Annotated in this window: 38 protein-coding genes, 2 tRNA genes, 3 rRNA genes and 1 pseudogene; 24 read left to right on the top strand and 20 right to left on the bottom strand. The window is 63.7% G+C overall.

Features of this window, described 5'->3' with window-relative positions:
• The 9 genes and pseudogenes from AC5IJH_RS13385 to AC5IJH_RS13345 all read left to right on the top strand — a co-directional run.
• The coding region (locus AC5IJH_RS13385; RefSeq protein WP_491903327.1) for a hypothetical protein at window positions 1-656 on the top strand (656 nt) is incomplete at its 5' end.
• A 57-nt stretch (window positions 657-713) separates the two neighbouring features.
• On the top strand, window positions 714-2348 hold the full coding sequence (locus tag AC5IJH_RS13380) for an alpha/beta hydrolase (RefSeq protein WP_491903326.1): 1635 nt from the start codon (window positions 714-716) through the stop codon (window positions 2346-2348).
• A 70-nt stretch (window positions 2349-2418) separates the two neighbouring features.
• Entirely contained in the window at window positions 2419-3045 is a 627-nt protein-coding gene (locus AC5IJH_RS13375; protein WP_491903325.1) for a hypothetical protein, read from the top strand.
• A 237-nt stretch (window positions 3046-3282) separates the two neighbouring features.
• Window positions 3283-3909: a ribosome maturation factor RimP gene (gene rimP, locus AC5IJH_RS13370; RefSeq protein WP_491903324.1), complete on the top strand. Its 627-nt coding sequence runs from the start codon at window positions 3283-3285 to the stop codon at window positions 3907-3909.
• 66 nt (window positions 3910-3975) lie between these two features.
• Window positions 3976-5826 carry a transcription termination factor NusA gene (gene nusA / locus AC5IJH_RS13365; protein ID WP_491903323.1) on the top strand — a complete coding sequence of 617 codons (1851 nt, stop codon included), beginning with the start codon at window positions 3976-3978 and terminating at the stop codon, window positions 5824-5826.
• A gap of 201 nt (window positions 5827-6027) precedes the next feature.
• Window positions 6028-9227, top strand: a pseudogene (infB, locus tag AC5IJH_RS13360) (translation initiation factor IF-2).
• Between the two features lie 214 nt (window positions 9228-9441).
• Window positions 9442-9819 (top strand): BlaI/MecI/CopY family transcriptional regulator, encoded by a 378-nt coding sequence (locus AC5IJH_RS13355; protein ID WP_491903322.1) that lies wholly within the window; start codon window positions 9442-9444, stop codon window positions 9817-9819.
• Window positions 9816-11177: a M56 family metallopeptidase gene (locus AC5IJH_RS13350; protein WP_491903321.1), complete on the top strand. Its 1362-nt coding sequence runs from the start codon at window positions 9816-9818 to the stop codon at window positions 11175-11177. Before AC5IJH_RS13355 ends, AC5IJH_RS13350 begins: the two co-directional genes overlap by 4 nt.
• A gap of 35 nt (window positions 11178-11212) precedes the next feature.
• Window positions 11213-12904, top strand: coding sequence for a trypsin-like peptidase domain-containing protein (locus AC5IJH_RS13345; protein ID WP_491903320.1), 1692 nt, complete (start codon window positions 11213-11215; stop codon window positions 12902-12904).
• Window positions 12905-12986: 82 nt separating this feature from the next.
• Here the strand turns inward: AC5IJH_RS13345 and AC5IJH_RS13340 are convergent, their stop codons facing one another.
• The 12 genes from AC5IJH_RS13340 to trxB all read right to left on the bottom strand — a co-directional run bounded on the left by AC5IJH_RS13340 (window position 12987) and on the right by trxB (window position 24404).
• Window positions 12987-14903, bottom strand: coding sequence for a M61 family metallopeptidase (locus tag AC5IJH_RS13340; protein WP_491903319.1), 1917 nt, complete (start codon window positions 14901-14903; stop codon window positions 12987-12989).
• 32 nt (window positions 14904-14935) lie between these two features.
• A complete protein-coding gene (locus AC5IJH_RS13335) occupies window positions 14936-15829 on the bottom strand; it encodes a DUF5996 family protein (RefSeq protein WP_491903318.1) in 894 nt (297 codons plus the stop codon).
• A gap of 103 nt (window positions 15830-15932) precedes the next feature.
• Window positions 15933-16997 carry a DHH family phosphoesterase gene (locus AC5IJH_RS13330; RefSeq protein WP_491903317.1) on the bottom strand — a complete coding sequence of 355 codons (1065 nt, stop codon included), beginning with the start codon at window positions 16995-16997 and terminating at the stop codon, window positions 15933-15935.
• Window positions 16994-17401 carry a 30S ribosome-binding factor RbfA gene (gene rbfA, locus AC5IJH_RS13325; protein WP_491903316.1) on the bottom strand — a complete coding sequence of 136 codons (408 nt, stop codon included), beginning with the start codon at window positions 17399-17401 and terminating at the stop codon, window positions 16994-16996. The genes AC5IJH_RS13330 and rbfA overlap by 4 nt, the downstream gene beginning before the upstream one ends.
• 111 nt (window positions 17402-17512) lie before the next feature.
• The gene (locus tag AC5IJH_RS13320; RefSeq protein WP_491903315.1) at window positions 17513-17809 is read right to left on the bottom strand and encodes a DUF503 domain-containing protein; all 297 of its coding nucleotides are present in this window, start codon (window positions 17807-17809) and stop codon (window positions 17513-17515) included.
• Entirely contained in the window at window positions 17809-19278 is a 1470-nt protein-coding gene (locus AC5IJH_RS13315; protein WP_491903314.1) for a sodium:solute symporter family protein, read from the bottom strand. The genes AC5IJH_RS13320 and AC5IJH_RS13315 overlap by 1 nt, the downstream gene beginning before the upstream one ends.
• 65 nt (window positions 19279-19343) lie before the next feature.
• Window positions 19344-20093 (bottom strand): YggS family pyridoxal phosphate-dependent enzyme, encoded by a 750-nt coding sequence (locus AC5IJH_RS13310; RefSeq protein WP_491903313.1) that lies wholly within the window; start codon window positions 20091-20093, stop codon window positions 19344-19346.
• The gene (locus AC5IJH_RS13305) at window positions 20090-21631 is read right to left on the bottom strand and encodes a pyridoxal phosphate-dependent decarboxylase family protein (RefSeq protein ID WP_491903312.1); all 1542 of its coding nucleotides are present in this window, start codon (window positions 21629-21631) and stop codon (window positions 20090-20092) included. Before AC5IJH_RS13305 ends, AC5IJH_RS13310 begins: the two co-directional genes overlap by 4 nt.
• Before the next feature lie 167 nt (window positions 21632-21798).
• Window positions 21799-22329 carry a hypothetical protein gene (locus AC5IJH_RS13300; protein ID WP_491903311.1) on the bottom strand — a complete coding sequence of 177 codons (531 nt, stop codon included), beginning with the start codon at window positions 22327-22329 and terminating at the stop codon, window positions 21799-21801.
• A 2-nt stretch (window positions 22330-22331) separates the two neighbouring features.
• Window positions 22332-23114: a hypothetical protein gene (locus AC5IJH_RS13295; protein ID WP_491903310.1), complete on the bottom strand. Its 783-nt coding sequence runs from the start codon at window positions 23112-23114 to the stop codon at window positions 22332-22334.
• A gap of 30 nt (window positions 23115-23144) precedes the next feature.
• Window positions 23145-23324: a hypothetical protein gene (locus AC5IJH_RS13290; protein WP_491903309.1), complete on the bottom strand. Its 180-nt coding sequence runs from the start codon at window positions 23322-23324 to the stop codon at window positions 23145-23147.
• Window positions 23325-23468: 144 nt separating this feature from the next.
• Window positions 23469-24404 carry a thioredoxin-disulfide reductase gene (trxB, locus tag AC5IJH_RS13285; protein ID WP_491903308.1) on the bottom strand — a complete coding sequence of 312 codons (936 nt, stop codon included), beginning with the start codon at window positions 24402-24404 and terminating at the stop codon, window positions 23469-23471.
• 151 nt (window positions 24405-24555) lie between these two features.
• Between trxB and AC5IJH_RS13280 the strand changes: the two genes are divergently transcribed.
• The 3 genes from AC5IJH_RS13280 to AC5IJH_RS13270 all read left to right on the top strand — a co-directional run bounded on the left by AC5IJH_RS13280 (window position 24556) and on the right by AC5IJH_RS13270 (window position 27095).
• Complete coding sequence (locus AC5IJH_RS13280) at window positions 24556-24756, top strand: allantoinase (RefSeq protein WP_491903307.1); 201 nt, start codon at window positions 24556-24558, stop codon at window positions 24754-24756.
• Window positions 24725-25555: a hypothetical protein gene (locus tag AC5IJH_RS13275; protein WP_491903306.1), complete on the top strand. Its 831-nt coding sequence runs from the start codon at window positions 24725-24727 to the stop codon at window positions 25553-25555. The genes AC5IJH_RS13280 and AC5IJH_RS13275 overlap by 32 nt, the downstream gene beginning before the upstream one ends.
• Before the next feature lie 73 nt (window positions 25556-25628).
• On the top strand, window positions 25629-27095 hold the full coding sequence (locus AC5IJH_RS13270) for an NAD(P)/FAD-dependent oxidoreductase (RefSeq protein ID WP_491903305.1): 1467 nt from the start codon (window positions 25629-25631) through the stop codon (window positions 27093-27095).
• A gap of 12 nt (window positions 27096-27107) precedes the next feature.
• Here the strand turns inward: AC5IJH_RS13270 and AC5IJH_RS13265 are convergent, their stop codons facing one another.
• A complete protein-coding gene (locus AC5IJH_RS13265) occupies window positions 27108-27632 on the bottom strand; it encodes a DinB family protein (protein WP_491903304.1) in 525 nt (174 codons plus the stop codon).
• A 153-nt stretch (window positions 27633-27785) separates the two neighbouring features.
• On the opposite strand from AC5IJH_RS13265, the gene AC5IJH_RS13260 reads away from it, so the two are divergent.
• Window positions 27786-30614, top strand: coding sequence for a M16 family metallopeptidase (locus AC5IJH_RS13260; RefSeq protein WP_491903303.1), 2829 nt, complete (start codon window positions 27786-27788; stop codon window positions 30612-30614).
• A gap of 75 nt (window positions 30615-30689) precedes the next feature.
• Here AC5IJH_RS13260 and AC5IJH_RS13255 read toward each other — a convergent pair whose 3' ends face one another.
• Window positions 30690-31631, bottom strand: a complete 942-nt coding sequence (locus AC5IJH_RS13255) for a branched-chain amino acid transaminase (RefSeq protein ID WP_491903302.1) — start codon at window positions 31629-31631, stop codon at window positions 30690-30692.
• Between the two features lie 246 nt (window positions 31632-31877).
• Between AC5IJH_RS13255 and AC5IJH_RS13250 the strand changes: the two genes are divergently transcribed.
• Window positions 31878-32618 carry an SDR family NAD(P)-dependent oxidoreductase gene (locus AC5IJH_RS13250; RefSeq protein WP_491903301.1) on the top strand — a complete coding sequence of 247 codons (741 nt, stop codon included), beginning with the start codon at window positions 31878-31880 and terminating at the stop codon, window positions 32616-32618.
• 101 nt (window positions 32619-32719) lie between these two features.
• Here AC5IJH_RS13250 and AC5IJH_RS13245 read toward each other — a convergent pair whose 3' ends face one another.
• Window positions 32720-34693: a hypothetical protein gene (locus tag AC5IJH_RS13245; protein ID WP_491903300.1), complete on the bottom strand. Its 1974-nt coding sequence runs from the start codon at window positions 34691-34693 to the stop codon at window positions 32720-32722.
• Between the two features lie 339 nt (window positions 34694-35032).
• Here AC5IJH_RS13245 and AC5IJH_RS13240 point away from each other — a divergent pair, with 339 nt between their 5' ends.
• The 9 genes from AC5IJH_RS13240 to AC5IJH_RS13200 all read left to right on the top strand — a co-directional run bounded on the left by AC5IJH_RS13240 (window position 35033) and on the right by AC5IJH_RS13200 (window position 46458).
• Window positions 35033-35719 (top strand): MarC family protein, encoded by a 687-nt coding sequence (locus AC5IJH_RS13240; protein ID WP_491903299.1) that lies wholly within the window; start codon window positions 35033-35035, stop codon window positions 35717-35719.
• A gap of 53 nt (window positions 35720-35772) precedes the next feature.
• Window positions 35773-37272 (top strand): M48 family metallopeptidase, encoded by a 1500-nt coding sequence (locus AC5IJH_RS13235; RefSeq protein WP_491903298.1) that lies wholly within the window; start codon window positions 35773-35775, stop codon window positions 37270-37272.
• An 832-nt stretch (window positions 37273-38104) separates the two neighbouring features.
• A 16S ribosomal RNA gene (locus AC5IJH_RS13230) occupies window positions 38105-39604 on the top strand.
• Between the two features lie 257 nt (window positions 39605-39861).
• Window positions 39862-39938, top strand: a tRNA-Ile gene (locus AC5IJH_RS13225).
• A gap of 8 nt (window positions 39939-39946) precedes the next feature.
• Window positions 39947-40022, top strand: a tRNA-Ala gene (locus tag AC5IJH_RS13220).
• A 333-nt stretch (window positions 40023-40355) separates the two neighbouring features.
• A 23S ribosomal RNA gene (locus AC5IJH_RS13215) occupies window positions 40356-43306 on the top strand.
• 190 nt (window positions 43307-43496) lie between these two features.
• Window positions 43497-43613: ribosomal RNA gene (rrf, locus tag AC5IJH_RS13210) — 5S ribosomal RNA — on the top strand.
• The 16S, 23S and 5S rRNA genes sit together here with 2 tRNA genes alongside, the layout of an rRNA operon.
• Before the next feature lie 149 nt (window positions 43614-43762).
• On the top strand, window positions 43763-45727 hold the full coding sequence (locus AC5IJH_RS13205; RefSeq protein WP_491903297.1) for a DUF2075 domain-containing protein: 1965 nt from the start codon (window positions 43763-43765) through the stop codon (window positions 45725-45727).
• Window positions 45728-45900: 173 nt separating this feature from the next.
• Window positions 45901-46458 carry a DUF4890 domain-containing protein gene (locus AC5IJH_RS13200; RefSeq protein WP_491903296.1) on the top strand — a complete coding sequence of 186 codons (558 nt, stop codon included), beginning with the start codon at window positions 45901-45903 and terminating at the stop codon, window positions 46456-46458.
• Between the two features lie 121 nt (window positions 46459-46579).
• Here the strand turns inward: AC5IJH_RS13200 and AC5IJH_RS13195 are convergent, their stop codons facing one another.
• The gene (locus AC5IJH_RS13195) at window positions 46580-47404 is read right to left on the bottom strand and encodes a hypothetical protein (protein WP_491903295.1); all 825 of its coding nucleotides are present in this window, start codon (window positions 47402-47404) and stop codon (window positions 46580-46582) included.
• 71 nt (window positions 47405-47475) lie between these two features.
• Between AC5IJH_RS13195 and AC5IJH_RS13190 the strand changes: the two genes are divergently transcribed.
• Window positions 47476-47934, top strand: coding sequence for a phage holin family protein (locus tag AC5IJH_RS13190; protein ID WP_491903294.1), 459 nt, complete (start codon window positions 47476-47478; stop codon window positions 47932-47934).
• A 16-nt stretch (window positions 47935-47950) separates the two neighbouring features.
• Here AC5IJH_RS13190 and AC5IJH_RS13185 read toward each other — a convergent pair whose 3' ends face one another.
• The 4 genes from AC5IJH_RS13185 to AC5IJH_RS13170 all read right to left on the bottom strand — a co-directional run bounded on the left by AC5IJH_RS13185 (window position 47951) and on the right by AC5IJH_RS13170 (window position 50486).
• Window positions 47951-48469 (bottom strand): hypothetical protein, encoded by a 519-nt coding sequence (locus AC5IJH_RS13185; RefSeq protein WP_491903293.1) that lies wholly within the window; start codon window positions 48467-48469, stop codon window positions 47951-47953.
• Window positions 48466-49041: an RNA polymerase sigma factor gene (locus AC5IJH_RS13180; protein ID WP_491903292.1), complete on the bottom strand. Its 576-nt coding sequence runs from the start codon at window positions 49039-49041 to the stop codon at window positions 48466-48468. The genes AC5IJH_RS13185 and AC5IJH_RS13180 overlap by 4 nt, the downstream gene beginning before the upstream one ends.
• Window positions 49042-49170: 129 nt before the next feature.
• Window positions 49171-49887, bottom strand: a complete 717-nt coding sequence (locus tag AC5IJH_RS13175; RefSeq protein WP_491903291.1) for a tetratricopeptide repeat protein — start codon at window positions 49885-49887, stop codon at window positions 49171-49173.
• Window positions 49888-50111: 224 nt separating this feature from the next.
• Window positions 50112-50486: a TraR/DksA family transcriptional regulator gene (locus AC5IJH_RS13170; RefSeq protein ID WP_491903290.1), complete on the bottom strand. Its 375-nt coding sequence runs from the start codon at window positions 50484-50486 to the stop codon at window positions 50112-50114.
• Between the last annotated feature and the right edge of the window lie 102 nt (window positions 50487-50588).

Genomic DNA, 50588 nt, shown 5'->3' with positions numbered 1-50588 from the left:
CCGGCCCGGGAGCAAAGCCTGTGAGCAAACTACGTGGTCTTCCCAATTTCCTGGCCCTGCTGTTCCTCGTCTGCCTTCCCCAGTCGCGTGCCGCCGACTTCACCCCCGTGGTGCGAGAGAGCCACTTCGCTCCGGGTGGGCGCGTCATTCTCGAGGCGAACGTCGGTGATATCCGTGTGCAGCCGTCGGACCAGGACGATCTCGTTCGCCTGGTGATCACACCGCACCGCCAGGCCGATGCCGATGCGGCTCCGGGATGGGTGCGTGAGTTCGCCGTCAATGCTTCGCAGGCAAAGATTCATCTCGAACTGCCAAAACACGGCCAGCACCAGTTCGATGTCACGCTGTATGTGCCGTCGCACAGCGATCTTCAACTCAGGCTGGAGGTGGGCGATCTCACCATTCGCGGCGTTCATGGCAACACGGACGCAGAGGTCGGGGTCGGCGACCTGAAGGTGATCCTCCCCGCGGCTCACGAGTATCACGCAGTCGATCTATCGGTTCGCATCGGCGATGTGGATGCGCATGCGTTGGGCCTCGAGCCGTCTGGCTTGCTGGGCAAGAGCGTGCACCACGACTTCAGCACCGGCGCGTACCGGTTGAAGCTGCACACCGGCATCGGGGATGTGGCCTGCACCCTGAATGCAGGGGCGTGAGCCCGGACTGCTTGCTGTAGCATGGGCCGCACTGACTCCTGTTTCCTTTGAGGATGCATGACCTTCCAGACGAGTCTCTGTCTCGCATTTGCGCTGCTCTGCGCGCCAGCACTTCCAGCCCAGCCGCAAACGTCGGCCCAAACGCAGACCGCAACCGCCGAGGCGCCGCACGCCTTCGCACGCGTGGTGGTTGGCAGCACGTTGCCAGGCCCGGTGAGCGGACGTCTGCTGGTCTTCGCGCGCTCTGCACAGACGGCTGCCGAGCCCGGTGAGGAGAAGGATGCGGTCGACATCAGCGAGTTTCACCCCACCTCGACCTTCGTCGCTGCCACGGATATCGATAACGCCGCCCCGGGCAGCACTGTCGAGGTCGATCTCGACCAGGCGGCCTACCCGGCACACTTCGCCACGCTGACGCGCGGCGACTACCGGCTCCAGGCTGTGCTCGATCTCGATCACACCTACAACTACGGCGGCCGCGATGCGGCGGACTGGGAGAGCCCCGTCGTCTCCGTAGCTGGGTGGCAGCCCGGTACGGGCGCAGAGCCGGTCCTCACGCTGAGCGAACACCCGAGCGCCGGCCGCCGTGCCAAGGCGGTTGCCGAGGCAGAGCAGCAGGCAAAGCCCGGGGTGGCAGAGAAGGTCGAGTTCGAGAGTCCGTCGCTGACCCGCTTCTGGGGTCGGCCCACCTTCGTTCGCGCGTGGGTGATCCTGCCGCCCAGTTACGACACCGCGGCTCGCACCCATTACGCAGCCATGTACTGGACGCACGGCTTCGGCGGCAACCTCGATTACGCGCTCGTCCAGGGGCTGGCCATTCGCAAAGCGATGACCGAGCACAAGGCGCCGCCGATGATCGCGGTCATGCTCGATGAGTCCTGCCCCGAGGGCACGCACGAGTTCGCCGACTCGGTGAACAACGGCCCGTGGGGCACCGCGCTGACGACCGAGTTCATCCCCATGCTCGAAAAGCGATTCCGCCTGGACGCGCGGCGCGACGCGCGCTTCCTCAATGGCCACTCGAGCGGCGGCTGGGCCACGCTGCAGCTCGAGGTGAACTATCCGCAGGTGTTCGGCGGCACCTGGTCGACCTCGCCCGATCCGTCCGACTTTCATAACTTCACCGGCCCCGATCTCTACGCAGTGCATGCGAACGCCTATCGCAAAGTCGACGGCGACTCGTGGCCGATCATGCGCAGCGACGGCAAGGTGGTCGCCACGCTTGAGCAGTTCGCAAAGCTGGAGCAGGTTCTCGGACCATACGGCGGTCAGCTCAGCTCCTTCGAGTGGGTCTTCTCTCCGAAGGGTCCAGGCGGCGCACCGGAGCTGATGTTTGATCGGGAGAGCGGGGACGTGAATCCGGCCGTCGTCGCCTACTGGCAGGACCACTACGACCTGGCGCACGTCACCGAACAGCACTGGGCCGAGCGCGGCCGGCTGCTGAAGGGGCGCATTCACCTGTTCGTCGGCACGGCAGATACGTTCTATCTCGATCAGTCGGCGCACCTGTTCGAGGCGCGTCTCCAGAAGCTCGGCGCCGATCCTCACTTCACCTACATTCCGGACCGCACCCACTTCGACCTCTACAAGATCGGCGACGATCGCCAGGGCCTCATGTGGCAGATCATGGGCGAGATGTATGCGGTCGCGCACCCGGGCGTGAACTGGAAGGCAGCGAAGGCCACAAAGTAGGCGGCAGGCAGTCTTTAACGTTCTGCTTGGCAAGCCGTCCCAGCAGTAGGCTGACTACCGAGGTGTTGCCATGCTGGCACGAGTTTTCATCGCCCTGGCCGCGGCTGTGCTCGTGTTCACCGCTCCCCTGACCGCCAAGACCAAGCAGAAGCCGACGCTGCCCGTGTACGTTCTTGAGGCGCGCACCGTGGCTGTCGTCATCGATCCCGAAGCGGGTGAACTGCCATCGGATCCGCAAGCGAACCGCGTCGCTCAGCGGGATGTCGAGACCGCATTCGAGAACTGGGGACGCTATCACCCCGTGATCGCGACCCAGGGCGCAGATCTGATCGTCGTCGTCCAGCGCGGCAGCGGCAAGTCCATAAGCCCGGTCATCCGTGACCCACGGCAGGCAAACCGACCAGGAAGTGTGCGTCCCACGGACGGAGGGGTCGACATCGGTGTCCAGCAGGGCAGGGAGCCGCCACTGAGCGGTTCTCCGAGCGACGATGAACAGCGGCCAGGCTGGGGCAGCCAGATCGGCGATGGCCAGGACGTCTTCCGCGTGTATCGCGGTAATGTCGAGCAGCCACTCGATCTCCCTCCGGTATGGCAGTACCGCGCGAAGGACGCTCTCCGGCCACACGGCGTACCTGCAGTCGATGCGTTCCGCAAAGCAGTCGCAGAAGCAGAGAAGGCCAACGCGAAGGCACCGTAAGCGGGCGATTGAGTGCCTTGCCAGACCGTGTACTGGCGAATCGGGAGCTGGTGCTCTGCTGCCCACGGGTTGCGCCTCCCTCGAAGGGCTCCGCTTTGCATTCCCGGCGGCGCGGCGTATCATCGCAATAGACACGTTTGCTCCGCGCGTGCGCATACCGCCGGAGGAGATGGTGGGCGAAAGCCCACCTTTTTCTTGCAGCAAAACCTTGCCATCTGAGTGGCAGCAGGTCAGTCCATGGCAGCGAACCTCGACCAAATTCGGGCAACTGCCGACCGCGTAGCCGCGAGCTACGGGCTCGACGTGGTCGATGTCGAGCTGGTCGGCGGCGGCAAGCATCGCGTGCTCCGCGTGGCGCTCGAGAAAGATGCAGCGGGTCGCGCGCGCCTCGCCGAAGAGGCCCGGGCAGCCGCGACGCGTGGTGAGGTTCCGGAGGACGGCTCGCTTCCCGCAGCGGTAGTGCGTGGCGAGCTCAGCATCGAGCACCTGTCCGGGGTCACGCATGAGGATTGCGAGCGCTTCAGCCATGACTTCGGCACGGTGATCGAGGTCGAAGACCAGGTGCCCGGTGGCGAGTATCTGCTTGAAGTCTCCTCGCCCGGGCTCGACCGGCGGCTCTTCCGGCACGCCGACTACCAGCGCTTTCAGGGCAGCCTGGTGAAGCTGCAGACGTTCACGCCAGTCGCCGGCAATCGCCACTGGCAGGGGCGGCTCACGGGGACAACCGAGAGCGCGATCACGCTCGATCCCTCCGCCATTCAGGCCAAGGGCAAGGCGAAAAAGGCCGCCGCGGCTGCCGCGCCCGCAACTGTTGAGATTGAGTTCGCCAACATCGAAAAGGCACAGCTCATCCCCGAGATTTAGAGACAGACCTACGGAGTGGCCGCGCATACGCTGCGGCAGAGAACGAAGAAAAGAAGGACATAAGAGATGGCGAGTCAGCTGTACCAGGTAATTGAAGGGTTGAGCCGCGACAAGGGAATCGATCCGCAGATCGTCGTCACTGCAGTCGAAGACGCGATTGCGCTGGCCACCCGCAAGTACTACAAGACGCAGGAAAACATGCGCGCGGAGCTGGACAAGGAGACGGGCGAGATTCGCGCCTACGTCTACAAGACGGTGACGGCGACCGATGACGAGATTGAAGACGATCTGAACCAGATCGCCCTCGATGAAGCGAAGCTGCTCGCGCCCGACGTCGAAGTCGGCGGCGAGATCCGCTACTACAAGCCGACCGACGTGCTCGGCCGCATCGCTGCGCAGATGGCCAAGCAGGTCATCTTCCAGAAGGTCCGCGAAGCCGAGCGCGACACGATCTACAACGAGTACGCGCATCGCCAGAACGAAGTCATCACGGCGACGGTCAAGCGGGTCGAGCTGCAGGACGTGATCTTCGACCTGGGCAAGGCCGAGGCACGCATGCCGCGCCGCGAGCAGAGCCGACTGGAGCAGTTCTCGGTCGGTGAGCGCGTGCGTGTCATTCTGCTGCGCGTCGATCGCGCGGCCAAGGGGCCGCAGGTGATCGTGTCGCGGGCCGCGCCGGAGCTGGTGCAGAGCCTGTTCCAGAGCGAAGTGCCGGAGATCTACGACAACACGGTAACGGTGCGCGCCATCGCGCGCGAAGCCGGCGAGCGCACAAAGATCGCGGTGCAGTCGCGCGACAAGGATGTCGACCCGGTCGGCGCCTGCGTCGGTATGAAGGGCATGCGCGTGCAGTCGATCATCCGCGAGCTGCGTGGCGAGAAGATCGACATCATCGAGTTCTCGGACGAGGTGACCACCTTTGCCGAGAAGGCGCTGCAGCCGGCAAAGGTGAGCCGCGTCAGTATCGCGGATCTTGGCGAAAAGCAGCTCGAAGTCATCGTCGATGACACACAGCTCTCGCTCGCCATCGGCAAGAAGGGTCAGAACGTCCGCCTTGCGGCCAAGCTGCTCGGTTGGAAGATCGACATCAAGAGCGAAGAAGAGAAGCGCCAGGAAGTCGAGCAGCAGATGCAGGCGCTCAGCGGCGGTCCGTCGACACCGATCGAGCAGGTCACAGAACTCGGTGACCAGATCATTCAGAAACTCGTCGCTGCCGGCATCACAACAGTGGAGTCGCTGGCCGACATGACCCCCGAGCAGCTCGAAGAGGTGCCCGGGATCGGCGAGCGCACACTCGAGAAGATCTCGGTCGCCGTTCGCCACTACTTCGGTCAGTACGAAGAAGGCGAAGAGCGTCCTGCCGGAGCCGAAGCAACCGAAACGGCCGAGGGCGAGACGGCAGCCGATGTCTCCTCGGATCCAGTGGAGCAGCGCGAAGAGGCGCTCGTGGCGCAGCGTCCAGCCGGCGATGATGCAGTGATCGCCTCGGTGCTGGGGCGGGAGGATGTAGTGACAGGACAGGGTGAAGACAACGAGCGGTCGCCCAATCGGGCGGAGCTCGACGAACTTGAGGCAGACACGGCCCTCGACGAAGAGCGCGCCAAGGCCGATGCAGAGCTGGGCGAAGAGCTCGATGCGCTGCGCGTCAACGAGGACAGCGGCGACACCATCTTCAGCAGCGAGGACAGCTCCGGTCTGGTCGTCGACGAGATCGCTCACGAGCGGCTGGAAGAGCTGACCGAGTCGGGCCGGGAGATCGGGGAGGTCGGCGTGCTGCCCCAGGATCCGGGCCGCGATGACACCAGCAGCATCCTCGAGGAGCACAATCCGCGCCCCAGCCCGCTGCCGGGCGGCGAGGCCGAGACCGAATCGGTGCTGCCGGATGACACGCCGCAGAGTGAGGATGGCGGGCTCTAAACGGGCTCAGGGCCGGGGAAGCATGTGCGCCGGGCCGCCGGGGCTGACCAGCTCTGCGGCTCCTTCGCGATCTTCATCTCCGGGGAGCACGAATTTTGCAGTTTCAGGCGATAATCATAGGGATGGCATGTGAACCCGCAGACCAAGAGGTTGCTATGAGTAGCTGAGGGGCGGCAGGCGGAGTGCCAACAAAAGGGACGGATGAGTAAAGTTCGCATCAACGATTTAGCACGAGAGCTCGAAGTCAAGAGCAAAGCGATCCTGGATGTGCTGCGCGAAGTAGGTGTCACCGACACCAAGACGCACTCCAGCTCGCTCGAAGGTGACGAGGCGCAACGTGTGCGCGCCCACTTTCAGCGTGGCCGCAACGGCGGCTCCGCCAACGCGAAGCATGACAACGGTCCAGCCAGGATCGACTGGTCGCGCGTGTCCAAGCCAGGCGACGTTCTGAAGGCGATTCAGCAGCGTAAGGAAGAGGCCGATCGTCCAGCGCCTCCGCCCCCGCGGCCGGCGCCTCCTGCGGTTGCGCCGCCAGTGATGGCTGCGCCGCGTCCGGCTGCTCCGGCGACCCCCGTCGCGGCTGCGCCTCCGGTTGCTCCCGCGCCCGTCACTGCCACCCCTGCGCCTGCGCCGCGGCAGCCCGTGGTTGCCGCCGCACCGCCTCCGCCGGCTGCACCGGTTGCGGCACCGCCGGCGCCTGCTCCGGTGGTTGCCGCCGCACCGCCGCGGCCGACCGTGGCTGCTCCTCCTGCACGCCCGGAGGCCCCGGCCCCGCGCCGCATCGTGCCCCAGCCGCGCCAGGCACCCAACATCATCGCTCCGGCTCCGGCCATCGCTGCGAAGCCACCGGCCGGGCCCGTCGTTGCTCGGCCGCCGGCGCCATCCGCCCCGCGCCCTGCCATCGCGGCCGCACCACCGGCACATCCGGTGGTCGCGCGTCCGCCGGTCCAGGCAGCGCCCCCGGTGCCAGTCGCCGCCGCGCCGGCTCCGCCCGCGCCCGTTGCGGCAGCGCCGCCGGTTGCGCCGGAGGCACCAGCGCCGGAAGCAGCCGTGCCCGCGATGGTCGCACCTCCGGCCCGCCGCGTCATCATGCCGCAGACCGGGCCACGCCCCGTCTATAGCGCGCCCCCGCCACGCCCGACCCCGCCACCGCCGCCTCCTTCGGCCGGCCCAGCGGGTGGTCCCGGTTCCATTCAGCGTGGACGTCCCATCTTCCAGCGCCCTGGCGCTCCGGGCGGCTTCCAGCCGCGGCCGGGCGGTGGTGCTCCTGGCTTTGCCGGTGCTCCGGGGCAGTTCCCCGCCGCCGGCCCATGCACCCCACCCGCTCCGCTCCTGGCGGCGCGCCCACCGGACGCCCTGGCTTCGGCCCCCGTCCCGGCGGCCCTGGCGGTCGTCCGGGCTTCGGCCCCCGTCCTGGCGGAGCCCCCGGCGGCGGTCTGATGCCGCCTCCCGGTGAGGCGCCGCGTCCGCAGCGTCCGAGCGGTCCGCCGCGCGGCCGTGGACGCCAGCAGTATCCGAAGACCAAGGAAGGCCCGATGAAGGGCTTTGCTCCGCCGTCGCGTTTTGGCGGAGCGCAGGTCCCGCAGGAGCCCATGCCGATCACCCGCAACATCACGGTGACCGAGGGCATCAGCGTCAAGGACCTGGCCGAAAAGCTGGGCGTGCGCGGCAAGGACCTGATTGCCAGCCTGCTCATGCGCGGTGTATTCGTCACCGTCAACCAGTCACTCGATGGCGAACTGGTCAAGGATGTGGCGCGTCAGTTCGGTGCTGAGACTGCGGTCATCAGCTTCGAAGACGAGATGGCCAACGAGCAGCTTGAAACCCTGCTCGGCAGTGAGACTACCGGCGAGATCGAGGTTACGCGTCCCCCGGTCGTCACCGTCATGGGTCACGTCGATCACGGTAAGACGTCGCTGCTCGACGCGATCCGCGAGACCGATGTCGCCGCCGGCGAGGCGGGCGGCATCACGCAGCACATCGGCGCCTACAAGGTGCGCATCGCGAAGGCAGATTCGCCGGCCTTTGGCCGCGAGATCGTCTTCCTTGATACGCCGGGTCACGAAGCCTTCACCCGCATGCGTGCTCGCGGCGCGAAGGTCACTGACATCGTCGTGGTCGTGGTCGCGGCGGACGACGGCGTAATGCCGCAGACGCTCGAGGCGATTGACCACGCGCGCGCGGCAAACGTGCCCATCATTGTGGCAGTCAACAAGGTGGACAAGCCCGACGCACAGCCGGACCGGGTCAAGCAGCAACTGGGCGATCGCGGCCTCGTGCCCGAAGCCTGGGGCGGCTCGACCGTGTTCGTCGACGTCTCGGCCAAGAAGCGCCTGAACCTCGACCTGCTGCTCGAGATGATCTGCCTGACCGCAGACATCGCCGACCTGAAGGCGACGCCCGATCGCTCGGGCGTGGGCGCGGTGCTCGAAGCCAAGCTCGATCGCGGCCGCGGTGCGGTGGCGACGGTGCTGGTGCAGAACGGCACGCTCAAGAACGGCGACAGCTTCATCGTGGGCAACACCTTCGGCAAGGTTCGCGCCATGTTCGACGATCGCGGCCGGGCCATCGACGAGGCCGGGCCTTCGACACCAGTCGAGATCCTTGGCCTGGAAAGCATGCCCGATGCGGGCGATACCTTCCTGGTCGTGGCTGATCGCGACAAGGCCAAGGGCATCGCGCAGTACCGCAAGATGAAGGAGCGCGAGTCGCAACTCTCGAAGAGCTCCCGCGTCTCGCTCGAGAACCTGGCCGAACAGATCAAGATGGCCGGCGTCAAGGACCTGCCGCTCATCCTCAAGGGCGATGTGCAGGGCTCGGTGCAGGTGCTGTCCGACTCGCTGCTCAAGATGTCGACCGAGAAGGTGCGGATCAAGATCCTCCACACCGGCGTCGGCGCCATCACCGAGAGCGATGTGCTGCTGGCCTCGGCTTCGAACGCAATCGTCATCGGCTTCAACGTCCGGCCGGAGCGCAAGGCCGCCGAAGTAGCCGAGCAGGAAGGCGTGGAGATCCGGCTGCACTCGATCATCTACGAGCTGCAGGACGAGATCACCAAGGCCATGCTGGGCCTGCTGGATCCTGTGTTCAAGGAGAACTACCAGGGCCGCGCACTGGTCCAGGAGGTCTTCCGCATCCCGAAGATCGGCACGATCGCCGGCTGCCGCGTCACCGACGGCTCCATCCGTCGCGATGCGGAGGTTCGCGTCGTCCGTGGCGGGGAGCAGGTCTTCAAGGGCAAGCTCGGGTCGCTCAAGCGCTTCAAGGACGATGCGCGAGAGGTCACCAACGGCATGGAGTGCGGTATGGGCATCAACGGGTTCACCGACTTCCGCCAGGGCGACCAGATCGAAGCCTTTGTGGTCGAGAAGGTCGCACCCGAGCTGACGGCCGCACGCTAACGCTTCACTACGCACGACGAGAGCCCGGCTTCGGCCGGGCTCTTCGTTCTGTGCCTGTGGTCACCGGCTTCGGCCGGGCTCTTTCGCTGCTGGTCTTCAGTCATTCGTCTCGCCAGGAGTTTCTTGCTCACCAATCGCTCGGCGCCCGCGTCCTACTAATCGTCTAGTTGACACGGTGCGAACCGTCCAAGTAGCTTTCGATTGCGAAGCCGACATGCCTCCTAAACCCTCAAAGACGCTGACCGAAGCCGAGCACAGGCTGATGAAGCTGCTCTGGAAGCTGGGCGAATCGACCGTCAGTGACCTGGTCGCGGCGCTGCCCGAGGGCTCGGAGCTCGCCTACACATCGGTGCTGACGACGGTGAAGACGCTCGAGGCGAAGGGCTACGTGCGGCATCGCAAGCTCGGGCGCGCCTTCCTGTACATCCCGCTGGTCGAGTCGCAGGAAGCGGCCGCCTCTGCCGTGAGGCACATCATGCAACGCTTCTTCGATAACTCGCGGGAGAAGCTGCTGGTCTCTGTCCTTGGCGATCGCGAACTCACCCCGGACGAACTGGAGCGGCTGAAGCGCCGCATCGCGGAGGCAGAGTGAGCGCAGTCACCCCCGCATTCGACCTTGCCGGCCTGAGCACCGGGCTCACCTCGCTGCTGTCGTCTCTCTGGATCCGCATGTTCTGGCAGAGCACAGTGCTCGCCGCCACCGGCTGGCTCGGCCTGAAAGCCGCGCCGCGCCTGAGTGCGCGACTGCAGTATCGCTGGCTCTTTGGCTGTTACGTGTTCTGCGTCGCGCTTCCCATCGCTGCATCGCTGCTGTCGCTGCGTGCCGCCGCCGCGTCTACAGCAGGCACTTCGCCGCTCCTTACTCTCGATCCACACTGGGCAGTGCTCTGGACCGCAATCTGCGCTCTTGCCTCTGCTTACGCCCTGGCGCGCTTAGTAGCGGGCCTGTGGTCCATGCACCGCATGGTGAGCGATGCACGCGAAGCCGATCCCGAACACAGCGACCACCATGCTGCCGTGCTTATGTGCGCAGCCCGCGGTCCGGTGCGGCTGCTGGTGTCGGACAGAGTCAGCGCACCGGTCGCTGTCGGTCTCGGCCGTCCCGCCGTGGTTCTGCCCGAAGGACTTATCGAGCAGCTCAGCCCCGCGGAGCTCGAGCAGGTGCTGCGCCATGAAGTCGAGCACCTTGCGCGCCGCGACGATTGGTCCGCGCTCCTCTTCGCCCTCGTCCGCTGCGCCGCGCCGTTGATCCCGGCACTGCTCTGGCTGGAGCAGCAGCTCGCCGCCGCACGCGAGATGGCGTGCGACGATGCCGTGCTGCGCACCACGCGGCCGCGCGCCTACGCTGAAAACCTTGCGCGCCTTGCCGCCACACGCTTTCTCCAGCGCGCGCCGCGCTTTGCGCCCCAGTTCCTGGGGCATCGCTCGCAATTGGCCGAGCGCATCGACCACATCCTCGATGCCGGCCGGATGAGCGTCACCCGCATCTCGCTCCGCCGCCTGATACCGACTGGCGCCGCCGCACTGCTCGTCTGCTGCGGGCTGGTGGAAAGTCCCGCACTGGTCGGCTTCGCTCCAGCACCACCCGCGGTAGCCCAGACCGTCGCGCCGGCAGTCTCCGCGAGCGATGTGCATGCCATTCCGGCGTCACTCATCATTCCGAAAGCTGCCACGCCTCACGTTCGGTTAGCGGACAGAGGCGTTCACACACGCCGCACGCACCGCCGTGCCACTCCTGCGAAACCTCTTCTGCTGGCCAGCATTGTGCAGCCTGAAGCGCCTTCTGCCGCCGCCCTGACCGCCGCACCCCCAGAGCCGTCCGCGCTGCAGTTCGTGCTCGTCTTCTGGACCAACACCCGCCAGAGCGTCTGGTTCACCACCACGACCTTCATCCTCCACTCCGGCCCCGCAGCGCGCTCCGGCGACGCCGCAGGCCTCCACGAGATCTAAAAGCACTCGAAACCCCGTCACGAGGAACCCGACCTATGTCTCGAATTACTAAATCCATAGTTGATCGCCTGAACAACTTCAGCGCTGACACGTCACAGCTACGGGCACAGACTGCCCGCCGTCTCGCCGCAGCCGGCGTTCTCGCGGCAGCGCTCGGCGGCGGCTACATGCTGGGCGGTCACGGCACCCTGGGCGTGCACGCGGACAGTCCCGCGCCGCTGCACGTTCCCGACCCTGTCGATCTGTCGACCAGCTTTACTCGCATCGCGAAGGAAGTTGAGCCCGCCGTGGTCAACATCAACACCGAGACGCTGCCGCAGCGTGGCTCCGCGAATGGCCCGAGCGGAGCGCCTGGCGAGGGCAACGGTGGTGATGGAGACGACGACAACGGTGGCGGCAGCGGTGGCAACGAAGCGCCGCCCGACATGCAGCAGTTCTTCCATCACTTCTTTGGCGGTCCCGAAGGTGGCCCCCAGGGCGGTCCCCAAGGCGGTCCTCAGATGGGTGGCCCCGGCATGCAGCAGCAGGCCGTGCGCGCGTTGGGCTCGGGCATGATCGTCGACCCGCGCGGCTACATCCTCACCAACGAACACGTGATCCACAAGGCGGATCGCATCTTCGTAAAGCTCACGACCGATCCGGAGAGCGACCAGGGGCACCGTGCGCGCGTGATCGGCAGCGACCCGGAGACCGATCTCGCGGTGATCAAGATCGACATGGATCATCCGCTGCCCACCGTCAAGCTCGACAACTCCGACGGCGTGCAGGTTGGGGATTGGGTGGAGGCGATCGGCTCGCCGTTCGATCTCGAACAGACGGTGACCGCCGGCATCATCTCCGCGAAGAATCGCAACATCGCGGGCACCGGCGTGGGTGGGCAGTTCAAGCACTACATCCAGACCGATGCCGCCATCAACCCCGGCAACTCCGGCGGACCGCTGCTGAACATGCGTGGTGAGGTCATCGGGGTCAACACCGCCATTGCGACGGAGGGTGCTGGCTACGTGGGCATCGGCTTCGCAATGCCATCCGACACCGCCGCCACTGTCTACAACCAGCTCATTGGGCCGGAGCATAAGGTGGTGCGCGGGTCCATCGGCATCTCCTTCCAGCCCAGCCTCAGCAGTGCTGTGGCCAAGATGTACAACGCAGAGAGTGGCGTACTCATCAGCTCCGTCACGCCGGGCAAGGGCGCGGACAAGGCTGGTCTCAAGCCGGGTGACGTGATCACCTCAGTCGACGGCAAGCCGGTCAAGAATGGCGATGCGCTGGTCGAGGACATCTCTCGCCGCAAGCCTGGCGCGACAGTCGAGCTCGGCTACCTGCGCAACGGCACGAAGCACACCACCAACTGCCAGATTGAGGATCGCGCCAATCTGACCAACGTCGCCCAGATGGGCGGTGGAAAGGGCCCCGGTGATGCGTCGGCTCCCAACGCGGCGCGCGCGAAGCTCGGCCTGTCTGTCAGCGACCTGCCGGAGAATGCGCCCAAGAGCCTGCACGGCGTCATGATCCAGGCAGTGCAGCCCGGATCGTTTGCCGATGAACTCAGCCCCGCCATCGGGCCCGGCCTGATCATCGAGAGCATCAACCGCAAGCCGATCCACAATGCGCAGGAGTTCGCAGCGATGGCGCGCGAACTGAAGTCAGGCGATGACGTGGTGCTTGAAGTCGCAAGCCCGCGCAACGCAGCCCAGTCCACACTCACCGGCGGCACGTTGCCGTAATCGTCGCTGTCGCAGAGACGAGAAAGGGCGCACCGGGCTTCCGGTGCGCCTTTGACTTACGCGGCAGTTTCGCTGGCAGGCTCTACTTCGCCGCGGCGAGCGGCTTCAGGATGTCTCCAAGCAGATCAGGCACGCTGGCATCCCGCTCCAACTGCGGGTAGCGCGGGCCGTCGTGATAGTCCACCCGCACCGTGCGGAAGTGATTATCGTTCGAGACGATCATCTCGATTGGCTCGCTGGTCCCCTTGGCTTTCTTGAGCGCTTCGGTCACTGCCTCGGGAGAGAACCCCATCCCGCCCACTGCGACGATCTTCCACTGCGGCGCCAGCTCCGCCTTGTATGCGGGCGAGAACATCTTCACATCGCGAATCGTGCCGTCCTGCGCGATGCGCAGCCCGAGCGAGTAGTACGCATCCGCGCCATGACGGATGCTGTCTTCAGCCTTCTCGAACGCGTTCGGCTCATCGCGATAGACCAGCTTGTACCCGCCGTGCTCGATACCGCCGAGCGGCGCATGATCTGCATGCGAGGTCAGCCGCTCTGTCAGGAAGCCGCGCCAGTCATACGCGACGACGTTGTTCAGACCGCTGACGATCTCGTCGAACGTGTACGGCACCACCTTTGGAGGTGTATTCCCGCCGACCGAGAGGAAGGCCGTTGCGAAATCATTCAGCGACTTCTGCCCGTGCGTGAGCTGGCGGATTGTGGTGTCTGCATCGAGCCACAGCAGCTCGCCCTCGGGGTAGTAGTCTTGCCCGCGCCGCCAGTTGCTGTAGTTCTGACTATTCCCACGCAGGATCTGTGCTGCGATCGCAGTGTCTTCAAGATCGCGCCACGTGCGGCCCGGCTTCTGGTCCAGGTAAGCTGCCGTGAGCGCAAGCGAGTCGCGATACTGCTCAGGCGTCAGCAGGCCGCTGCGTACGGCCAGCACGCCACCCCAGTACTGCGTCATGCCCTCATACACCCACAGCAGGGTTCCCCGCTGCGGAGTGGCGTAGTCCGGTGTCGCCAAGCCCACCGGGCGGCGGTACTTGCCGTTCCATGAGTGCGTGAACTCATGCGGCAGCAGGTCGGCCTCGAGCATCTCGTGCTGCGGATCGGACAGACCCTTCTCGCCCATGCCGTTGTCGCTCGACTGGTGGTGCTCCAGTCCCTCGCCGCGCACCGTATCGCTGAGCGACAGGATGAAATGGTATGTCTCGTAGTGGTGCGAGTTGTAGAGCGTCGAGGCTTCACGTACCAGTCGCGATAACGAATCGAGGATTGCCGGCTTGATCTCGACATCCTCCGCAGTCTCACCCGCAACGTCCAGGTAATGCTTCGGGCTGATCTCGGACGCGAGCGGAATCTCGCGGAAGTAGCGGCCCGTGATCAGCGGCGAATCGATCAGCGTGCCCACCGGCACAGTCTGGAAGCTCGTCTTGCTTCCCGTGTTGCCGGTCGGCGTCAGCGCTGTGCCCAGCTTCCAGCCTTCAGGCACCGTGATGCTGGCCGTGATCGGAATCTCCGCGACCGGGATGTGCGCGGGATAAAGCGTGACCGAGTTCCACTCGAGCACTGCGATGTTTGCGCTGGTCGCCTCGTCCTCATCGCCGCCCGTGCTGCCCGGCACGGCGAGAAAGTCAAACGTCACATCGAGCGACGTCACGCCCTCGGGCACGGTCAGGTGGATGCCGTACATGTCCACCTCATCGCGCCGCCAGGCAAGCTCTTTGCCATTCGCGCGAATGAACAGACCGGCAAGGTTGTCGATCTCGCCCGTGGGGCGGTGATTGCCCGGGATCCACTGCGCGTACTCCAGCGTGAGCGCGCCGCCCGTCACCGGGATCTGCTCATGCGCATGCAGCAGGTGACGCGGCGCGTCCGACAGATCAACATCGAGCGTGATCGGCGCACTGGGCGGCGTCCCGTGTTCGGCTGATTTCTGTTTGCGGGCAGGTGCGGCGAACACAAGCGAGGCGGAGAGCAGCAGCGTCATTGACGCAAGAGACTTCGTCATGACGCACATCATACGGCAGGTTTGCAGTTGACTTAGCGGTGCGGCCGCTCCAGCGCAGCGCGGTCCCAATCGGCTTCGTCCGCCGCCGCAGCATAAGTGGACTCGAGAAACGCGCGCACCGCTCGATCGGGGTCGGCGTGCTTGCGGACGTCGTTGTAACGCAGCAGGAACTCACCCATCTTGGTGTCATAGTAGGCCGCCGCAGGCTCCACCTTCACGCTGGCCAGTCCTGCCGGTACAGGCGCGGCATAGCAGTAGAACGCAGCCTCCCCGTAGCCGCCATTGCCCGGCCAGAAGCCGGCGCTGATCACTTCGTGCGAGTAGGCCTCACGCGTCATGAAGTCGGCGTTCGCACGCTCCGGCGCGCGCCGGCCAGAGAAGCGCGTCACGGCCAGGTCGAAGCTTCCCCAGAAGAAATGCACCGGGCTCATCTTGCCCAGGAAGTTCGCCGAGAACTGCTGGAACAAATCATCCGCGCTCATCAGCACGCGCCAGAAGCGCTGTGCCGCATCCGGGTCATAGGACGCGTGCTGCGTGTCCTGGTCGAACGGAATCGCCCCGGAAATCTCCGCAGGCATTGGGTCGACCGTCGCAGCGATGCCGAGCAGCGTGAGCGTCTGCTGAAACTCGAAGTAGAAATCCGCGACGCTCTGCGCACGCAGTGGTGTGGAGTGCGACGCGCCCGAACTGAGCCGGAAGTGAAGCTGGTGGGTGAGGAAGTCGAACTCGATCTCCACCATCTCGCCCTGGATGGGAATGGTCCGCGTGGTCAGCCCGCGCGCACTGACGTAGAGCGTCACGTGCCACCAGTGCGGCAGGTGCGGGTGCAGGCTCATGCGCACCTTGCCTACAATCTGCGTCCACAAGTGCAGCGTGTCGGCAGTGGGTTGCCAGGCTGTCCAGTCCAACTCGGGCCATCGTTCCATGTGCGACTACCTCATCTTGACGTCATGACATTTCGGCGTGCCACGCCATCATGGAAGAAAGAGGCCACTCACCGCAAGCGCGCGGTGACAGACATGCGGTTCGTCAGCCCTGCGCGCGCAGCCGGGTCAGGATCGTTTCCGTCGCCGCAGCCATGGGACCGGACAGCGTGCAACCGCTGGCATTCTCATGTCCGCCGCCACCGAAGCTCTCGGCAATCGCGGCTACGTTCACCGAGCCTTTGCTGCGCAGGCTGAGCCGCACGCGATGATCGGGAAGCTCACGGAGGAAGACGGCAATCTCCACGCCCGCGATACTGATGGCGTAGTTCACGATGCCTTCGCAGTCCTCTTCGGCCGCGTTCGCCCGCTCCATGTCTGCCTGCGTCACCCACAGCCATGCCACGCGGCCATCACGCCGCAGGCTCATCAGCGCCGATCCGAGCAGCCGCATCTTCGACATCGGATTCGAGAAGTACACATCCTGCGCAATCGGCGCGGGGCTCGCGCCAAGCCGCACCAGCTCCTGCGCCAGCGCAAAGGTGTGCGCATCCGTGCCCTCGTAGCAGAACGAGCCCGTATCGGTCAGCACGGCCATGTAGAGGCAGGTCGCCATCTCCGGCGTGATCGTCGCCTCTGCAGCGCAGGCGAGCGAAAAAACCAGCTCCGCCACGGCGCATGCGTCGGTGTCGATCCAGTTCAGGTTCGCGAAGTGACGGCCGCTGGTGTGGTGGTCGAGATTGATCAGCCGCCGGCCTTCCAGGCCGCGCAGCCGGGCCCGTTCGATGCTGTCGCATTCGAGCAGGATCACGAGGTCGTAGTCGCCCTCCACGCGTTGCCAGTGCTGAATGCGCTGCGCGCAGGGCAGCCAGCGATAGATGAGCGGCACGCGATCGCTGAACACCATCGTGATCTGCTTGCCCATCTGTTCGAGAAGCATGCCGCAGGCCAGCACCGACCCGACCGCGTCGCCATCCGGACGCGCGTGCGCCGTAATGAGAACGGTCTGCGCCTCGTGGATCGCCTGAAGAATCCCATCCACCGCCGGTGGACGATGCGCCGCATGCAAGGCGCGCGGCGAGCGCTCCTGGCCGTCTGCGAACGCACGGCTGTCGAGTGAGCCGACGAGCACGTGGTCGCAGGGATGCGACGCAGGGGGGGCCGTCTTCATGCGCCTTCTTTGCCCTCCGTCGCCACGGGGGCGGCGACCTTACTGGCCTTGCCGCGGCGTCGTCCGAGCAGCTCCTCAATCCGCGCTGTCATGCGTTCGGTGCGGTCCAGGTGAAAGGTCAGCTCCGGGACGTGGCGCACGCCCATGCGATCCAGCAGCCCGCGCCGGATGTAGCCGCGAGCGTTGCTGAGCGCCTCCATCAGGCCCTCATCGTCCTCGCGCGGACCATCGCTGGCGACGTAGACGCGTGCGGACTTACCGCCCGTGTTCATCACCACCTCGGTCACGTGCGCCGAGACGATGCGTGGGTCCGACAGCTCGCCTTGAATCATGGTGCCGATCTCATCTTTCAGAGTGTCGGCCACGCGATCCCGGTGATATTTGCGCGCGCGCTGTTCTGGCATCGGACACCTCCAAAAGGAACTTACCCGGACAGTGCTTTGCTCACACTTTCTGCCCGAAGAAACCTGTCAGGATACCAGACCCCTGCGCCAGATCAGCCCGGAACGCGCGGGTCAGGCGTCGACGTAATCCCAGAATGCATCTGTGACCTCTGCGCCGTGCTCGGCCACCAGGCGAACCACCGCCCGCTCCACCTCGTCCATCAGCCCGCGCAAGTAGTCGCGCGAGGCAGAGATGGCGGCGATGCCGATCGTCGCGCTCTGCCAGGTGACAGCTTCGTCGAGCTCCGCGACCGAGATGTTGAAGCCCTGCCGCAGCCGGTCCTTCAAGCTGCGTACCACCTGCCGTCGGTCCTTGAGCGAGCGCGACATCGGAATCGAGAGCTGGATTGTCAGCGCGGCAATCGCCATCAGTCACCATCGGCTACGGCGGGCTGCGGCATCTCGTCAGGGAAGAATGGCGCCACTTGCGCTGCCGATGGCGGTGCCGTCAGCAGACTGACCAGCAGCAGACATCCCACGGCGGCGACGAGTGCCGGGAAGATCGCGTCGCGCTCCGCCAGCACGGCCGGCAGATGCTGGTGGATGAAGCTGGTATCCCAGGACACAGTGACCACCGTGCCGACGGCGATGGCGGACACCGCGCCCGCCGCGTTCGCGCGTCGCCAATAGAACGCCGCCAGGATCACCGGCGTCAGTGCGGCCGAGTAGATGGTGTAAGCGTAGAGCGACTTCTGCAACACGGACTGTGTGTGCAGTGCCTGGTAAAGCGCCCACAGCCCAAGCAGCACCACCATGCTGCGCGAGACCAGCAGGATGGCGCGGTTCGACGCATTCGGCGCAAGGTAGCGCGTGAAGATGTCGTTCACCAGATTCGTGGCGGGCGAGAACAGATAGTTGTTGGCAGTCGAAATGATCTTCGCGAACACAGCGCCGATCAGCAGCGGACCCAGCCAGTTCGGCACCCCGTACAGCGCGGTCCACGCGATGACCTCGCGCGGATGCTGGTGCACCTCGCCCGTCGGGAAGACCGCGGACGCCACCACGGCGAGGCCGACGATCACCGATTCCAGCACCACAGTGCCCACCACCCATCCAACGACCGCCTTGCGCGCCGCGGCCTCCGACTTGGCGGAAAAGAACTTCTGGTACATCGCCTGGTTTCCCAGCATGAGGAGCATGGTGGGGAAGAAGAGTTCGAGCGCACGCAGCGGCGTGACATCCCCGAAGACAGCAAAATGCGTGGCCGGTAACGCCGAATGCACGCCGCCCCACCCACCGGCGCGGTGGATCAGGAAGGGAAGCGAGAGTGTGATCGTGATAGTGGCAAGCAGGCCGATTGCGACATCCATGTACGCGACCGACGACATGCCGGCAATGGCCGTGAATAGCACGACGAACGCGCCGATCAGATACTTGCCCGCGTCCGGCGACACGGCGGGGAAGACCAGGTGCAGAATGTCACCGCCGCCGATCAGTTGGTAGCTGGTGATGGCGGTGTAGGTGAACAGCACGGCAATGACGCCGAGCACGCGCGCCGTCTGGTTGTAGCGCACCTCGAGCAGGTCGGGAATCGTGAACTGGGCCAGCTTGCGCGCGCGCGGCGCGATGAAGTAGATCAGCAGCAGCCCGGCCCATCCGCCCGCCGGCTGCCATAGGGCGGCGAAACCATTGTTGTACGCATTCTCCGCAGCAGCCAGCAACGAGCCTGAGCCGATCCACGAGCAGAGCAGCGTGAACACCAGCACAAATGCGGAGAGCGAGCGGCCGGCCAACAGGTAGTCCGCCTTCGTCTGCGTGCGCCGCAGCCGCGACAGCGAAACTGCGAGCAGCCCGAGGACGATGACGGCGAGAACGCCGGCGTAGAGCGGTTTGGTCAACGGCGGAAGCACCTTTCCCGATCGGAGCCGCACGCGCCCGGATCACGAGCGATGCTACATCAGCCTCAGGCGCGGCTGTAGTCGCGTGCGCCGAACAGCGCAGTCCCCAGCCGGATCTCGGTCGCACCCTCTTCGATTGCCACGGCGTAGTCGTGCGTCATGCCCATCGACAGCGCGTCGAAGCGCAGCCGCGCGTGGCTCTGCGCATATTCGTCACGAAGCGCGCGCAGCCGTTGGAAGTACGGGCGCACTGCCTCGGCATCGCGCAGGTACGGCGGCACCGTCATCAGCCCGCGCATCTCGAGGTTGGCGAGATCCGGCAACCGCTCCAGCAGTTCCGCCAGCTCCGCGCTCTCCGGTGCGAGGCCAGTTTTCGCGTCCTCCTCGCTGAGCTTGATCTCGAGCAGCACCGGCAGCCTGCGACCGAGTGCCGCGGCAGCCTTGTCCAGCCGCTCTGCCAGCCGCAGCGAATCGACAGAATCGACCGAGTCGAACAGTGCCGCCGCCTTGGCTGCCTTGTTCGATTGCAGGTGTCCGATCAGGTGTGCGCGCAGGCGTCGGCTGCTCGAGCCCGTGTCATGTGCCTCGCGCAGCGCGGTCCACTCCTGCTGCTTCGACTCGAACTCCTGCACCTTGTTTTCACCGATATGCGTAAGCCCCGCCTCGGCAGAGATGGCCATCGCCGCCGGTGGGTGCATCTTCGTCACCGCGATCAATGTGATCTCTTCCGGCTGTCGACCAGCGCGGCGGCAAGCGAGTGCAATCGTCTCGCGCACCTCGGCCAGGTTGGCGGAAAAGTCCGCGGCTGTGTTCATCGCGCCTCTGTCAGTTCGTCGCCGACACGCACGCAGTCCTCGGCCAGCGCCTGAAAATCGCTCGCCTGGCTGCGATGATTGGTGTTCGCGATGCGCACGGCGTAGCGGCCGCCCAGCGTGGTCCCCGAAACAACGTACGCGCCAGACTCCTGCAACTCCACGACGAGCCGCCGGTTCAATACATTCAGTTGTTCCTCGCTCATCCCCGGACGCGTGTAGCGGAAGCACACGACATTGCTCGGCCGCGGCGCGAGCATTTCGAGCCGCGGCGAGCGCTCGATCCACTGCTCGAGCAGCGCCGCCTGCTCCATGTTGCGCGCGATCAGCCCCGCATACGTTTCCACGCCGTGGACCTCGAGCGACATCCACAGCTTCAATGCGCGAAAGCCGCGGGTCAGCTCGATGCCGCGATCCGCAAACGGCAGACCACCCGCCATGATGCCGCCCTGCGCCTCTTCGAGATAGCTCGCCTGCGTAGCGAAGGCCGCTGTGTGCAGCTTCGGATCGCGCACCAGGACGCAGCCGATCTCAAACGGCAGGTACATCCACTTATGTAGGTCGAACGCGAGCGAGTCCGCCTGCTCGATGCCGGCCACCAGCGGGGCGTACTCGGGAGTCAGGCGCAGCAACGCGCCGAATGCGCCATCCACATGGAACCACACATTCTGCCGTCGGCAAATCTCCGCCAGCGCCACCAGATCATCCATGGCCCCGGTGTTCACCGTACCGCAGTTCGCAATGAGCACCGTTGGCTGGTGTCCGGCAGCGCGATCGCGCTCGATCTGCGCCTCCAACTCTGCGGGAACAATGCGGTACTCATCATCGACGGCGATGCGGCGGTAGCTGTCGCGCCCCAGCCCCATCAACTCCATCGCCTTTTCGGCCCAGGAGTGTGTCTCGGTCGAGCCGTAGACCAGCAACTGCGGATGGCCGGACTGGAGTCCCTCCCGTCGCACGTCAAAGCCTGCCTTGGCATGCCGTCCCACTGCGAGCCCGATCAGGTTCGCCATCGTGGCTCCCGTCGTCAGCAGGCCGGAGCTCTCCGCGGGCATCCCCATCAGCTCCGCCAGCCAGCGCAGGCAAGTCGCCTCAACCACGGCTGGCGCCTGGTGGCCGCCCGCCAGGTGGGCGTTCAGTCCGGACGCCACCATGTCCGCCAGCATCGCAAGCGGCGTTCCGGTCCCGCGCACCCAGCCCCACGCACGCGGATGGCGATTCCCGATGGTGTAGGGCAGCAGATGCTCGCGGACGGTCGCGTAGACCGCATCGGCTGATCGCCCGGCGTGCGGCAGCGGTGCAGACAGTGCGTGGCTCGACGCTGCCGGCAGAGTGCGCCAGGCGGGCTGCTCGCGCAGACTGGCTAGGTCGTCGAACATGTCATCGAGCATGCGGTGGCCAAGAGCGCGCAACTGCTGCCACGCCTCCGGGCTGTCGGGGTCCAGGGTCGGGGTGGGGGCAGGCTGCACAGGCGAAGCGGACGCATGCCGGTCAGCGCCGTTGCGCGCAGCAATGTCATGACGAAGCAGTGGCAAGGGCATCAGCGGACCTCGCGGTTCGATTTGCGGGCGAGGGCACGCCGGAGGGGTGTCTAACGCTCGGGTCCACGTCCCCCATCCGGAGGATCGCAGCGCCGTCCATCAGGATACCGCGTCAGGAGCGTGGTGCGTCAGGGAGGCAAGCCCGGGGGAAGAGAGTCTGGGGCGGCTTACAGCGCCTGCACCAGCCGGGGCAGCAGCCCCGCGTGGCTCGTCTCGTAGAGCGCCAGCAGGCGCTGCCGCATCAGGTAGTACGCGGCTGAGGCCTCATGGATGTAGAACGGGATGCGGAAGCTCTGCCGCCGGAGCAGCAGCGCCACCTCGATCTGGGTGATGGCCTTCTGCATGCGTGCCGCATCCCGGCGCATCATCTCCGCCACGATCGTCGCATCCTCAAAATTCCACCGCTGAACGAAGATCGCCAGGTCCAGCATGACCTCGGCGTTGCGTCGCAGACGGGGCAGCCCGTCGCAGCCGCCTAACAGGCGCCACATCGCCTGCGGGGTCATCTCAAGCTGGTTGGCGCGCGGTTCCAGGTAAGCCTTGGCGATCTTTTCGAGGTCCGCAAACTGCAGCGGCTCCAGCCGGCTCACCAGCGTGCTCCACGTCATGGTCTGCTGCCGCTTGCGGCGCAGAAAGAAGCGCAACTGCAGGCCGGCAAGCCCCAGGAGGAACACCGCGATCGTGACCAGAGCGAACATCGCTAGCGGGACTCCCTCTCCCGGGTACCCAACGCTTCGGCGAGATCGTAACTCAGTCTGTTCGCGTGTTGCAAGATGACATTTTGCAGCCCCGGCGGAAGCTGTTCTTTTTCGGGCTCATCTCTCCAGAAGTTCACGATCCAGTACCCAAGTGCCACCAGCCACGCCATCTTGCGCACTGTCTGGAGCAAGACATGGTGCCGTCCGTCCAGCCACTGCGTTTGCAGCGCATCCGCGGCAAACGACACCAGCGCCCAGACCGTCAATCCCGCGCCGACCCCGACCACGCGCGACCGCCAGTACGCCCCCGCCCGCTGCGAGGTGAGCAGAATGGCGGTGAACAGCTCACAGATCACAATGCTGGTGAACAGGTTGCCGCGGTACTGCCACGCCTGCGGCGATTGCGCATGCAGCGGGCTCACCCAGAAGGTAAGCGCCAGCGCGACCAATATGCCCAGCCCGGTCCACAGCGCGAGCTGGCCACGCGCCTCCATCACCCATCGCCCTGCGGGGCGCAGCACGTGCAGCGCGACCTCGCTGAGCACGCCCACCAGCAGGCAGAAGTCGACCAGGGCCGCTACCCAGTAAAGCGGTGCATAGCCCAATGCGTGCAGGTACCAGTAGTCGGCAAAGAGCACAGCGGTGGTGACAATCTGGAAGCCGATGTAAGCAGAGAAGGCGGGAAACTGCCGCATCCGGTGACGCAGCAAAAGGGTCAGGAACAGGGCGGCATGGCCCAGAAAGCCCACCGCCCACAGAACCTGATCGAGAGTCGAAGTGTGCATCCCGTCGCTGCCCTGCGACGAGACTACGCGTCACAGCCCCAGAAGCGATACCAGCAACTGCAGCAGCGATGTCGAGTCCGTCGTTGTCGTCGAGCTGCTCTTCGGCGGCGGCACCGGATTGGTGCCGCCCGGCGATTCAGCGAAGGCCGGCGCAGCGCACGAAGCAAGCAGGGCGAGGGAAAGAGCAAGGGTGCGGGAGGAGCGACGCATAGGGACTCCAGAGCGCAGAGGCGCACCATCACTGTAACCAAAGTGCCGGCCAACGGGGAAGGAGAACGTTACCTTTGGTGGGTGACCTGCTAGCGACCGAGGGAGTTCGGTTCCTATAACTGAGCCCGTTTCGGAACGACAGCCTCAGCGCCCCAGCTCCTCCAGGTACTTCTCTGCCTCGAGCGCCGCAGAGCACCCCGATCCGGCCGCCGTGATCGCCTGCCGGTAGCGCCGGTCCTGCACATCTCCGCAGGCAAACACACCCGGGATGCGTGTGTGCACCTGCTCATGCGTGACGATGTAGCCGTCGTTGTCGAGTTCAATCTGGCCGACAAAGGCCTTCGTGTTCGGCTCGTGGCCGATGCCCAGAAACATGCCGCTGACCGGCAGGACGGATGTCTCGTTAGTGCCGACATGGCGCAGACGCAGGCCGCTTACTTCCTTCTGCTCGGTCCCGAGTACTTCTTCGACCACGACGCTCGACTTGAACTCGATCTTCTCGTGCGCCCGCGCCCGTTCAAGCATGATCTGCGAAGCGCGGTACGTCTCCGAGCGGTGCAGCACGTAGACCTTGCTGGCGAACCGGGTCAGGAACAGCGCCTCTTCCATCGCCGTGTCCCCGCCGCCGATCACGGCAAGTTCCCGGCCGGAGAAGAAGAAGCCATCGCAGGTGGCGCAGGATGAAACGCCGTGCCCGATCAGCTCCTGCTCGGAGGGCAGCCCCAGCCAGCGTGCCGACGCGCCGCTCGCGATGATCAGCGTGCGGGTGCGTACCGTCTCCGCGCCCAGGTTGAGCACGAACGGCTGCTGTGACAGATCGGCCGAGACCAGGTGCGCCATGCGAAACTCAGCGCCGAACCGGGTGGCCTGCTTTTTCATGTTGTCGATCAGCTCGGGCCCCTGGATGCCGTCCGGCCAGCCGGGGAAGTTCTCGACCATCGTCGTGATCGAGAGCTGCCCTCCGGGCTCATGCCCTTCAAGGACGAGCGGCTTCAGGTTGGCGCGCCCGGTGTAAATGGCGGCGGTGAGCCCGGCGCAGCCGGAGCCAAGGATGACGGTATCGCGAACGTTGTCTGCCATGAGCGTACGAATTTGATTCTAACCAGCAGGGAAGGGTTCATCGCGCGCCGCTCGCGAATCCATGGCAAGCGACTAGACTGAATCGGCAGCTTCGCGCATCGAATCGCACCGAAACGCACGCAGAAATCACGCAGGAATCGAGGAGACAAGCATGGCGGACCTGGTCCTGGTCTACGGAATGCGGCTGCTGCCGGCCGACGAGGTAAAGCAGGTGGGCGCGGCCCCGGTCACGCTCCACAACGGCAACGAGGCGCAGGTCACGATGCATGTGCTCGAGGGCTCGCGCGAGCAGATCGAAAGCCAACTCAAGCAGAGCATCGATGCCTTCTTCGACTTTTACCCCGAAATTTGATCGCAGCCATTCCGGCGAGAGCGCAGGGTCAGCCCGCCTCGTCGCTGTCTTGCTGCTGAGCGGGTTCGGCGGCTGCTCTGCGCTGGCGGCGAATCCGCAGGCTCCCCCACCGGCTGCTGCCATCGCGTCGGCGTCCAGCGCCGAAGACGTGCTCGCGGAGATGGTCCACGCCTCGGGAGCGATCTTCGCGGGGCAGGTCTACGCGATTCGTCTGCCCGCCGGCGCCCAGCCCGCAGGAGGTCCGAGCGCCACGCCAGTCCCGAGCACCCGGCCGGACGCTGTCGACGTTGAGTTCCGCGTGGATGTCGGGGTGCGCGGCACCTCTGTGGGCACCAACTACATCCTTCACATGCCGCCAGCCGAGTGGCAGCAGGATCCAGCCTTCGCGCTCCATCAGCGCGCCATGTTGTTTCTTCGACCGCCGGACGCCAATGGGCTCTCCGGCCCGGTGCAGGGTGCGGGCGACCCCGCCGGGCAGCCCGCAGGCGTGCTGCCCCTGCGGCCTGACAACACGGTCGACCTGAGCCGGCTCACCCGGCTGGTTCAGCCGTCTGGCTCGCCTGCTGCGGCCGGGAGCGCCAGGGCGGGCGGTCCTGCGAACACGACCACGCCAGTTGGACCGCCGCCGGTGCCAGACGTCTCGACCGCGGCAGGCCGGGATACTCTAGAGTCGGGATCAAGGGAGGGACGTATGCCAGAGCTGAACGCTCCCAGCGTGCCTTTCTTAGCGCTAATGCGGGATGTCACGGTACTCAACGCGGCCGAAGCACCGCCCGCGCACCCGGCCGAAACGCGATAGCCCATGTCGCGAAGCCTGGCCGGGGTGTGCCGCATCTGTCTGATGAGAGAACGATCACACCCAAGGAGCGACCATGACCAGCAGCGTTGCCGGGACCACTGCCTCCACGCCGAAGCGCCCCCACGTCCTCATCGTCGGTGGCGGCTTCGCCGGTCTTCAGGCTGCTGAGGTCCTGGGAGGCATGGCGGTCGACGTCACCCTGGTGGATCGTCGCAACCACCACACCTTCCAGCCGCTGCTCTACCAGGTCGCCATGGGCGTGCTCTCCCCGGCAGACATCGCGCAGCCGATCCGCACCGTTCTGCGGCACCGCAAGAACGTTGAGGTGCTGATGGACGAGGTGGTCGGCATCGACGCCGCGCACAGCACGGTTCAGCTCCGCAGCAATGCCAGCCTTCCGTACGACTACCTGATCCTGGCCACTGGCTCGACGCACAGCTACTTCGGCCACAACGACTGGGCAGCGCTCGCGCCGGGGCTCAAGACGGTCGAAGACGCAACGGAGATGCGCCGCCGCATCATGCTCGCCTACGAGCTCGCGGAGCGCGAGGCGGCCGAGACCGGGCACCATCCGCCGCTGAACTTTGTCATCGTCGGCGGCGGCCCCACAGGCGTCGAGCTTGCCGGGGCCATCCGCGACATCGCCAGCTACTTCATGGGCGGCGACTTCCGCCACATCCAGACGCAGAACACGCGTGTCCTGCTGGTCGAGGGCGGCCCGCACATCCTACCCTCGTACCCCGAGGACCTGCAGGCCAAGGCAGTCGAACAGCTCAAGCAGCTCGGCGTCGAGATCATCACCGGCCAGACCGTGACGAATATAGAGCCCGGCTACGTCACCATCGGTAACGAGCCAAACCAGCAGAAGGTCGAATCGCTGGTCACGCTATGGGCTGCGGGCGTGCAGGCCTCGCCGCTCGGCCGCATGCTGGGGACCCCCGTCAACAAGCGCGGTTCGGTCATCGTGGACGCCACCCTGAACCCGCCGGGGCTGCCGAATGTCTTCGTCTGCGGCGACCTGGCCGAGGCCACCGAGAACGGCAAGCACGTGCCCGGCGTGGCCCAGCCCGCCATGCAGATGGGCGCCCAGGCCGCGCACATGATCCAGGCCGACATGGACCGGCGGCCGCGCAAGCCCTTCCACTACTTTGACAAGGGCGACATGGCAACGATCGGTCGCGCCCGCGCTGTTGCGGACGTAAAGTGGCCGTTCAAGGCACACTGGGGCGGCTTCATGGCCTGGCTCAGCTGGCTGGTGGTTCACATCTACTTCCTGATCGGCTTCCGCAATCGCCTTTCCGTCCTGATGCAGTGGGGTTGGACCTACCTGACCCAGGGCCACGGTGCGCGCCTGATCACTGGAAACCAGAAGCTGCCCGGGTGGGAGGTGCTGGTGCCGGAGCGGCAGAGCGCGCAGGAGAAGCCGCTCGATCTTGCCTCGCCGATCATGGTGGACCCAACCGCGCCCGTGCCGCCCGAGGCGCCGCATGCGCAGGCAGCGACGCCCCCGCAACCGGAGCCAGCCAACGCCGGCGTCTAAGCTCCAGGACCGTCAGCGGCTCGATGATCTACCACCCGGATCGGTCGCGCGGGAGAGCCTCGGCCAATCCCACATCTCCGACGTCAGCTTCGCCGGCAGGGGCGAGCCAAGTTGGTGAGCGAGCATGCAAACCTGCCCACGATGATGCGCTTCGTGGCACAGCATGTAGCAGAGCATCTCGGGTCCGACTGGCCACGCATCGGCCCAACCATCGCGACGGAATGTCTCGACACGTCCCTTTCCCGAGAGTGCCTCATTCAGCAAAGCCTCGCAGGCATGGGCGCTCGCTGCCAATCCAGCGCTGGCCTGCTGCTGTGTGCAGCGCGCGCGATTGAGCAACTCCGGCACCCCAAGATCAGGCGCTGTCAACCGCACCCACTTTGCGCGGACGTTGTGGACGTGCGTGAAGATGGCGCACACGGTGCGCACCTTGCCAACTGGGATCGCCGTCCAAATCGACGGGTCCAGATGCGCAATCAGCAACTGGTTGAGCCGCTCATTCAGGGCGAAGATGGCGCCAGCCGTTCCCTCACTCACGCTAACTCTCGAAGCTTTCCTCGCAGGCATGCCGCGCCCTCCTCCCTGATGTTTTAGTCCCGCAACGGAGACCTCGGAAACTCTGCAATGCGCGGCCGTCGCGGGTATGATCGTGGCGCTGCGCGTTCCCTGTGTTGCTGGAGGACCTAACCCTTGCGCCTATTCCTGTTTCGTTCTGTCGCGGTTCTCGCTCTCGCGCTCCCCGTCTTTGCACAGCCGGCTCCGAAGCTTCAGGCAAACCGGCCGCTCAAAGTCCCGCAGCTTCCGTATGAGCGCTACACGCTCCCTAACGGTCTGACCGTTCTGCTGCATGAGGATCATCGGCTGCCGCTGGTCGCCGTTGACCTCTGGTACCACGTCGGGCCGGTGAATGAGGCGCAAGGCCGCACTGGCTTTGCCCACCTGTTCGAGCACATGATGTTCGAAGGCTCAGAGCACGTTGGCGAGAAGGCTCACTTCCGCTACCTCGAAGGCGCGGGCGCGACAGGCATTAACGGCACTACTGACTTCGATCGCACCAACTACTTCGAGACGGTGCCCAGCAATCAGCTGGAGCTTGCTCTGTGGCTCGAGAGCGATCGCATGGGCTTCCTGCTTGAGACGCTCGACCGCGAGAAGCTCACCAATCAGCGCGATGTCGTGCGCAACGAGCGCCGCCAGGGCGAGAACCAGCCCTACTCGCTGGGCGATGAAGAGCTCTACCACCAGCTCTTTCCCAAGACACATCCTTACTACGCGTCGGTCATCGGGTCGCACGCCGACATCGAAGCCGCGCGGCTCAACGATGTCCGCCAGTTCTTCCGCAACTACTACACGCCGAACAATGCGAACCTCGCGATTGCGGGCGACTTCGACAAAGCCAAGCTGAAGCAGTTGGTCGAGCGCTACTTCGGTCCGGTGCCCAAAGGCCCGGAGCCGCCGCCCGTCACGGTGACCACCCCGCCGATCACGTCCGAGAAGACAGCCACGGTGACAGATACCGTTCAGCTGCCGCGCGTCACCTACGGCTGGCTGATGCCGCCGGCCTTTCAGCCGGGCGATGCGGATGCCGACCTGCTGATGAGCATCCTGGGCGGCGGTAAGGCGAGCCGCCTCTACCGCAAGCTGGTGTATGAGAAGCAGCTGGCGCAGTCGGTGCACTGCGAGCTGAACTCGCTGCGCCTCGGCTCGGTAGCGCAGTGCGATGTCACGGCGCGTCCGGGCGCCTCGCCGGCGGACATCAAGACGGCAGTCGACATCGAGCTGAAGGCCATGCGCGAGCAGGGCCCGAGCGCGGCTGACGTGGACGGCGCGCGCAACACGCGCCTGACTGGGCTGATCGGCGGGCTGCAGCGGCTGGGCGGCTTCGGCGGCGTTGCGGACCGCATGGATTACTACAACTACTACACCGGCGACCCCGGTTATCTGCCGAAGGATGTCGCCCGCTTCCAGCATGTGACTGTCGCCTCTGTCCGCAAGATCGCGCAGGAGCAGCTCACCGACAGCAAGCGTGTCGTCGTGACGGTGGTCAACGGCAAGAAAGTTACTGAAGATGTGCCGAGGAGCCCGGCCGATACCGACGCCAACGTAAAGGTCGAAAATCCCTACCCGGCCACCTTTGAGACAGCACAGGACTGGCGCAAGACCGCGCCAGCCGCCGGCCCGCTGCCCACCGCGCATCTGCCGGTGCCGAAGGTCTTCGCGCTCAAGAACGGGATGCAGGTCTACCTCGTCGAGGATCACTCGCTGCCTGTGCTGAGTGCGAACCTTGTGTCGCTGGCTGGCGGCGATGCCAATCCGGAAGGAAAGCCCGGTCTCGCCAGCTTCACGGCGCGCATGTTGACCGAGGGCACGCGCGATCGCTCCTCGACCGAGATCGCCGACGCCGTCGATCATCTCGGCGCGCAACTGCGCTCGACCGCCACCGTCGATCTCGCAGGCCCGTCGATGGATAGCCTGAGCAACGTCTCGGACGCGGAACTTCAACTGCTCTCCGAACTGGTCGAGTATCCGACCTTTGCGCCGGAGGAGATCGAGCGCGTGCGTAAGCAGCAGCTCACCGCCATTCTCGAGGAAGCAGACCAGCCGCGTCAGGCCGTGTTGCGTGTGGGCGAGAGGGCGCTCTATGGTGACGCGCCGTACGGCTATCCCGCGATCGGCACCACTGCCGCAGTCAAGAGCTTTACGCGCGGCGACCTGACCGGATTTTGGCAGCAGCACTACGGCCCGGCAAATGCTGCGCTGGTGCTGACCGGCGACCTGACTGAGCAGGAGGCGCGTGCCGCCGCAGACAAGTACTTCGGTCCGTGGAAGCCGGCGGACAACTATGCCGGCGCGGCAAAGAGCGTGCCAGAGCCGACAGCCGCCACCCGCCGCATCATCATCGTCGACAAGCCCGGTGCGCCGCAGACTGTTCTGCTGGCGTTCGGCCTGGGCGTGCCGCGCTCCACGCCCGATTACCCCAGCCTGTTGATCATGAACGATGTGCTCGGCGGCCTCTTCTCCTCGCGCATCAACATGAACCTGCGCGAGCAGCACGGCTACACCTACGGTGCCTTCTCAGCCTTCGCATTCCATCGCTTCGGTGGGCTGCTCTACTCGGGCAGCGCGGTACGCACAGATGTCACTGCCCCGGCGACGAAAGAACTCGTCGCTGAACTCGAGCGCATCACTACCGATCCGCCGACCGCGAAGGAGCTGAAGCTGGCGCAGGAGTCGGAGACGCGCTCCGTGCCCGGCCAGTTCGAGACAGCGCGCGGTACCTCCGCGCTGATGTCTGAGCTGTTCGTCTATCACCTGCCGGACAGCTACTATGCCATGCTGCCGGAGCAGTTCGCAGCCGTCACGCCGGAGCAGGTGAAGCAGGCCGCCGACACCCACGTGCACCCGCAGCAGATGCTGATCGTCGCAGTCGGCGATCGCACCAAGATCGAGCCCGGCATGAAGGCCCTCAACCTCGGCTCGATCGAATACCGCAACGAAATGGGCGATCCGGTGCAGTAAAGAAAGAAGCGCGACACCAAAGCAGAAGGGCAGCCTCGCGGCTGCCCTTCTGCCATCTGTAGCCGATGCGATGGCTTATGCGCCGACCGGCTCCGCCGCGCGTACGTTCACTGGTGTCAGCCAGTTGTAGCGGTCCGGGCGGGTGCCGTTCACGATGCCGAAGAACTCGTCTGCGAGCTGGTGGGTGATCGGTCCCGTCTTGCCGTCCTTCACCAGGATGCGATCGACAGAGCGAATCGGCGTGACCTCAGCGGCTGTGCCGGTGAAGAATACCTCGTCGGCAATGTAGAGCAGCTCGCGTGGCAGCGCTTGCTCGACGACGGGGATGCCGAGGTGCCGCGCCAGCGTCAGCACCGAGTCACGCGTGATCCCGTTCAGCACCGAGTTTGCGAGCGGCGATGTATAGAGCGTCGAGTTGCGGATGATGAAGAGGTTCTCGCCCGAGCCTTCCGAAAGATAGCCGTTCACGTCGAGCGCAATGCCTTCGCTGAAGCCATTCAGGTCGGCTTCCATGCGGATGAGCTGCGAGTTCATGTAGTTCGCGCCCGCCTTCGCCAGCGATGGCATGGTGTTCGGTGCGAGGCGGTTCCACGACGAGATGCACACGTCCGCGCCCTCGTCGCCGGGGACGTACTTGCCCCAGGGATAGTTCGCGATGTAGGTCTCGACCGGCGTGCCCTTGGGGTTGACGCCGATCTCGCCGTAGCCGCGGAAGCTGACTGGGCGGATGTAGCAGGGCGCGATGCCATTGGCTTCGACCAGCTCGACAACGGCCGCATTCAACTGCTGGAGCGTGTAGGGAATCTCCATGCGATAGATGCGCGCGGAGTCGAGCAGGCGCTGCATGTGCTCCGGCAGCCGGAAGATGGCCGCGCCGCTTGGCTGCTTGTAGCAGCGGATGCCTTCGAACACCGAAGAGCCGTAGTGCACGACATGGCTCATGACGTGAAGCGTCGCCTTCTCCCAGGGGATGAGGGTTCCGTTGTGCCAGATATTCGCCGTGGGGTGGATGGGCATCGATACTCCTTCGCGTCGTCGCGGGTGGGGATGGACTGGGGGTGCGTCCACTCCGATTATAGGGCGCGTCCGCAGGGTAGGTGAGGACGGCCAGCGAAGCGCTCGGGCGACCGCGTCCGGAAAAAAAGAGCGCGCGCGCAAGCAGACGATCGATCGCTCCAGCGAAGATTCGCAGCCTTTCCGGGCGCGCCCCGTATCTAAGGGGAGCCAGGAAAGTAGCACGACGGCAACGCACAGGAGAAACCTATGTCGAAGCTTACGAACAAAGTCGCACTCATCACTGGGGGTTCACGCGGTATCGGCGCAGCCATAGCGAAGCGTCTTGCCGCGGAGGGAGCAAGCATCGCGATCACCTACGCGAAGGACGCGAGCGCTGCTTCCGCGGTTGTGAAGCAGATTGAGAGCGCGGGCGGCAAGGCTATCGCCATCCAGGCCGATGCTGCTGATGGAGCCGCTGTGCAGAGTGCCGTCGAAAAAGCGGTTGCGACCCTCGGCAAGCTGGATGTCCTGGTGAACAATGCCGGCACGGCCTTTCCTAAGCGCTTTGAAGAGTCGACGGTTGAAGAGCTCGATCGCTTGATCGACATCAACGTCCGGGGCGTCTTCCTGGCTACCCACGCTGCGCTGCGGCATATGAACGCGGCCGGCCGCATCATCAACATCGGCTCCTGCGTTGGCGAGCGACTGATGACACCCGGCCTGGTGTCGTACGCGGCCAGCAAGGGCGCAGTGAAGATGTTCACGCAGGGGCTGTCGCGCGAGGTGGGGGATCGCGGCATCACGGTTAACAACGTGCAGCCCGGCCCCATCGACACGGACCTCAACCCCGCCGGGGGTGACTGGGCGACGACACAGAAGGCCGCCACTGCCCTCAATCGCTATGGCACGGTCGATGAGGTCGCCGCGCTGGTGGCGTTTCTCGCAAGCCCGGAGGCGGCTTACATCACGGGTGCGAACCTGACGGTCGACGGGGGCACCAACGCATAGCTCGGTCACGATCACGCCACCTGGAAGGTGACGAATCAGCGAGGCACAAAAAGAAGGCCTCCCCGCAGGGAGGCCTTCCGTCTTGCAAGTGACGCTTTGGGTTAGAAGGTCGCCTGGGTGATGCGCGTGTCCCAGTTGGCCAGCGCGCCGCGTGTGTTGCTGCAGCGGCCGAACGGCGACGACTCGTACTGCGCGAGCGTGCAGTTCTGGCCGATGTACTCCTGGGCGAACCAGATCGTGTTGCCGTCCACCGAGGCAGCGCCGTAGTCACCCCAGCGCGGGCGCGGCGGGTTGCCGTAGGCCTTGTACCCGCTGAAGCCATCCTGCGGGCCGACGCCTGGAGTGGACACATGCACCGGACCCGCGCCGATCTTGGCATCCAGTGAGGTGTAGCCCACGCTTGGATAGTTGCTCGGACCTGTCGCCGTGAAGGACAGAATGCCGCGCCCACTTTCCGTGGCTGCTGCCGTGCCGTAGGTCAGGTCGATCGACGGGTCGCCGACATAGCCCTGCTGCACAACAGTGGCCGTCGGTGTTCCGCCACCCGCCTGCGGATGCAGGACGAAGAAGGCGAGACCGTCGCTGTAGCTGACCGGGGTGGTGTCGAACGCCAGGCCCGTGCCGAGCGAGCTCCACAGCTTGCCGTTCGAGTAGTAGACCTGCTGCATGCGCGAGTCGTTGGCATCGAGCGAGCTGATGACCTCGGTGAACGGATCTGCTTGTCCGATCAGCGCCGGCGCGCAGGTGGGATCGTTCAGGCACTGCCCCAGAGGCCAATTGATGTTGCCGCCACCGGGCGCGCGTCCGACGCCGTTGGTGCCGGTGCCGGGCTGGCGTGCCCGGCCGGGGATGCCGTAAGGCTCAGTGTTCACGACCGAGCTGGTCAGAGTGGGTGCGCCGCCCGTGGTCAGGGCACTGGTGTGCGTCAACGACCAGAGCTGCAGCCGGTGATCGACGCCGGTGTCGTCCTGGAAGACGGCCAGCGAGCTGAGCATGTACTCGGTGCCGCCCAGTTCGGCTGCCGGTGTCTGCGCATACTGCGACGGCCAGACAGTGAAACCGGGCAGACCAGTGGCAGTGTTCGTCGAGGGGTCGTTGGTGTTGTACTGCACCAGCGTCACGTTCGAGGAGCCCGCAACCAGTGCCTGCTTCGAGAGCGCATAGATCTGCGCGCCGTAGAAGCCGCCGCCGGGGCCGAAGAAGTTGAACTCGTTCGTCGTCAGGTAAACGCCATACGCATCGGAGCCGATGTGCGGGTAGTCGCCGAGGCAGGGCCCATGCAGGCAGCCGTGATTCGGGGTGCCCTGCGTGCCGTCGTTCTGCACCGGGATGCTGTAGATCGTCCACTTACCCGTCGGGTCCGAGGTCTGGCTGACGGCCAGGTCCAGGTGGTTGGTGCCCGACAGACGCGAGGTGGTCCCGACGTTATCGAGCGTGAGCACCACGTGGAAGAAGCGCTGCGAGCCGCGGTCGAAGATGCAGGTCGGGTCCGTGATCGACGGACCGTACTGGCCAGTGGTGCGGTTGTAGGCAGGCGCATAGCCGTAGAACTGGTTCAGCGACACTGGCTTGCCGCCCGGCAGCAGGGATGCTCCGGTCGCGCTGTAGACGTTCAGGCTGTCATTGACTGATTCGAGCACGTAGCCGTTGCCCACACAGAGACCCTGATCCGGCGGCTCCACCGTGAACTGGTTGCCGCTGTCCGCGACATACCGCTGCTGGAAGAGGTTCAGTCCGTCGAAGCTCGCGCCGATCTCCGGGTTCGACTTCGCACGAGCGCTGCCGTTGCCATGCACCGAGCTGGGCCGCAGCCCTGCCTTGATCGGACGGTTGATCGACACGGATGCCGTGGCGTCATTGCCGCCATCGGTGTCTCCGCCGGACGTGGCCGGATTGAGCTCGAGCGTCGCATCCCCCGCCGGGCTGGCCGTCCGCTGGGCGGATGCGGTGCCGGACGGCGATACATGCCGGGTGTAGGTGGATTGTGCGTCGAGCGATACAGTCAGCAGCAGAGCGCAGCTGAGGCCGCTCCCGGCCGCAAGAATGCGGCGCAGGGTTGTAGGTCGTAGGGACATGGTGCCTCCGGACAAGCTTTCAGGACGTATGTTGCTGCAGCGCGCAGCAGGGGGATTTTGGCGACAGAGTGCCAAGGGCACCGAGATCGCAGCGTGGCGGCATACTAGTGTGCGTACCCCGGCTGGTCAACGTCCGATGACAAAGAACATGCGATGCCTTCGCAAGTGTCCCGAATGCAGTGCAATAGCCGCTTGTATGCTGCATGACCATGTATCGCCCGGGAGGGGGCTCGCCCAAGGCCGGCGCTTTCGGCAGAAGGACTCTGGCACACTGGAAAAACCGGCCATAGGTGTGGGCTGCCACACTGGAACAGGCGGTACAGGGAGAGAAGAGCGCCGATGATCGCAGGTCCAGCCACAACGGCATTGCAGGACATTGGTGAGCGCGCTCACGTCTACGCGCGCTTCTCGCTGCTGGCGCTCTCGTCCATCTTCTTCCTGGTCGACCCGTTCGCCGCGATTGGCACCTTTATGGCAATCACCGCCGGGGAAGACAGCGTGCGCCGCCGGCGCACGGCCCGGCGTGGCGCCATCACCTGCCTGATCGTGCTCAGCACCTTTGCCGTGCTCGGCCAGCTCATCTTCAGCATGTTCGGCATCAAGCTGCCGGCCTTTGAGATCGCCGGCGGCATCATTCTGCTGCTGGTCGGTATCGACATGCTCGAGGCCAAGCGCTCGCCTACCCAGGAGTCAAGTGGCGAGACGGAAGAGGCCGCTGCCAAGGATGAGGCCGGCATCGTTCCGCTCGGCATCCCCATGCTGGCGGGCCCCGGCGCCATTTCGAGCGTGATGGTGCTGGTCGGCCAGGCCAAGCTCTGGTGGGAGTGGGCGGCCATCTTCGCCGCCATCGCGATCACGGCCTGGGCCAGCTATGGCGTCCTGGTAGGCGCAGACCGCATCCGACGTGTGATGGGTGACACCGGGATCCGCATCCTGGTGCGCATCATGGGCCTGCTCCTCGTCGCGCTCGCCGTGCAGTTCTTCGTCAACGGCCTGACCGACCTGGGTGTGATCGCGCGGCCCTGAACGCGGATAGCACGCGAACGCTGACAAGATCGAGGCAAAGCAAGATGAGTGGAGTGATCGGACAGTCCAGACAGACGCAGACATGGCGCGTGACGCCGGCGTTGCTCCTGATTCTGACCGCCGCCACTGTGGCGGCGACCCCGGCCTGGGCCCGGTTTGACCCCCGCCCCTGCAAGAACAACTACACAGAGCAGCAGGAGGTCACCGAGGGCCGCAAAGCGGCGCTCGAGGTCTACAAACAGATGCCCGTCCTGCCGGATTCCAACCCGGTCAGCCAGTACGTGCAGCAGCTCGGCCAGCGGCTGGTCGAGCACGCGCCCGGTTACAAGTGGCCGTACAACTTCCACGTCGCGAACGTGGAGGACATCAACGCCTTCGCCCTGCCCGGCGGCTCGGTCTTTGTGAACCTTGGCACGATCCAGGCGGCGGAGACCGAGGCTCAGCTCGCCGGCGTCATGGCGCACGAGATCTCGCATGTGGTGCAGCGCCACTCGACCTGCAATATGACGAAGGAGCGCACGCCCAGCATCGTCGCCGGCCTTGGCCAGATCGCCGCCGGCATCCTGCTGCCCGGCGCCGCTGGGTCCATCGCCGCGCAGGGCATCGGCATGACGGCAGGGCTCGGCTTCCTGCGCAACTCGCGGGAGAGCGAGAAGCAGGCCGACCTGATGGGGACAGACATCCTCTACGACACCGGCTACGATCCGCGCGCGCTGCCGCAGTTCTTCGAGGTGATCCAGGGAAAATACGGTTCGGGCGGGGCACAGTTCCTGAGTGACCATCCCAACCCCGGCAACCGCGTCGGCTATGTGCAGGACGAGATCGATAGCCTGCCGCCGCGCGCCAGCTCCATCAAGACCAGCGCCGAGTTCACCCGGATCAAGAAGCTGGCCGCCACCATGCACCCCTACACGGCAAAGCAGGTGCAGAGCGGTGCCTGGAAGCGGGACGGCGGCTTTGCCACAGGGCCTGGCTCGGGTGCTGCTGCGCCAGGGTCGGCCGGAGCACCGGCATCGGGTGGACAGTCTTCGGCTGCGCAGTCCGGCGGCAGCTCTGCCAGCCTGCCCCGGCTGAGCTCGCAGCAGTGGAGCCCGCAGGGTGCGTGGCAGACCCTCGAAGGGGATGGCTTCAGCCTCAGCTATCCGGGGAACTGGCGCGGCGCGAGCTCCGGCAGCTCAGCCCTTGTCGCTCCTTCGGGTGGCACTGGGGAAGGGGGCGCGATCGGCTACGGCATGCTGGCGGACCGCTTCCAGCCACCGCAGCAGGGGGAGATTGGCAGCGAAGCCCAACAGCTCCTCAACCAGTTGCGACAGCAGAACCCCGGCATCCAGGCCGGGGGAAGCTCGGAAATCAGCGTCAATGGAGTGCGTGGACGCTCGATCGAGGCGACCAACACCGGGGGCGCGGGCGGCGGTGCAGAGCATGACTGGATTGTGGCGCTCCCCGAGTCGACCGGCACCGTGCGGTACCTGATCTTTGTGGCGCCACAATCGGATTTCGATGCATTGCGCCCGACCTACGAAAAGATGCTCCGCACGCTGAAAGTGCAGTAAAGACGCGGGTCTCGGCCATCCTTGGCGGGCGGCCGAAGGGACATTTCAACAGAGTTCAGAGCTTTTCAACAGCCCAGGAGTTGCGCAGGCCCGGAGGCCCGGGTAGGATTGGTCTTGTTGCAGCAGGGTGAATGAGCAGCAAGCGACACGCGGTTGCGTTGACGCAAGAAGCTTGATACATTCAGTTGTAGCAAGACAGATGAGTGAACGCCGCAAGCGGCACGAGGATGTGCTGGCAAGCTTAAGTCTGATACACTCAAGTGAGTAACAAGGAAGGCTTGGACGGAGTGAAGCTCCTCCCGGCGGTTACCCAGTAAGAAGGGGTCGACTGCAAGGTTCCAGGCAAGCATGTTCGCCGGGCGAGAGCCCACACCCGAACATCTCCTTTAGTAGGCAGCCAGGTGAAAGCCTCGCTGGTGGCCCATATGGCCTCTCCCGCTTAAGAGCGATACGGAGCTACGATCTTTCAAGTTTTGTGCTGCGCGCGAATGGCGTCTGAGTGGCTCTGAGGTAAGGAGTTGACAGGCGGTCGGCACTCGGATAGTGTTGGCAAGTGCGCGTAAAACAGCTGAGAGCTGCAGTGAAGTAGCAGCCGGCTGTGAGCACGCAAGTTCGAGGACCCGCGACGACACAGTCGTGGATCTCGATCCAGAAGGCCCGCTCAGGCGGTGCCGGTATGGATCTTTGACAATCAGGTTGAACGTGCCAGTCGTGAGAGATCAACAGGAATCGGTTTGATCATTCTCACAAGGTAAATCTCTCCAGCCTTTCGAGCGCTGGAGAGTGCGCGACACTCTCGGACCTCCGTCCTGAGATGTGTCGCGAGCAGGTTTCAAACGAGAGTTTGATCCTGGCTCAGAATCAACGCTGGCGGCGTGCCTAACACATGCAAGTCGAACGAGAAAGGGGCTTCGGCCCTGAGTAAAGTGGCGCACGGGTGAGTAACACGTGACTAACCTACCCTGAAGTGGGGAATAACCTCGGGAAACCGGGGCTAATACCGCATAACACCTACGGGTCAAAGGAGCAATTCGCTTCAGGAGGGGGTCGCGGCAGATTAGTTAGTTGGCGGGGTAATGGCCCACCAAGACAGTGATCTGTATCCGGCCTGAGAGGGCGCACGGACACACTGGAACTGAAACACGGTCCAGACTCCTACGGGAGGCAGCAGTGGGGAATTTTGCGCAATGGGGGAAACCCTGACGCAGCAACGCCGCGTGGAGGATGAAGTCCCTTGGGACGTAAACTCCTTTCGATCGGGACGATTATGACGGTACCGGAAGAAGAAGCCCCGGCTAACTTCGTGCCAGCAGCCGCGGTAATACGAGGGGGGCAAGCGTTGTTCGGAATTATTGGGCGTAAAGGGTGCGTAGGCGGTTGGATAAGTCTTGTGTGAAATCTTCGGGCTCAACTCGAAGTCTGCACGAGAAACTGTCCGGCTTGAGTGTGGGAGAGGTGAGTGGAATTCCTGGTGTAGCGGTGAAATGCGTAGATATCAGGAGGAACACCTGTGGCGAAAGCGGCTCACTGGACCACAACTGACGCTGATGCACGAAAGCTAGGGGAGCAAACAGGATTAGATACCCTGGTAGTCCTAGCCCTAAACGATGATCGCTTGGTGTGACGGGTACCCAATCCCGCCGTGCCGAAGCTAACGCGTTAAGCGATCCGCCTGGGGAGTACGGTCGCAAGGCTGAAACTCAAAGGAATTGACGGGGGCCCGCACAAGCGGTGGAGCATGTGGTTTAATTCGACGCAACGCGAAGAACCTTACCTGGGCTCGAAATGAAGTGGAATCCGGTGGAAACATCGGCGTCCCGCAAGGGACCGCTTTATAGGTGCTGCATGGCTGTCGTCAGCTCGTGTCGTGAGATGTTGGGTTAAGTCCCGCAACGAGCGCAACCCTTATTACCAGTTGCTACCATTTAGTTGAGCACTCTGGTGAGACCGCCTCGGATAACGGGGAGGAAGGCGGGGATGACGTCAAGTCCTCATGGCCTTTATGTCCAGGGCTACACACGTGCTACAATGGCCGGTACAAACCGTCGCAAACCCGTGAGGGGGAGCTAATCGGAAAAAGCCGGCCTCAGTTCGGATTGGAGTCTGCAACTCGACTCCATGAAGCTGGAATCGCTAGTAATCGCGGATCAGAACGCCGCGGTGAATACGTTCCCGGGCCTTGTACACACCGCCCGTCACATCACGAAAGTGGGTTGCACTAGAAGCCGGTGAGCTGACCGCAAGGAGGCAGCCGTCCAAGGTGTAATTCATGATTGGGGTGAAGTCGTAACAAGGTAGCCGTAGGAGAACCTGCGGCTGGATCACCTCCTTTCTAAGAGAGAATCGTTCGTCTGGGTGCATGTATCTGCGAGAGCAGACTGCTCCCGATCGCAAGATCGGGCGTGGCGCATGGCTCAGCGATCACCCTCAAGCCTTCCTACCGGAGGCATTTGAGGAGCTTCGATCAGGCCTTCTCTGCCTGTTGCTTATTCGCACGATGGTCACGAGCGGCGTAGCTGCTCAGCACGTTCAACCTGGTCCTCGAAATCTCTGGATGAAAGCGCGTTTCGACGCGCCTGACCAAGGCTGGGGCCTGTAGCTCAGTTGGCTAGAGCGCACCCCTGATAAGGGTGAGGTCGGTAGTTCGAATCTACCCAGGCCCACCATTTAGACTGGGGCTGTAGCTCAGTTGGGAGAGCACCTGCTTTGCAAGCAGGGGGTCATCGGTTCGATCCCGATCAGCTCCACCACATCATCCAGGCCGTTCAAAGGTGAGCTTCTTCACTCGTGAAGAGGTTGACCTTTGAGCGGGCTTCTTCGGAAGCTCACTCGAGTGCGCCGTAAGGCGCCCGCTGCGCAACAGCAGCGGACGGATCTTTGACAACGAATTGCATTGGGTAAATTGCATACAAGGCTGAGCAACTTCAGCTTCGCGGGCGACTGCGAAGTGGGAGATGTTTAGTTGAGTGTCTTTAGGATAAAACGTGCACAAAGGGGATCGTACCCCTGAGGTGCACAGGCGGAAATATGCATGGAGTGACTCAGGCAAGGGGCGCAAGCCTCCTGCGTGGAGTTAATTCTATGGTCAAGCTACTAAGGGCGCACGGTGGATGCCTTGGCAGAAACAGGCGATGAAGGACGTGGCAAGCTGCGATAAGCTTCGGTGAGCCGCACACAGGCGTTATGAACCGGAGATCTCCGAATGGGGAAACCCACTTGAGCAAACCTCAAGAACACCCTGCTGAATACATAGGCAGGAGTGAGCGAACCCAGGGAAGTGAACCATCTCAGTACCTGGAGGAAGAGAAAGAAACCTCGATTCCGAAAGTAGTGGCGAGCGAAATCGGAATAGCCCAAACCCGTAGCATTTCGGTGCAGCGGGGGTTGTAGGGTCCGCAACAGTAGAGTTACCAATCCAGTGGTTAGTCGAATCGGTTGGAAAGCCGATCCATAGAGCGTGACAGGCGCGTAGACGAAAATCATCTGGACTCGAAGCGGATACCTGAGTAAGGCGGGGCACGTGAAACCCTGCTTGAATCCACGGGGACCATCCCGTAAGGCTAAATACTCGTTTCTGACCGATAGTGAACCAGTACCGTGAGGGAAAGGTGAAAAGCACCCCTGTGAGGGGAGTACAAAGTACCTGAAACCGTGTGCCTACAAGCAGTGGGAGGGCTATGCGCGCAAGCGAATGCCTGACCGCGTGCCTATTGCATAATGAGCCGGCTAGTTATTCTTGTCAGCAAGGTTAAGCGTAAGCGAGCCGAAGCGAAAGCGAGTCTGAATAGGGCGTTCAGTTGGCAGGAATAGACGCGAAGCGGGATGATCTACCCTTGGCCAGGTTGAAGGTGGGGTAACACCCACTGGAGGACCGAACCGGTGTTTGTTGAAAAAAGCTCGGATGAGCTGAGGGTAGGGGTGAAAGGCTAATCAAATTCCGTGATAGCTCGTTCTCTCCGAAATAGCTTTAGGGCTAGCGTCGGGTGATTTGCACTGGTGGTAGAGATCTGGATGGACTAGGGGGCTTTCCGGCTTACTGAATCCAACCAAACTTCGAATGCCAGTGACAACCAGCCCGGCAGTCAGACTGTGGGGGCTAAGCTTCATAGTCGAGAGGGAAACAGCCCAGACCGCCTGCTAAGGTCCCAAAGTTACAGTTAAGTGGGAAAGGAAGTCGGAACGCCCAGACAGCCAGGAGGTTGGCTTAGAAGCAGCCATCCTTTAAAGAAAGCGTAATAGCTCACTGGTCAAGCGGTCCGGTGCCGACAATACAACGGGGCTAAAACTGTACACCGAAGCAGCGGATGCACACCTCTGGTGTGCGTGGTAGGAGAGCATTCTCAACAGCAGTGAAGCCAGACTGAGAAGACTGGTGGAGCGTTGCGAAGAGACCCTGCCGGCATAAGTAGCGATAATGAAGGTGAGAACCCTTCACGCCGAAAGTCTAAGGTTTCCTGAGGAAGGTTAATCCGCTCAGGGTTAGGCGGTCCCTAAGGTGAGGCCGAAAGGCGTAGCTGATGGACATCCGGTTAATATTCCGGACCTCCCAGACCATCGTTTGACGATGGGGAGACGCAGAAGGATAACCAGGACCTCATATGGCTATGAGGTTTGATATGCGTAAGCTGGTCTCGATAGGCAAATCCGTCGGGGCTTAACAGTGAGGCATAAAACAGTAGGCCGTATGGCCGAAAGCTGGTGAGTTCACGCTGCCGAGAAAATCCTCTAAGGAGAAGGGCTGGGAACCGTACCACAAACCGACACAGGTAGACGAGGAGAATATCCAAAGGCGCTCGAGTGAAAGCTTGTTAAGGAACTCGGCAAATTAGCTCCGTAACTTCGGGAGAAGGAGCGCCCCGGTAGCGTGCAAGCGCGAGGGGGCCGCAGTGAAACGCGTACGGCGACTGTTTAACAAAAACACAGGTCTCTGCTAAGTCGAAAACGACGTATAGGGGCTGACGCCTGCCCGGTGCCGGAAGGTTAAAAGGAGAGGTTAGCCGCAAGGCGAAGCTTTGAATTGAAGCCCCGGTGAACGGCGGCCGTAACTATAACGGTCCTAAGGTAGCGAAATTCCTTGTCGGGTAAGTTCCGACCTGCACGAATGGCGTAACGATCGTACGACTGTCTTAACGAGTTGCTCGGCGAACTTGTAGTACCGGTGAAGATGCCGGTTACCCGCAGCTAGACGGAAAGACCCCGTGCACCTTTACTACACCTTAACTATGAATTATGACTCTTACTGCGCAGGATAGGTGGGAGGCTTTGATACCAGGCTCTTGGGCTTGGTGGAGCCACCGGTGAGATACCACCCTGTGAGTGTTGTGATTCTAACCTGCTCCCGTCATCCGGGAGAGGGACATAGTTAGGCGGGTAGTTTGACTGGGGCGGTCGCCTCCTAAATTGTAACGGAGGCGCGCGAAGCTACTCTCAGGCTGTTTGGAAATCAGCCGTCGAGTGCAAAGGCATAAGAGTGGTTAACTGTGAGACCTACAAGTCGAGCAGATGCGAAAGCAGGCCTTAGTGATCCGGTGGTTCTGTATGGAAGGGCCATCGCTCAACGGATAAAAGGTACGCCGGGGATAACAGGCTGATCGGAGCCAAGAGTTCATATCGACGCTCCGGTTTGGCACCTCGATGTCGGCTCATCGCATCCTGGAGCTGTAGAAGGTTCCAAGGGTTAGGCTGTTCGCCTATTAAAGCGGTACGTGAGCTGGGTTCAGAACGTCGCGAGACAGTTCGGTCCCTATCTGCTGTGGGCGTAGGAGATTTGCGGGGGGCTGTCCTTAGTACGAGAGGACCGGGATGGACGAACCTCTTGTGTTCCAGTTGTCCTGCCAAGGGCACGGCTGGGTAGCGAAGTTCGGTTGTGATAACCGCTGAATGCATATAAGCGGGAAGCACGCCCCAAGATGAGATCTCCCAACCCAAAAGGGAAAAGAAGGGCCCAGGAAGACCACCTGGTTGATAGGCTGGAGGTAGAAGCGCAGTAATGCGTGTAGCTTACCAGTACTAATCGCCCGTTCGGCTTGTCCATAGAATTAACTCTGCGCAGCAATAACACCGCTGCCTAGAGGGACTCAACAAGCCTTGTACCACCCCAATGCAATTCGTTCAGATCCGCAAGTTTCGATGGCGCCAGCTTGCCAGTCTCATCCCGGGAGAAACCGCCCGTGAGTCCAGAGATTCGGCTGTGGGGAAAAAACCACCAAGCGCCTCACCAGCTTGCCGGTGAGCATACCGCGAGAGTCACACCCGTTCCCATCCCGAACACGGAAGTTAAGCCTCGTCGGGCCGATGGTACTGCACGCGAAAGTGTGTGGGAGATTAGGTAATCGCCGGCATTAGCATCAAAAGGCCACCCGCGAGGGTGGCCTTTTTGCGCTTGCGTGGTGCCTGGTGTTCATGGCTGCAACTCATGGCTCATTGTTCCGAGCTGGTGCTTGCGATAAACAAGGTACTGATGCCAGTTCGGGCCTACTACAGTGAAGCCGTGTCCTTCTTCCTTGCCGATCCCGACGAACGGATCTTCGGCGTTCTCGCTGGCCAGCATGAACATGCACTGGAGGAACAGCAACGTTATGCGTGGATCGAGCAGATCTCGATCTTGAAGAGGGCGTTGCTCCATCGATCTCAGGACCGCTTACTATTCGAGTTTCAGATCCCGAGAATGGGCAAGCGCGCCGACGCCGTGCTTCTATGCGGAAACGTCGCCATCGTGATCGAGTTTAAAATCGGCGCCGCTGGACACGCCCATGAGGCGTTGCAGCAGGTAGAGGACTATGCGCTAGACCTGAAGAACTTCCATGAGGGCAGCCATCACGCAGCGATCGTTCCGGTACTGGTGTCATCCGCTGCAGAATCCGGTCGCCTTGGAAAGCTCAGCTTTGCGCAGGACCGGGTCGCCTCGCCACTGGGGACGAATGCCTCCGGCTTGGCCGACTTGATCCAGCATCTCCAGGATGTCTCCGCGGCTACAGCTCAGCCTTCCATTGACCAAAGCGAGTGGACCGCCAAGGGCTACCGACCGACGCCTACCATCGTCGAGGCTGCGCAAGTCTTATATCGCACGCACCGTGTCGAGGACATCTCGCGTTCAGATGCAGGGGCACAGAACCTCCGGCAAACAAGCGTCGCGATCAGTCGCATCATCGATCAAGCTCGCAAGAAGCGGCTAAAGACAATCTGCTTTGTCACCGGTGTGCCGGGATCCGGCAAGACTCTGGCCGGATTGAATCTTGCCACGACTCGATTCGAGGAGAAGGCCGACGAGCACGCAGTATTTCTTTCGGGAAACGGGCCCTTGGTCGCAGTGCTGCAGGAAGCGTTGGCTCGCGATAAGTCCTCCCGTGATCGGATTCCGAAGAAGATGGCGAAGCGGGAGGTCTCTGCCTTTGTGCAGAACATCCACCACTTTCGGGATGAATACGTCGCCGACGATGCTATTCCGCTCGAAAAGGTCGTCATCTTCGACGAAGCGCAGCGTGCTTGGAACCGCCAGCAGGCGGCTAAGTTTATGCAGCGGAAGCGTGGTCGTGCAGACTTCAACCTTTCGGAACCAGAGTTTCTCATCAGCGTTATGGACCGTCATGAGGATTGGTGCACGGTGGTATGCCTGGTCGGAGGCGGTCAAGAGATCAACACCGGCGAAGCAGGAATGGCCGAGTGGATGAGAGCGCTTGAGGATCGCTTTAGTGATTGGCTGGTCTTTGTGTCCCCTCGCATCACCCTTCCCGAGTATGCCTCGCCCGAGAACGGTGAGCGATTTCTGGCTCTACCGCGTGTGCACTCGGATGAGTGTCTTCACCTGGCGGTCTCTCTTCGGTCCTTCCGCGCGGAAGCACTCTCTTCATTCGTGGGCTATGTGTTAGATAACCGACCTGGCGAAGCACGGGCCGCTTACCAGTCGATTGCTGCAGAGTACCCGATCTATGTCACGCGCGATCTAGCGATCGCGCGCCAATGGCTCCTTCACGCAGCTCGCGGCAGCGAGCGGATCGGGTTGGTCGCGTCCTCTGGAGCTCAGCGCTTGCGTCCCGAAGGCATACACATCAGAGCGGAGATCGACGAAGCCACCTGGTTCTTGAACGAGAGGTCGGACGTTCGCTCGTCTTATTACCTCGAGGAGGTGGCGACCGAGTTCTCCGTGCAAGGACTTGAACTAGATTGGGTTGGTGTCTGCTGGGACGGCGACTACCGCTATATCGACGGAGACTGGAGCTATCACTCCTTCAAGGGAACTCGATGGTTGTCTATCAGAGATGAGGTGAGGCGGGTGTTCCTCAAGAACGCTTACCGCGTCCTTCTCACACGAGCTCGGCAGGGCATGATCCTTTTTGTTCCACACGGAAGCGGCTCAGATCCTACGAGACACGCAAGCTACTACGATGGCACGGCCGAATTCCTCATCTCTTGTGGTGTACCGCTGCTAGAGGGAGATCTTGGCCCTCGCTCGTAGTTACCTCATTCGTAATTACGCTTACCTTCCGTCGCGAACGGAGCAGATCCTGGCAGCAGCCCGCAACTTGCTCATTGTCTTCATCGTCTTTCATGTGCTTGGCCAGTTTTCGCCCGCTCGCCGCAACGCGAGCCGCCTGTCAGGGTTCTAGTGAACAACGTGGAGGAATCACCATGAAGACAAACCGCAGTTTCTGTACTCTCGCCCTGGCCGGCATTCTGGCCAGCGGCACACTGTTTGCCCAAGAGCCCGGCAGCGCGCCGGAGCAGGCCGCGCCACCATCGCAGGGCCAGATGGATCGGGGCCAGATGGATCAGGGTGGCAGAGGCGGCATGCATCGTGGTCTGCGCATGGATCCCGATGAGCGGCTCGCGCGCATGACAAAGCGCTACAAACTCACCAGCGACCAGCAGAGTCAGATCAAGCCGATCCTCGCCGACGAGCAGCAGCAGATGCAGTCGATGCGTGGCGATCAGTCCGGCGCCGGGCAGGAAAAGATGGACAGGATGCGCAGCATGCGCCAGGCCGACAACCAGAAGATCGAGGCCATCCTCACCGACGACCAGCGCAAGAAGTTCGAGAGCGATCAGCAGAAGATGCAGGAGCGCCGCGCCGAGCACATGGGCAGTCGCAATGGCCGGGAGGCGGGCAGCGCTCCGTCGGCGGCACCGGAGGGTGGCAGCGCACCTGCGCCTGCGCCCGATGGCGGCAGCGCTCCGCAGCCACAGTAAACCCGCTAACCCGCTACCCGCTTCAGCAGGAGCCCCGCCAGCCGGGCTCCTGCTGCATTTGCTCAGTCATGTGCGCTCAGCTGTTTGTGCTCAGTACCGTCGTCCGCTCTCGCTGTGTCAGCTACTTCGCCACAGGCGGCTCCGTCGCTTCCGTGGTACTCGCCTGGTACCTCTTGTACTCGTCGAAGCGGCCCTGCACCTCCACGTGAAACCCGACGAACAGCGCCAGCCTCGCGTCGAACCGCCCCGCAAACGAGGTCGGCAGCCACACCTCATCGTTGATCAGTGCCTGCTCGAACCGGAAGTGCGACCCTGGGTTGATCGTCGCCAGCAGACCGAAGCCGATGTGCAGCGGGTCGTCCACCGTCGCCTCGAGCCGTCGCACCTCGCGTGCTCGTTCATCGATCCACACTGTGCCGCTCGTATGCTTGATCGCCGACTCGGCGCGACCTGACGACTTCGCGTGCGGATCGCCTGTGAAGTCCACGGCGATCAACGATCGCCCGCCTTCGAGCACGCGACGTGGATGCGTGAACTTGGCGAGCACCAGCAACTGACTCACGCTCACGCCGTCCTTGTCGTGTGCGTTGTAAGGCCCGGCCGCGTACTTCACAGCTTCTTTCGTGGCCTTGTCCTGCTCCTTCTTCAGATCGTTCGCGTTCAGTGCCTTGCCATCCTTGCTCACCAGTGTCTCGATGGCGTGCCCGTGCACGAAGAAGACGTTCATCACCTTGTCTTCGGTGCTCTTCACGCGGCCCTTCTTGTCGTACATCACGATGTGCTGTTGCTGGCGAAAGGTGTACTGCTCCCGAGCCCGATCGAGCGCCTCCTGATTCTGCTCCACGCTGCGCAGAAGGGACGGCACATCCGGCAGTGGAGCATCGGCGGCTCCATGCGCGATCGGCGCGGCGATGATGCACAACAGCAGGGCAGCAGAACGATGCATGTCTGCCGTCATGCTACTGTGGCCACGAGTTCGCCGCGTGAACTGCAGGGGGTGTCGTTTTGCTGGGACTGTTGCTTCGCTGGATTGTTGGCGCCGTCACTCTCGTGCTGATCTCGCGCTTCGTGCCGGGCATCGAGATTCATAACTGGGCGACAGCGCTGGTTGCGGTCATCGTCATCGGCCTGCTCAACGCCACGCTCGGCCTGCTGCTCAAGGTGCTCACCTTCCCGCTCAGTCTGCTCACGCTCGGCCTGTTCCTGCTCGTGATCAACGCATTTGTGCTGATCGTCGCCTCGCATGTGGTGCCCGGCTTCATCGTGGCCAGCTTCGGCTCGGCATTCGTGGCGGCCATCATCCTGGCCTTGGTCCACATGCTGATGGGCTGCGGAACTCGCACGGATCGGCGCGCGACTAAGCATCGCGTTTCGCTTCAGAGTGCCGCTCCCTGCTTTCACGGCACCGAATCCACGGCCCCACTCCGTCACGATCAAGCCGCGATACCTGAAGAGCATTGCGAGTTCGTGCGGTGATGGCTGGCCGGATTTGCTAGCGAGGATCCTGCGGTGCAGAGGAGTGCACCATGGGCTGCGCCGGGGCAACCGTGCCGCGGGGCAGCGGCACGCGGCCATGCACCGCGCGCGCAGAACGCCGGATGCCGCGATGATGCGTCGTATGCACTGTGTTCGGCTCCAGCGGGTGCTGTCCCACCGCGACGCCGGCCGCCGCGCCTGCGGGCTGCGCCGCAGGATGTGGCAGCGACCTCGCCGGCCCGACCACGGCCGCTGGATGAAGCAGCGTCGAAAAAGTCACTGCCGCGGCGACAATCACCAGCGCTGCCGCACCCACCGGCCAACGGCGTGACACACGGAGGCTCGCCAGCCAGCGCCGCGCCCGATCAGCCGTCGTCTCTGGCGGAGCGGACGCCAGCCGCGCCATCACGCGCAGCGGCAACCCATCGCGCGGTTCCACCCCTCGCAGCGCGGCAAGCGTGGCATCGATCGCGAGATCTTCGCGCGTCGGTGCTCCGGGGCTCGTTGATCCCAGCCGGTCAGCAGCGCCGCTCATCGCCCGTCCCCATTGTTCTGCAGCTTCACTGCCAGTTCGCGCCGAGCGCGGAACAGCCGCGACCGCACGGACGATTCCGTGATGCCGAGCACGTCCGCAATCTCTGCATTGGTCAGCTCCTCCACGGCAGAGAGCAGGATCACCTGCCGCTCCTTCGCGGGCAGCTCGTCGATCAGCCCCAGCACGCGGGCATGTCCCTGCGCGGCGATCACGGCCTGGTCCGCACGCATCTCCTTCGCGGGCAGCACGCGCACCAGCTCGTCGACGTTCTCGTTCTCCGGACGCGTCTTCTGGCGGCGCTTGCGGTCCAGCACCAGGTTCCACACGATCCGGATCAGCCAGACGCGCGCATCACGCACCTCGGGCAGCCGATCGCGGTGCCGCAGCACGCGCAGAAACGTCTCCTGCACCATGTCCTCCGCCTCGGCGGCATTGCGCGAGACGGAAAATGCGACGCGGTACAGCGTGCTCGAGTACGTGGCCACCAGCGCGGCCAGGTCTTCGGCGGTCGTGTCTGCTGTGCGCCCGGTCACCGGCAGCAGACCTGTGAGATTGCCCTCGAGCGTACCCATAGGCTCCGAATCATGGACGCGCTGACGCTCCGGTTCGCTCACGAGCAGCTCCACTGCTCGCGCAAAATACAAAGCCGCGCCGGTCTCAGGACCGGCACGGCGTCTGTCACTCTCTGCATGGTTCGACCGTTACGGCTTGCCGGTCAGCTTCTGCGCCGCAATCTGGCCTGCCGCCGTGTTGGCCTCTTTGGCCTTCAACTGGGCATAGATCTTGAATGCTTCGGTTGTCTTGCCGGTGCTCTCATAGAGCTCGGCAAGCTGCAGTTGCGCGGCTGAGGCCGGCACGGTGGCCGTGGGGTGCTTGCTCAGCTCGTCGTAGAGCCGGATCGCTTCGCCCGTCCCGTTGTGCTGGGCCAGCAGGTTGGCGAGCGCAAGCTTGGCCAGCGCGGCGACGTTGCCGTCGCTCAGGTCAGCAGCCTTGCGCAGCGTGCCTTCCGCGGCGGAGGTATTGCCCATCTCGGCCTCGGTCAGGCCGCTGAAGTAGAGCGCGTTGTGCCCCGCGTCGGTGCTGCCATAGCGCTTCGCCACGTCGGCAAACAGCGGGTTCGCAGCCTTGGCCCGGTCGGCGGCCGAGGGAAACGACTTCATTCCTGGCGGCAGCGGCTGGGCTGTGTCCGCGATCGGCGTGCTGTACACGCTGATCGCGCTGCCAAAGGCCGTCGATGCAGCCTCCGAGCGCTGCTGGTAGATCACGGCAGCAGCCACGATGATCGCGATCAGCAAGACCACGCCAATGACGATTTGCAGTGCCTTTCCGCGGTTGGCCGCGATCCAGTCGAGGCCGATCTGCGTCCTGTGGACGAGCGGATCGTCCTGCTTAAGCGCGGTGCGAGTCTGTGCGTCCACAACCATCCTTCGGGAGAGCCCGGCGCGATAACGCGCTGCGAGCGGACAGGTCGTCCGCGGCGGCTCCGGGGAGAAATCTTAGGGAAAGTCTAGCAGCGGCGGGATTTGAGGGTCAAAGCGGGAGAGCCGCTCGCATCGGAATGCCCGGCTCCGGGGAACCGGCAGAGACAATGGCGGGACCTAGAGGTCCCGCCGCTCAGACGAGTCCAGTGCCGCAGCGGCCCTTAGGCAGCGCGGACCGGGGCTGCGATCTCGCCGTTCTCGAACTTCTCCTGGCAGGTGATGCAGTACGGTGTCCACGGCAGTGCTTCCAACCGCTTCGTGCCGATCGTCTCACCGCAGTTCTGGCATTCGCCAAACGTGCCCTCTTCAATGCGCTCCAGGGCTTGCCGGACCTGCTGCATCTGCATGTGGCCCGAGGTGCCCTGCGAGAACAGAAACTCCTTCTGGTACGACGCGACCGCCTGGTCGGCGACGTCCTGCGTGTCGTCCAGGCCCGCGTCGCGACCCTGCTCGACGGCTGCTTTCATGGACTGCGCCAACAGGGCTTCCTGCTGCCGCAGCTTCTTTACATACGCACTAGTGGGGGTCTTCGACACGACTGATGTACTCCTCTGAGTTGATCCAATTCGGGAATGCAGAGTGTTGGACGCAGACCATGACTTAAGTTTTGCTATTTTTCTTTTGAGATGTCGTTTTTT

It is taken from the genome of Candidatus Dedyshia acidiphila (assembly GCF_051025295.1).
Lineage (GTDB): Bacteria > Acidobacteriota > Terriglobia > Terriglobales > Acidobacteriaceae > KBS-83.
This window is presented reverse-complemented; position numbering and strand designations above follow the sequence as displayed.

Coding starts and splice junctions, on each gene's coding strand:
- AC5IJH_RS13240 (WP_491903299.1), top strand. CDS start 35,033: ATGATCGCAGGTCCAGCCACAACGGCATTGCAGGACATTGGTGAGCGC.
- AC5IJH_RS13310 (WP_491903313.1), bottom strand. CDS start 20,093: ATGAACACAGCCGCGGACTTTTCCGCCAACCTGGCCGAGGTGCGCGAG.
- AC5IJH_RS13380 (WP_491903326.1), top strand. CDS start 714: ATGACCTTCCAGACGAGTCTCTGTCTCGCATTTGCGCTGCTCTGCGCG.
- AC5IJH_RS13275 (WP_491903306.1), top strand. CDS start 24,725: ATGCCTTCTTCGACTTTTACCCCGAAATTTGATCGCAGCCATTCCGGC.
- AC5IJH_RS13330 (WP_491903317.1), bottom strand. CDS start 16,997: ATGAAGACGGCCCCCCCTGCGTCGCATCCCTGCGACCACGTGCTCGTC.
- AC5IJH_RS13270 (WP_491903305.1), top strand. CDS start 25,629: ATGACCAGCAGCGTTGCCGGGACCACTGCCTCCACGCCGAAGCGCCCC.
- AC5IJH_RS13245 (WP_491903300.1), bottom strand. CDS start 34,693: ATGTCCCTACGACCTACAACCCTGCGCCGCATTCTTGCGGCCGGGAGC.
- AC5IJH_RS13340 (WP_491903319.1), bottom strand. CDS start 14,903: ATGACGAAGTCTCTTGCGTCAATGACGCTGCTGCTCTCCGCCTCGCTT.
- AC5IJH_RS13295 (WP_491903310.1), bottom strand. CDS start 23,114: ATGCACACTTCGACTCTCGATCAGGTTCTGTGGGCGGTGGGCTTTCTG.
- nusA (WP_491903323.1), top strand. CDS start 3,976: ATGGCGAGTCAGCTGTACCAGGTAATTGAAGGGTTGAGCCGCGACAAG.
- AC5IJH_RS13200 (WP_491903296.1), top strand. CDS start 45,901: ATGAAGACAAACCGCAGTTTCTGTACTCTCGCCCTGGCCGGCATTCTG.
- AC5IJH_RS13180 (WP_491903292.1), bottom strand. CDS start 49,041: ATGGGTACGCTCGAGGGCAATCTCACAGGTCTGCTGCCGGTGACCGGG.
- AC5IJH_RS13375 (WP_491903325.1), top strand. CDS start 2,419: ATGCTGGCACGAGTTTTCATCGCCCTGGCCGCGGCTGTGCTCGTGTTC.
- AC5IJH_RS13185 (WP_491903293.1), bottom strand. CDS start 48,469: ATGAGCGGCGCTGCTGACCGGCTGGGATCAACGAGCCCCGGAGCACCG.
- rimP (WP_491903324.1), top strand. CDS start 3,283: ATGGCAGCGAACCTCGACCAAATTCGGGCAACTGCCGACCGCGTAGCC.
- AC5IJH_RS13335 (WP_491903318.1), bottom strand. CDS start 15,829: ATGGAACGATGGCCCGAGTTGGACTGGACAGCCTGGCAACCCACTGCC.
- AC5IJH_RS13320 (WP_491903315.1), bottom strand. CDS start 17,809: ATGGCGATTGCCGCGCTGACAATCCAGCTCTCGATTCCGATGTCGCGC.
- AC5IJH_RS13195 (WP_491903295.1), bottom strand. CDS start 47,404: ATGCATCGTTCTGCTGCCCTGCTGTTGTGCATCATCGCCGCGCCGATC.
- AC5IJH_RS13290 (WP_491903309.1), bottom strand. CDS start 23,324: ATGCGTCGCTCCTCCCGCACCCTTGCTCTTTCCCTCGCCCTGCTTGCT.
- AC5IJH_RS13300 (WP_491903311.1), bottom strand. CDS start 22,329: ATGTTCGCTCTGGTCACGATCGCGGTGTTCCTCCTGGGGCTTGCCGGC.
- AC5IJH_RS13355 (WP_491903322.1), top strand. CDS start 9,442: ATGCCTCCTAAACCCTCAAAGACGCTGACCGAAGCCGAGCACAGGCTG.
- AC5IJH_RS13280 (WP_491903307.1), top strand. CDS start 24,556: ATGGCGGACCTGGTCCTGGTCTACGGAATGCGGCTGCTGCCGGCCGAC.
- AC5IJH_RS13250 (WP_491903301.1), top strand. CDS start 31,878: ATGTCGAAGCTTACGAACAAAGTCGCACTCATCACTGGGGGTTCACGC.
- rbfA (WP_491903316.1), bottom strand. CDS start 17,401: ATGCCAGAACAGCGCGCGCGCAAATATCACCGGGATCGCGTGGCCGAC.
- trxB (WP_491903308.1), bottom strand. CDS start 24,404: ATGGCAGACAACGTTCGCGATACCGTCATCCTTGGCTCCGGCTGCGCC.
- AC5IJH_RS13255 (WP_491903302.1), bottom strand. CDS start 31,631: ATGCCCATCCACCCCACGGCGAATATCTGGCACAACGGAACCCTCATC.
- AC5IJH_RS13305 (WP_491903312.1), bottom strand. CDS start 21,631: ATGCCCTTGCCACTGCTTCGTCATGACATTGCTGCGCGCAACGGCGCT.
- AC5IJH_RS13345 (WP_491903320.1), top strand. CDS start 11,213: ATGTCTCGAATTACTAAATCCATAGTTGATCGCCTGAACAACTTCAGC.